Here is a 57671-nt window from a genome sequence, read left to right on the forward strand (position 1 = left end):
AGGCGACGCGAGAACCATGGGATTGGGTATTCCAAACGAAAGGATTCTTTGAAGATTTCGATAGGAAGGACGAACAACAGAATGAGCGGAATAAGGGAAATGGAGTCGCACCCTCCACCCCGAAAGCCCCTTTTGTGAAGAAGGAGACGCGCTTCGGCTAAATGGCTTCGGTCTTCGAGCAACGGTTTGAATGGGCAGCGGCCAAGGCAGCTCAACGACTCCTGGAACTCTTTCCGGAAGCAGGCGAGATCCACGTGGACGGTTACCCTCGCGCTTGGGAGATTGTGCTAGAGACAGGAATCGGAAATGTTGCAGCCGAGTTGCTTTTACTCGAGTCGTTTCCGTCGTCACTGCCGAAGATCCGCGTAAAGCCCATAAGCGACTTTCGATTCGTGATCCCGCATGTCGAGGAGGACGGTAGCCTCTGCCTCACAACGAATGCTGCAGCCTCACAGATCTCAGCGCCCGAGGCAGCTATTGACCATGTAATCAACTATTCCAAGACACTCCTAGAGTCTCCGAAAGACACCGACTTCGAGCAGGAATTTTTCAGCTATTGGAGAAGAAACGCGGGCGAAGGCGGTGATGTGTTAGTCCTCACACCCGATGCGGAGATACCCAAGCAAGCGTATTATCTACATGATGGCGCTCAGAGGATGATCGCGGAGGACAGGCTGAAGCTAAAAGAGTGGTGCAAAAGAGCAGGCAAGCCCGAAACACCACTCCACGCCATAAAACGACTCAAACGGGTTGACCTGACCGACCGGTTGCTACCGCGGAAGTTCCCCAAGACTCTCGAGGAGCTACTGCAGTTGCTAGAACCTGAGAATAGAACACTCACTGAATCGATCCGCTCGCATGTGACTCGGAAAACCGGAGAGTTCTTGATCCCCCTACGCATCCCAACATCCTCAGGGTTCATAGACGCCGCGGTGAGCTTTACTGCGAACGGGGGAAGCGGGAAGAAGGAGATCGTCAGAGGTTTTCGTAAAGGAACCGTGCCATGGGAAGTGCTGTCGCTCCGCGCGCCCAATGAAACAACCGAGCTCGCAGTCACTAGGCGGGGCGTCCAGTCAGTAAACCCACAACACATTCGAACACGAGGAGGCAATGGGACCGATCTCTCCACCAAGCGAGTCGCTGTAGTTGGCTGCGGCTCTCTAGGCGGCTACGTAGCCCACATGCTAGCTCGGATGGGCGTCGGACATCTCCTCCTGATAGACAATGACACGCTCAGTTGGGACAACGCAGGGCGCCATGTTTTAGGTGGCCTGCAGGTTGGAACTAGGAAAGCAGAAGCGCTTCGAAAACTTCTTCAGATGGAGTCACCACACCTCGACATCGTTCATCTGAATTCGGACATCCGGAAGCTGCTTTCGATCACTCCCTCACAGCTAGAAGGGGTGGACCTGGTCGTTTCTACTATGGGTGTGTGGGAGGTAGAATACGATCTGAACTATTGGGCGCGCCGCACCGTCAATCCACTCCCTGTAGTCTTCGCATGGATAGAACAGCAGGGCCTTGCGGGTCACGCCTTGCTCGTACACCCGCTGGAAGGAGGATGCCTGGCCTGTGGCTGCAATGAGTGGGGTGAGTTCAAGCTCAGTGTCACGGACCCTGAGATCGTCAGCCAGGTTGCAGGCCGTGGATGCAGCGGTTTCTATCAACCTTACGGGGTAGCGGAGATGATGCCAACCGCCTCAATGACTGTAAAATTAGTCGCCGATACACTTGTTGCTCGTTGCAGGGAATCAGAGCTCCGTACTTACCTCGGTCCAAAGGAAGAATTTGACAGACATGGACTGATCGCGCGGTCTCCGTGGGACGCTATGATCCAAGCCTCACCCCACGGCAAGTTCCATAGCCAGTCGTGGGCTGTGGCGCGGGAGTGTTTAATCGGCCGTTAAAATGGACTGGGAACGCGCAATCCAAGCAGGCATCGAGTTCCGAACAGGACCCGGGAATGAGATCCTTCGTATTGAGCCTCGAGCGCTTGCGACATTTGAACGTTACCGCCAACTCAGACCTACGGACCCAGAGGCTGGAGGGATGCTGCTAGCCAGCATCGAAACCAATTTCGTCCGCATCGCCCGGGCCACGGAGCCAGAAACACAAGACAAGCGGACCCGGTTGTCATTCCGGCCCGCCCTTGGACCTCAGCAACGCACCATCGACAGAGAGTTCAGCGCTGGGCTTCATTTTATCGGCGAATGGCACACGCACCCCGAACCATGCCCGGTGCCCTCACAAGTCGATGTTTGTTCCATGAACGACTGTTTTCGGTTATCCAAACATCAGCTCGCTGGTTTGGTAATGATTATTATCGGGACAGAGCGGTCTATGAAAGGTCTATGGATCAGTATCCACACCGACGACGCTTACCATCGACTCGTCACATCCGGTCCCATTACCCCTATCACACCAGAATCCTCCGAGGGCTAGATCATGTCCACCACTCCAAACTTTATCGAAGCCCTGATCAGCCAGATACCGGCGCTGCAGACGTTGCAACAACTGGGGTTCACCTATCTCACTCCTGAGGAATGCAACGAACAGCGGAGGAAGCGACTGGGGCGGGTGTTGCTGGAGGACATACTTGCAGGACAGCTCCGTCGCCTGAACAGAATCCACTTTAAGGGGCAAGAGTTGCCATTTTCGGAGGACAACATCGCCAAAGCTGTCGAAGTCTTACGGGATATCCCCTTCGAAGGCCTCGTGCGCACGAGTGAAAAAGTCTATGATTTGCTCACCCTAGGTAAAAGCCTCGACCAGACTATCGGTAGCGAGACGAAGGGATTCACGGTCCGATACATCGACTGGCAGAACCCTCGCAACAACGTTTTCCACGTCACAGCCGAGTTTGAGGTAGAGCGGACGGGGAGCAAAGAGCCGCGTCGCCCGGATATCGTGTGCTTCGTGAACGGCATCCCGTTGGTGGTCATCGAGTGCAAGCGCCCAGACGAAAAGGATTCGCTGCAACAGGCCATGAACCAGCAGATCCGAAACTGGAAAGGGGACGAGATCCCCCAGCTCTTCCTCTACATCCAGCTCGTGGTGGCTTTGAACAAGAATGAGGCCAGTTTCGCTACCACCGGTGCGCCCCTGAAGTTCTGGGCCAAGTGGAAGGAAATGCAGGATGTCAAAGCCCAGGTCCGAGCGGTGGTGAACAGCCCCCTGCGCGCGGAGGACTACCGAAAACTCTTCACCGGCCCCTTTGCTCTGGCGCGGGAAACCTTTGAGCAACAGATGCTGCACGAGCGTGAGCCCACGGCGCAGGATTACTTACTCTGGTCGCTCTGTCGGCCGGAACGGCTCATTGAGTTAGCCCGGCAGTTCATCCTCTATGACGAAGGCGGTGCAGTGAAAAAAATCGCCCGCTACCAGCAATACTTCGCCATCAAGGCCACGCTGGAACGGGTGCGGCAACGGGATGCTCAGGGACGGCGCAAAGGCGGAGTCATCTGGCAGACCCAGGGAAGCGGGAAGTCACTAGCAATGGTGCTCCTTGGAAAGGCGCTGGCCATGGAGCCGTCCATCCCCAACCCGCGGATCGTGATCGTTACGGATCGCATCGACCTCGACGAGCAGATCACCAAGACCTTTCATCAATGTGGCAAGGAGCCTCAACAGGCGAAGACCGGGGCGCACTTGATCGAACTGCTCAAAGACGAGCGAGTGAGTGTCATCACTACAGTGCTGTTCAAGTTCGAGACGGCTGCCAAGGCCGCACGCGAGCTGCATCGCCTCAAAGATGACATCTTTGTGCTCGTGGACGAAAGCCATCGAAGTCAATACGGGGACGCGAACATCCAGATGCAGAAGGCGCTGCCGAACGCATGCTACATCGGGTTCACCGGCACGCCGCTGATGAAGGCGGAGAAAAGCACGGCCACCAAGTTCGGTGGATTCATTGAGCCAGCCTATACCATCCGCGACGCGGTGGCAGATCAAGCGGTGGTTCCACTGCTCTACGAGGGCCGTCACATCGTGCAGAAGGTGAATCAGAAACCAGTGGACGCGATGTTTGAGGCCATGAGCGAGGGCTTGACCCACGAACAGAAGGCCGATCTGAAGCGAAAGTTCTCAGCCCGCGACGAGATTAACTGCCTCCAAAGCCGCCTCTACCTAATCGCGTGGGATGTGTCCCAACATTTCTCGAAGCAGTGGAAAGGAACGGGCTTCAAGGGTCAGATCACGGCACCAGGCAAGAAGGAAGCGCTGTTGTTGAAGGCATACTTTGACCAGTTCGGCAAGGTGAGCACCGAGGTCATTATCTCCGGTCCTGGCGAGATCGAGAATCCTGAGGATCATTCAACGGCGGAAAAGGAAGAGAGCGTGGAAGTGTTCTGGAAAGCCATGATGACGAAGTATGGCACCGAGAAGGAATACAATCGCCGCATCATCGACGCGTTCAAAAAGGCGGAAGATCCTGAGATCCTCATCGTGGTGGACAAGTTACTCACAGGGTTCGATGCCCCGCGCAACGTGGTGCTCTACATCGCTCGCAGTCTGAGTGGCCATACCCTTCTCCAAGCTATCGCCCGCGTCAACCGACTGCATCCTGGGAAGGATTACGGCTACATCATCGACTACTACGGCGTAGTTACCGAACTATACGATGCCCTGGAGCTTTACAGCAGCTTGGAGGGCAAATTCGATGCCGAAGATCTGGAAGGCACCCTCACGAATATCGCCGATGAGATCAAGACTCTCCCCTCACTGCACGACGCTCTGTGGGATCTCTTCAAGGCAGTGAAGAACAAGAGTGACGAAGAATCCTTTGAGTTGGCCCTGGAGCCAAAGGAACATCGGGAGGATTTCTATACCCGACTGTGGCGCTTCAGCCGTGTGCTGAGGATGGCCTGTTCCAGTATTCACTGGGTGACTGCCACGCCAGCGGAGCAAGCGCAGAGATACAAGAGTGACGCGGCCTTCTTCCAGAAACTGCGCGCCAGCGTGAAACTCCGTTATGCGGAGGAGATCGACTACCGCGACTATGAGAAGCAGATCCAGAAAATGCTGAACACCTACGTTCAGGCGGAAGAAGTCATCCAGGTAGTGGAACCGGTAAATATCTTCCAACGGGAAGCCTTCGCGGCCGAAGTAGACAAGGCGAAGTCTCCTCGTGCCAAGGCGGACACCATCGCCAACCGCACCAAGAAAACCATTACGGAGAAAATGGAGGAGGATCCGTTCTTCTATCGCAAACTATCCGCCCTGCTTCAACAAGCCATTGAGGACTACAAGGCCGAACGGATCAGCGAGGCCCAATACCTCGAGAAAGTAACCGCGGTCATGGAACAGGTACGGGTTGGCACCCGTGAAGGCATCCCATCCGTGCTCCACCAAAGCGACTTAGCCAGGGCCTATTTCGGCGCCCTGAAAGAACACATGATGGACGGATCGAGCGGGGAAGATGCCCTCCGGGAGACCGCTCCTCCTTACCGCGCAAACGCTGATCGCGAGAAGACCGCTAACGTTCCAAGTGAGTTTCTCGCTGACTTAGCCTGCAAGATTGAGGGGAGAATCAACGAGCATGCAGTCGTCCGGTGGCGCGACAGCCAGGATGCTCAGAACCGGATGCGCAATGACTTGGATGACCTCCTCTTTCAAGCGCAACAGGAACGCGGTTTGAATCTGTCCTACTCTCAGATGGATGCCATTATCGAAGCCATTCTCCGGATCTCACGGAACCGGTCGGATGTCTGAATCTTCGACCATCTCAACCGCTGTGGGTGAGTGCCGGCTGCGGCGGTCAAATCGACGCACTTTGGCGATCAGCGTACATCCCGATGGCACCGTCGAGCTGGCAGCTCCCAAAATGGCAGCAGTTGACGCCATCACCGCCAAAGTCGCCAAAAGGTCGGGTTGGATCAGGCTCCAGCGACAACGGTTCGCAGAGATGAATCGGGATCGCCTACCGCTTCGATATGTCAGTGGAGCCAGTCATCGCTACCTCGGCCGACAATACCGGCTCAAAGTCCGGAAGGCAGAGCCGACGGAAGTTCGCTTGGTCGGCGGGTATTTCTTGATCAACGCCAAGTCTGACGATCAGGACGAAGTGAGAGCCTTGTTGGAGCGATGGTTCCGTAAACACGCTCAAGCTCTCTTCGCGCAACGGTTATCCCAGTGGTCCGAATGGTGCCGGGCTCGAAAACTGCCGGAACCCCGCCTGAGCCTGCTCAAAATGCCCAAGCGATGGGGTAGCGCCCAGCGAGATGGTCGAATCCGGCTCAATCCGGAACTGGTCCGGATGCCCTCCATCTGCATCGACTACGTCGTGGCTCACGAAATCTGTCACCTTCGATTTCCCACCCATGACCCAAGGTTCTACCGTCAACTCTCGGAGTTGATGCCGGACTGGCGAAAGATAAAGGCGCGGCTGGAATCCGAACCGCTTTAAGGTGGGGTGTTTTGTCCTCGGGCCAGGAATGGAAACCGTGGTGACCAGAGCTATCAACTCCTTGGTAAGGCTCAACTTGCGGGCTCAGCCAGCCGATAGTCTAAGGTAGGGCACGCGGGCCTTCCCGTCGTCGGGAGGCAAAGACGCGTGCTCCATCGCAATCGGATCGAGACAACGACAAGCAAACCGGATATCCAGGTGAACCCTCTGCAATGGATCGTCACCAACGCCACGCATCGAGGTATCGGCCGCACGCTGACCGTCGGACTCAGCTACGCCGAGGACTATCTCTTTGATTGGCGCAATGGCACCGATACGGTGCGTCGAGTCGAAGTCGGAACTCTGGACTTTTCTTCCAATAACAAAGCTCAGGCCAAAACCTACGGAGCCACCAAAGCTCGGCCGTTTCTCAAGCTCCTGCAAATTCTCGATCTTCCGCGCGACGCCACCTTCGTCGACATCGGATCCGGCAAAGGCAGGGTGCTCATGCTCGCCGCTCAGGCGGGATTTCAGCGCGTCGTGGGCATCGATTTCTCCCCCCAGCTCTGCGAGATCGCCACGCAGAACATCGCCGCGTTCCGAAAGCACACCGGCGTTCAGGCCCAGATCGACATCCTTCAGGCAGACGCCACGGCGTATGAGTTCACTCCTGACCAACAGGTGTTTTTCATGTTCGATCCGTTTCTCCCAGCAGTGGTGAAACAAGTGATCAGCAACCTGGGCCGTTCGATCGAAGACTCCCCCCGGAAATGCTGGCTGATCTACCTAGCACCCAAATACCACTCGGCCATCGCCGAAACCAAGGTCTTCCCCGAGCCTCACGACTTCACCCTCTTTGGTGCCGACTACAAGGTCTACACCACCGCCTAGCCGAGGTATGCCTCCCATCGCTGCATCACTCCGCTTCGACCAGCCAACCTCATTCAACGCCCCATGGCCATCAGTCACCTGATTCCCCCTCAACTTCGCGGTATCGTTTCGAGCGTGCCTAAACGTCGGTTCGATAACCTCGCCGATACCGTGCAATTTCCTAAAGAGGATGTGGAGAAGGTGGTGCGCATGGCCGGAGTCAAAGCGCGCCGGGTAGCCGATGATGAGACGTGCAGCAGCGATCTGTGTCGCGTCGCCGCCACGGAATTACTCCAGCAGCTGGGCTGGAGCCCGGATTCCATCGATGGGCTCATCTTCGTGACCCAAAGCCCCGATTACTTTCTCCCTTCCACCGCCTGCCTGCTTCATCGTGCGCTCGGGCTCTCGCCACACTGTGCCGCGTTTGACCTGGGATTGGGCTGCTCGGGCTATCCCTACGGGCTCTCGCTCGCCACGATGATGCTGCAGTCCTCCGGCTACCGCCGCCTGCTCCTGCTTCACGGCGAAACTCCCACGCGCTTCTCGGATCAAGGCGACCGATCCGTAGCTCTGCTGTTCGGCGATGCCGGTTCCGCCACCGCTCTCGAGGCCGACCCTGAGGCCGCCCAACGAAGTCGGTGGACCTTTGATCTCCAAACCGACGGCACCGGCTCCGAGGATCTCATTATCCGCGGGGGTGGCTATCGCAAACGGTTCCCCACCGATCCGCGCGACTGTTTCGTCAACATGAACGGAGCCAACGTGTTCAACTTTACGATCAAGCGCATCCCCGCACTCATCCAATCGACCCTCGCAGCCGCGCAGCGTTCCAAGGCCGAGGTGGATTACTTCATCTTCCATCAGTCCAATCAGTTCATCATCAAACACCTCGCCAAGAAGGAAGGCCTCCCTGAGTCCAAATTGCCGCTCACCCTGGGAGAATTTGGCAGCGTGGGAGGTCCCTCCATCCCACTCACACTAACCCAGGGGGGCTTGCAGCGCCCTCCCGACCGCTCGTTGAGCCTGCTGCTACTGGGCTACGGAGTGGGGCTCTCCTGGGGATCCGCCCTGATCGACCTCGCCCCGACGACTCATCTGGGCCATGTCGAGTACCCCTAGCAGCCTGTCGGACTTGTCCACAAGGGAAGATAGTCCGGCGGGGCGATTGACCTTATTTTCCGACCCCCGGGGGGTCATAGAGATTAGCCGGGTGATCGACGATCCCCGGAATCGATCCCCTAGATGGCAGAGCATCGCGCAGCGATGCCACGTCCGGCGGAGAGAAGGGTGGCCCCCCAATCGAAGGGGGAGTGTGAACTCACGCTCAAGGATGTCACAAAGCCTTCTCAATCCGTGTCATCCGTTCAATCCGTAGTCCCTCCATTCCCGGATTTAGGCTAAACCCGACGGCGATCGCTCCGATCAATCATTAGCCGCTGATTTCGGCGATCAGGGTGGGAATGTGTCCCCTGCCCTCAGAGTGTCTCGGTTCGTCGAAGTCGAATGCGGCCCAAATCGCCGTATGACATCGTTAACGGAAGCTCAAGCGCTGGAGTGGGTGGCTAACCTCTTTGCCGTCCCTCCAGATACCCTCAGCCTGGATACCTCCCGCAACGATATCGTTCTGTGGGATTCCTTGGGAGTGCTCATGATTATCGCCAGTCTCGACGAAGAGTTCGGGATCACGGTCACCGATGCCGACATGCGTAACTGCACCAAGGTTCGGGATCTGGTCGCCCTGCTCAACAAACATGGAAGGATCGCGGCGTGATCTCCTCGACGAGATTATCCCTGCACGCCCCTTCTACCACCGTCGCATGCTGACCGACAAACCCAGGCTTCCGCTCCTGAGCATTGCGCTCACGGGCTTCTTACCGTCCTTTCTCAAGTGCTGGATCTACCGACTCCAAGGCTATCGAATCGGCAAAGGAGTCAAGTTTGGCCTGGGATCGGTCCTCATCGGCAAGGACGTTGAAATCGGCGACCATTCGAGTTTCGGACTGCTGAGCGTCATCCGCGGGGAACGAATCCGGATCGGCAGCCACGTGGAATTTCGCGCGATGTCGATTTTTGACACGCCTCATCTCGAGATCGGCGACGGCACGCGCATCAATGAACAGGTCTTCGTAGGTGGCCTCCAGTCGGCCAAGTCCAAGCTGATCGTTGGCCGCAACTGCCAGATCATGCAGATGACATTCATCAACCCCGCGCGATCAATCACCATCGGGGACGATTCCGGAATCGGCGGACACTGCCTGATCTTCGGTCACAGCTCTTGGCTCAGTGAGTTCGAGGGCTATCCCGTGGAGTTCGAGGATATCGTCATCGGCAAAAGCGTCTCGCTCACCTGGCGGGTCTTTGTGCTGCCAGGAACCACGATCGGTGATGGCGCGGTCATTGGCGCCAACTCGCTGGTCCGGGGCAAAGTCCCGGGACGCTGCCTCGCGGTTGGATTTCCGGCTCGGGTCGTCAGCCGCGAGCCGGATTTTCCTCGTCCCATGTCGTATGAAGACAAGCGCGAGGTTCTGGAAAAGCTCCTGGTCGAGTATGAGCAATTTCTGAGCGAATACGGTTTCCAATGCCGCAGTGGGCCGGGAACGTTCCAGGTTCAGGATTCAAAGAGTGGAAAGAGCTGGCTCATGAAGGTGGCCTTCACGAGCGACGATCCGCTGCCCGCTCACGAAACCAGTGTGTTTCTGAGTCTGGCGACGCTTTCTCAGTCCCGTCGTGACGAACTCGATCGACTGAGAATTCCCTGGATCGACATCGCCTCTAAGGACCGATCCGATCAAGGAAACCATTTCGCCGAGGAGACAGTGCAGTTCCTGCGACGCTACGGCGTTCGCCTCTATCGACCCGGATGGCCACATGCCGAAGTCTCCGACAATCGCTCCACACAACCCGACGATCTACCCAATTACCGATCCGCCGCCTAAGATCCGCATGAGCATCCCAGCCTTTCACTCCGACCAACTCAAGATCGACGCCGCCAAGGAGGTCGACAACATCGGCAACTTTCTGCGGGTTGCCCTGGCTCGAACGCTCCGCCGCCGCGGAATCGTGGTTGGAATTTCAGGGGGCATTGATAGCGCCGTCACCGCTGCACTGGCGGTCCGCGCCCTGGGTCCTGAGCGCGTCTTCTGTCTACTCATGCCCGAACGCGAATCGAGCCCGGATACTCTCGCCCTGAGTCGCGGCCTGGCTCAACATCTGGACACGCGATTCGAAGTCGAGGACATAACCCAAACGCTGGAAGCTGTGGGATTTTATCGTCGGTATCGCGATGCGGTTCGGAAAGTGGTACCCGACTACGGCGAAGGCTGGGGATCCAAAATGGTGGCCACCACTTCGGCTGAACAACGCGGATTCACCTTTTTCTCGTTGGTCGTGGCCAACCCCGCCGGAGAGACTCGAACGGTGCGATTGCCCATCGAAGTGTATCTCGAGATCGTCGCGACCACCAATTTCAAGCAGCGCTGCCGCAAACTGCTGGAGTATCACTACGCTGATCGATGGAACTTCGCCGTTGCTGGAACTCCTAATCTTTTGGAATACGATCAAGGCTTCTTTGTCAAAAATGGGGACGGCGCCGCTGACATCAAACCCATCGCGCATCTCTACAAAACACAGGTGTATCAACTGGCTGAGTATCTCGGTATTCCGACGGAAATCCGCCAGCGTCCCCCCACCACCGACACCTACTCCCTGGCCCAAGGACAGGATGAGTTCTACTTTGCGCTTCCTTACCGGGAAATGGATCTCTGCCTCTACGGCTTAAACCACGGGATTCCAGCGAGTCAGGTCGCCCGCGCGGCCGGCATTTCGGAGGCTCAGGTGACGAACGCCTGGGCGAACATCCAGCAGAAGCGCAGCACCGTTCATTACCTTCACCTCCCACCTCTCGTGCTGCCGCGCACCCCTGAACTGCTGGCAGCCTAGAATAAAACCATTCAAACACTTCTTCCCATGAGCGAAATCAAACAAAACGTTCGGCAATTTGTGGTGAACCACTTCCTCTTCGGCCAGGACCCCGGACTGACCGACGACGCCTCCTTCCTGGAACAGGGATTCATCGATTCCACCGGGGTGTTGGAACTGGTCGCGTTCATCGAGAAGGAATACGCGACCAAAGTCAGCGATGACGAATTGGTCCCCGACAACCTCGATTCCATAACCTCGATCGCTGATTTCATCGAACGGAAACGCTGCGCATAGCAGCGTCATCCCAGGCTCTGAATGGACGCACGCAACTCAACTCAACCCCTCATGCAACCCATGCTGGTCCAACACTTTTTGGAACACTCGGCCGAGCGGTTCCCTGAGAAGACGGCGCTGGTCTGTGAAGGCCGCCGATGGACCTATCGTCAGATGGATGACTTGGCCAATCGCGTGGCCAACAGTCTGATCGGCCTAGGGGTGAAGCGCGGAGATCGGGTAGGCATTTGCCTGCGCAACTCGGCGGAAGCCGTTGCGTCCATTTTCGGCATTCTCAAGGCCGGTGGGGTCTTTGTCCCCGTGAACGCCACGATCAAACGGGACAAGCTGGAATACATTCTCAATAACTGCCAAGCCACCGCCCTCATTTTCGACAGCCGGACCTCCGCCAAGCTGACCCTGGCGGCAGACTCCACCACGGTGACCTCCTTGAAGGGGGGACTGGTGACCGGTCCGGAGGAAGGAACGCTGACGCGCTGGGGACGGCCCGTGCAACCTTGGTCGAGCCTCGAAGCGGCCCTGCCCTCGACGCGACCGAAACCGCAGAACATCGATGTCGATCTCGCCTGCCTCATCTACACCTCGGGAACTACCGGGGATGCCAAGGGCGTGATGAGCGACCACAGCAACATGGTGTTTGCCTCCGGCTCCATCATGGAATACCTGGGCATGCGATCGGACGATGTGATCATCAACGTCCTTCCGCTTTCCTTTGACTACGGACTCTACCAACTTCTGATGACTTTCCGAGCCGGCGGGACGCTGGTGCTGGAAAACTCGTTCGCTTACCCTGCCGCCATCCTGAACCTCCTGGTGAAGGAAAAGGTCACCGGATTCCCGGGTGTTCCCACGTTGTTTGAGATCCTGCTCCGGCTCGACTTGAGCGCCTACGATCTGTCGTCGCTTCGCTTTCTGACCAACACCGCCGCAGCCCTTCCGCCGAGTCGTGTTCTAGACCTGCGGAACCGCTTTCCACAAGCGCGGGTGTTCTCGATGTATGGACTGACCGAGACCAAACGAACGCTTTATCTACCCCCGGAGTGGCTCGACGCCAAACCGGGCTCGGTGGGCATCGCCATTCCCGGGACCGAAGTCTGGATCGAAGACGAGGCCGGAAATCGCCTCGGGCCAGGCCAGACCGGCGAGCTGGTGGCCCGTGGTCGACATGTGATGCGTGGCTACTGGCAGGCGGAGGAAGCCACCGCACGTCGTTTCCCTCCCGGCCGCACGCCGGGAGAACGGGTCTGCCGCACGGGAGATCTGTTCCGCATGGATGAGGACGGATGCTGCTATTTCGTCGCCCGCAAGGACGACGTCATCAAGAGCCGAGGAGAGAAAGTCGCACCGAAAGAAGTGGAGAACGTCATCTACGCCCTGCCCGGTGTGCGCGAGGTCGCGGTCGTGGGAGTCCCCGACCCGATCCTCGGGCAGGCGGTAAAGGCGCTCGTGGTGAGCGAATCGAAGGACCTCACCGCCGCGTCCGTCCTGGCTCATTGTCGCGCCCATCTCGAAGACTTCATGGTCCCCAAACTGGTCGAGTTCAGGGAATCCCTACCCAAGACCGAGTCGGGCAAGATCGCCCGAAAGGAGTTGGTCTAATGTGCGGGATTGCCGGAGCCTTCAACATTCGCGAGCAGGAAGCTCCGACGGAGGAGTTAATCCGCGGCATGCTGGGCGCGATCCGGCATCGGGGCCCGGACCAGTTTGGGATCCTGTTGAACAAAACCGCCGCACTGGGCAGTGCGCGCTTGAGCATCATCGACCTGAGTCACGGCCGACAGCCGATCTCCAACGAAGACAAAACGCTCTGGATCGTTTACAACGGGGAGGTCTTCAACTATCTCGAACTCCGAACCGAACTTGAAGCCAAGGGCCACGTCTTTACCACCCACACCGACACCGAGGTGATCCTTCACCTCTATGAACAGTATGGGGAGGCCTGCCTTTCGCGACTGAACGGACAGTTCGCCATCGCCATTCTCGATACCCGCAACCGCCGCCTCTTCCTGGCGCGCGATCGGGTGGGGGTGCGGCCGGTCTACCACACGCTCGTCAACGGCCGCCTGCTTTTTGGATCCGAGATCAAGGAGCTGTTCATCGATCCCGCCGTGCGACGGGCGCTCAAGCCAAAGGTGCTCGAGGAGATCTTCGTGTATTGGTGTCCCAGCTCGGCCCAGTCACTTTTCGAAGGCATCGAGGAATTACCGCCGGGTTGCTACTTGGTGGCCGATCAACGTGGTGTCCGTATCGAACGTTGGTGGGATTTCGCGTTCACATCGGCCAAGGATCTCCCGCCCGCCGCTCGAGAAAGAACGGCCGAGGGATGGGCTGAAATGCTCCGCGATCGGTTGACGGAGGCGACCAAACTTCGCTTGCGCGCGGATGTCACGGTCGGAGCCTACCTCAGTGGCGGACTCGACTCCTCGGTCATCAGCGCCCTGGTGACTCAGATCCATCCATCTCAGCTCAACACGTTCTCCATCAGCTTCACCAATCCGGATTATGACGAGCGCGCCTTCCAGGTGGAAGTGGCCCGAGCTCTGAACACCAACCACACCGCAGTGGAGATCGACCATCCGGACATTGGGAACGCGTTCCCCGCAGTGATCTGGCATTGTGAGTCGGCCCTCACTCGAACCTCGCCGGTTCCGCTCTTTTTGCTCTCGAAAGCAGTCCGGTCAGCCGGAATCAAAGTCGTCCTGACGGGAGAAGGTGCCGACGAGTTCCTAGGTGGCTACGATATTTTCAAGGAGAACAAAATCCGCCGCTTCTGGGCGCGGGTCCCCGACTCCAAATGGCGGCATCGGCTGCTCGGTCGGCTCTATGAGGACATTCCCGGGATTACCAAGCTGAGCACCGCCTACCTGGCTCGCTTCTTTGAGGAAGGTCTCACCGAGACGGGACTGCCTTACTATTCCCACTTGGTTCGATGGCGAAACAATCAGCGTTGCTGTCGATTCTTCTCCTCGTCGCTACAGCAGCGGCTCAACACGGAGAAGTTTCGACTCTGGGACACGCTCATCCCCCCCAGAGGATTCTCCAGCTGGAGCCCGCTAGAACAAGCGCAGCACTGGGAGATCAAACTCTTCCTGTCGCGCTACCTGCTCTCGAGTCAGGGAGATCGGGTCGGCATGGCGCACTCGATCGAAGGGCGGTTCCCCTTCCTGGATCGCGATGTTCTCGAACTGTGCGCTCAGATGCCCAGCCATCTCAAGCTGCGTGGTCTCACGGAGAAATTCATCCTGCGGAAGGCGCTCGGACACTTGGTTCCTCCGATCATCGCCCAACGGCCGAAGCGACCGTACCGCGCCCCGATCCATCGCAGCTTCTTTCACGAGAAGACCCCCAGCTATGTGCGTGAACTATTGTCTCCGGAAGCGATCGATGCCGCCGGATGGTTCAACGCCGGGGCCGTGAGCCAACTCGTCGCTCGAGTGGATAGCGGCCGACCGCTCGGCGAAACCGACGACATGGCCCTCGCAGGAATCCTGTCAACCCAACTCGTCCACGAACAGTTCATCCACCGCTTCCAACCCCCACCCCCGTTGTCTGAGAAGGAAGATGTGGCGGTGATTAAGACGGTGAACGATTTGAGGTAGGGCGAGATTCCACTCGAGCCCTGATAAGCCCATGGACATCAAATGGGATAGGGCCGCGTCGAGGAGAGCCAAGAGGGTGACGATCATCCAAAGCCCCTCGCGGAGATGCCCAATTTCCATGGTCGGCCTGGGGCCATCGTGGGCTCGAGCGGAGTCTCGCCCTACCCCGTGACGTCACTAAGGTAGGGCGAGACTCCGTCGAGCCCTGATAAGGCCATGGACATCAAATGGGATAGGGCCACGTCGAGGAGAGCCCACATGGCGGGAAGAAAAAAAAAGGGGCGATCTTTCTTCAAGATCGCCCCCAAAATCCGTCGGAAATCCCGACGCCAAACTCAGCCCTTCGGCAGCAGCTCGCTGACGAGGCTCTTCTCGTCCGTCAGTTCTTTCACCGTCGCGTCAATCTTGCCACGGCTGAACTCATTGATGGGCAGGCCTTGAACGATTTCCCAGGTCTTGCCGTTCGTGCGGATGGGGAAGGAGCTGATCAGCCCCTTCTCGACGCCATAGCTGCCGTCCGAGCAAACGCAAACGCTGGTCCAATCGCCTTCCTTGGTCGGTTCAACCAAGGAACGGACCGTGTCCACCACCGCGTTGGCGGCGCTGGCAGCGCTGCTGGCTCCGCGCGCCTTGATGATGGCAGCGCCGCGTTGTTGCACCGTGGCGATGAAGTCGCCGTGCAGCCACTCATGATGTCCGATCACGTCGGTCACCGGACGGCCATGGATGCGGGCGTTGTAGAAATCAGGATATTGAGTGGCCGAGTGATTGCCCCAAACCGCCAGGTTGGTCACCGCAGTGGTGTCCACGCTCGCCTTCTTGGCCAATTGGGACTTCGCCCGATTCTCATCCAAGCGAGTCATCGCGAAGAAACGATCCCGGGGGATGCTGGGCGCGTTGTTCATCGCGATCAGGCAGTTGGTGTTGCAGGGATTTCCCACCACCAAGATCCGGACGTCGCTCGCGGCGTTACGGGCAATGGCCTGGCCCTGGCCGATGAAGATCTTGCCGTTGATGCCGAGCAGGTCCTTGCGTTCCATCCCCTGTTTGCGAGGAACGCTACCCACCAGGAGGGCCCAATTGACACCCTTGAAGCCTTCATTCAGGTCGGCGGTGGCGACGACGCCCTTCAGCAAGGGAAAGGCGCAATCATCCAGCTCCATCACCACACCCTGCAGGGCGGGCAAGGCAGGTTCAATTTCGATCAGATGCAGGATGACGGGCTGGTTCGGCCCGAACATGGCACCCGAAGCGATGCGAAAAAGCAGTGAGTAACCGATTTGGCCGGCAGCGCCGGTAACTGCGACACGAATTGGAGTGTGGCTCATAAAAATTTATGGAGTCGGATTATGTGAGCCGGGCTCCGGCGAAGCAAGAGGGAACCTGAGCCTAGGATTCTAATTGCCAAAATCGGCCTATTCCGTTGGTGTAGATCGCATCAAGACTCATGAAGATGCGCAAACTTAAGCCGAAACAAGCATACCTCATCGCCAACGGAGACCTCCGACTCGCCGCCAACCAAAAATGCTGGTCTGAGCAGTCGAAAATGGAAGCCACCCTGACCCAGGCCTTCCGCAAGGAGGGATGGAAACTCATCCGCGCCCATGGCTATGACGCCAAGCTCAAGCATGGCTTCATTGACTCCCAAAAACGCGGGCTTGAGGTCTTCCGCGACATCGATCCGGATGCCCCGCTGGTCGTGGCCGAATCGGTCTGGCAGTACAGCCAACATGTTCTCCCCGGCCTCTATACCCACCGCGGTCCGATTCTTACGGTCGCCAACTGGAGCGGCACCTGGCCGGGACTGGTCGGCATGTTGAACCTGAATGGCTCGCTGACCAAAATGGGCGTGGCCTACAGCACCCTCTGGAGCGAAAATTTTACCGATGGTTTTTTCCGCAACGGCCTGCGCGAATGGCTGAGCTCCGGAGCCGTGTCGCATGATCAAAGCCATGTGCATCCGCTGGACCTGGTAAAAATCCCCGAGAAAGACGCCTCCATCGGACGCGACTTCGCCCGCCGATTCCGCGCCGAGAAGGCAATTCTTGGAGTGTTCGACGAAGGGTGCATGGGCATGCACAATGCCATCATTCCGGATGAACTACTCAACCCCACCGGCGTCTTCAAAGAACGCTTGAGCCAATCGTCGCTCTACGCCGCGATACAGCAAGTAACCGACTCTGAAGCCAAGGAGGTGCTCGCCTGGTATCGCAAGAAGGGAGTGAACTTCCAGCTCGGCACGGACGAGGAAACCGAACTCACCGAAAATCAGGTTCTACAGCAGTGCAAGATGTACATCGCGGCCGTGCGGCTGGCCGATGACTTCGGCTGCGCCTCCATCGGCATCCAATATCAACAGGGACTCAAGGATCTGACCCCAGCCAGCGACCTGGTCGAAGGCACGCTCAACAATGCCGACCGCCCTCCGGTGAAATCCCTCCGCACCGGCAAGGTGTTGTTCGCCGGTGAAGCCCTTCCCCACTTCAACGAAGTGGATGAGTGCGCGGGTCTGGATGGGTTGCTCACCTATCGCCTCTGGCGCGAACTTGGCTTCGCTCCGGAAAACACGCTGCATGATCTACGATGGGGACAGCACTACAAGGGCGCGGGAGTGGATGACTATGTCTGGGTGTTCCTGATCTCGGGCGCCGCGCCGCCGGCTCACTTCAACGGCGGCTGGCGAGGTGCTAGCAGCGAGCGGCAACCGGCCATGTATTTCCGCCTGGGCGGAGGAACCCTCAAGGGTATCTCCAAGCGCGGTCACATTGTGTGGAGCCGCATTTTCATCAAGGACGGACGTCTCTGCGCCGATGTGGGCGTCGCCCGCATTGTCGACCTGCCCGAGGCCGAAACCGAACGCCGCTGGCGCGAGACCACGCCACAATGGCCAATCATGCATGCCGTGCTGGACGGCGTCAGCCGTGACCAGATGATGGCGCGTCACAAATCAAACCACATCCAGGTGGTCTACGCCCCCAATGCCGCCGAGGCCCAGCGGGGCGCGCGCATCAAGGCAGCAGCACTCACTGAACTAGGGCTTCAGGTGGCGCTCTGCGGCTCGGTCAATCTGGCGTAGACTCTCCTCCTGCTCGTCATGAACACGCGACTCCGATGCTCCCTGGCCCGCATCTTGCCGATCCTGCTGATCACCGTGACCAGCGGGTGCAGCGAACCGTCGTCGCCAGCCCCGACCAAACCGAAACCGACGACAACCTCCCCTGCTACCCCCGCTCCGCAGACTCTCAACGGACCGCTCAATCACGCCCAGCCCAAGCTGCCAACGGTCAAACTCTGGCTCGGACCCATCGAACTGGAAACCGAGGTAGCCTCGCGTCCGGTCGAGATCATGACCGGCATGATGTTCCGGGAAAAAATGGAGGACACCGAAGGCATGATCTTTGTCCTGCCGGGCACTCCCCGTAAGGCTTCCTTCTACATGAAGAACACCAAGGTCCCGCTCTCCTGCGCTTACATCGACATGTCCGGCCGTATCCTGGAAATCCACGACCTGAAACCTTTCGACGAGACTCCGGTCGAATCCACGGCAGACGCCATCTCCTTCGTCCTCGAAGTGCCCCAAGGCTGGTTCACGCGACACAAGATCGAGGTCGGCACCTTGATTCGCAGTGACCGAGGGTCACTCCGAGAGACCTTCTACGGAAAATGAAAGCACTCCTCCTCGCCGCCGCCGTTCTGTCGCTCGGTTATTCAGCTCCAACGGCCGAGTCGCAATCGACCGCCACCACCAGCTTCAAAGCTGGATTCGCAGAACGCGACATCACTCCGGACATCGGAATGGAAGCGCCGGGAGGGTATGGAAAAGACTACCACCGCAGCTTTCACGATCCGTGCAAGGCGCGGGCCGTGGTCTTCGACGACGGCAAGCAGCGGGTGGCGATGGTGGGCGTTGATATCTTGTTCGTCACCCGCCAACTCACCAAGGACGTGCGGGCCGACATCCAAAGCCGCTGCGGGATCCGGGGCGAAAACGTCATGATTGCCGCCTCCCACTCCCATTCCTCCGGCCCCATCGGCATGAGCGAGCCCGGTGACTTCGACAACGCCTCGCCGCTCGTGCGCGACCTGGTGACCAACAAATCCATCGTCTCAGACCCGGGCTACACCCAACGGCTACGACGCCAGATCGTCGACGCCGTGGTCGCAGCCAATGAACGTCGGGTTGACGCCAAGCTCGCGGCCGGGTTCGGTCACGAGGACAAGGTTTCCTACAACCGTCGCCTGCGGATGAAAGGTGGACTCACCTTCTCACACCCCGGCGCAGGCAACCCCGAGGTGATCGGCTATGCCGGTCCTATCGATCCGCAAGTGGGGGTCATCGGGGTCTGGGATCTGAAGAGCCGCCTGCTGGGAGTCGTGGTTAACTTCGCCTGCCACGCCACCACCAGTCCCGGGGGCATCTCGGCCAGCTGGATTGGTTCGATGGAGCAGACGTTGCGGGGCGCCACTCAAAACCCAGCCCTGTCGATGGTGTTCTTGCAGGGTGCCTGCGGGGACATCACTCAGGTCGACAACTTGACCCAGTTCCAGAATCCGGCGCCGGAAGAATGGTGGGAGATGGTGGGCGGCCGTATCGGCGCCGAAGCCTTCAAAACACTTCTGCTGATCCGACGAGGTGCCGGGACTAACATCCCCATCGATATCCGCCACAAGACCTGGAACATCAAACGGCGGCTCCCCACGCCGGAAAAAGTTCGGTTGGCCACCGAACTCGTCCAGAAGGAGCCACGTGAGGTCGGAGATACCGAATGGACCTTTGCCAAAGAGACCGTGACCTTGGATGCCATGGCCAAAGCTCGCCCCGAGGTCGAGGTGGAAGTCCAAGCCATCCAGGTCGGCCCCGTCGTCATGGTTTCCAACCCCGCCGAGTATTTCGTGCAGTACGGATTGGACATCAAGAAGGGCAGCAAGTTCCCCTTCACCTTTCCCGTCGAGCTCGCCAACGGCATCGTTGGTTATGTTCCTACCGAGGAAGCGATGGGCCCCAATGGTGGCGGGTATGAGACCCGACTCACCGCTTACAGCAATCTAGAGGTCGGCGCGGGACGCGCCATCGCCAATACCGGCATCGAATTGGCCAACCAGATGACCCCAGGTCCAATCCCGTTGCCACCCCCCGCCCCTCCCTTCCGCGCCCCCTGGAGCTATGGCAACAAGCCTCCCGAGCTGAAGTAGTGAAGTGGGGGCGGATCCCGACTCCGTCGGGTCCCGAAAAGCTGTAGAGGGCTACAGCACTCCAAAAGGCATGGCCATCTCGCGAAGCGTCTTGGAGTGCGGTAGCCCTCTACCGCTTTTGCCCCCCCGACGGAGTCGGGATCCCCACTTCCCCACTCCCAGAAGCCGAACTCCAACTCCCAATTTCGTATTGAGTTTCCCGCGGATCTTCCCCCACTCTAACCCCTTGCTTTGGGCCGGGCATCGATGGTGTTGTGCCGCCTGCGAACGAGGGTTCGACAGGGGGAAACCTCGATCCGACGGAGCCCCAGGCCCTTGAAACGATTGATCCATTCCACCATGTCGATACTGAATCTGAAACCTGCCGGCACCTATCGTTGGGACATGATCGCCCTCGGTGAAATCATGCTTCGCCTGGACCCCGGCGAAGGACGCATCCGCGTCGCGCGTGAATTCAAAGTCTGGGAGGGCGGCGGCGAATACAATGTCGCCCGCGGCCTCCGTCGCTGCTTTGGCCTCAAGACGGCCGTCTGCACCGCCTTCGCCGATAACGATGTCGGCCGCCTGCTCGAAGACTTTGTCCTTCAGGGCGGCGTCGCCACGGATTTCGTGCTCTGGAAACCATTCGACGGTGTGGGCCGGGTGACCCGCAACGGTCTGAACTTCACCGAACGCGGCTTCGGCGCCCGTGGCGCGGTGGGTATTCCCGACCGTGGCAACACCGCGGCCAGCCAGCTCAAGCCCGGGGACTTCAACTGGGACGAGATCTTCGGCAAGCAAGGCGTTCGCTGGCTGCATACCGGCGGTATCTTTGCCGCGCTCAGCGAATCCACCGCTGCTCTGGTGGAAGAAGCCGTTCAAGCTGCCAAGAAATACGGCACCATCGTTTCCTACGACCTCAACTATCGCCCCAGCCTCTGGAAGAGCATCGGCGGCCTAAAAAAGGCTCAGGAGGTCAACAAGCGCATCGCCAAGTATGTCGATGTGATGATCGGCAACGAAGAGGACTTCACCGCCTCGCTCGGCTTCCATGTCGAAGGCGCCGATGAAAACCTCCTGCACATCGACGTCTCGGCCTTCAAGAAGATGATCGAGGCCGCGGTGAAGGAATATCCGAACTTCAAGGTGGTCGCGACCACCCTGCGCGCCGCCAAGACTGCCACCATCAATGATTGGGGTGCGATCTGCTACGCCAACGGCAAGTTCTTCCAAGCCATCCAACGCAACGATCTCGAGATCCTCGATCGCGTGGGCGGCGGCGACAGCTTCGCCTCCGGCCTCGTGTATGGCCTGCTCACGTCGGACGATGGACAGAAGGCGGTCGACTACGGCGCAGCGCACGGCGCCCTCGCCATGACGACCCCGGGCGACACCTCCATGGCTTCCAAGGACGAAGTGGAGAAGCTCATGAAGGGTGGCGGCGCTCGCGTTCAGCGCTGACCTGACCTGAACGAAGATGGTTTCAAGACAGGCGCATCCGAGCCCTCTGGGGATCGGATGCGCCTTTTTATTTGTGAACACCGCAGAGACGGGAAGGACGCAGAGAAGACCAAATCCAGATGAGGTCGACTAGGGGAGCACGAGCGCCCTATGGACTGCGGTGGCACGACACCGCTGTTCCTTCACGCCGCCTCAGCCCCTCCCACGCGCGCGTTCACCTGTAACAGCCCCTTCGCCACTCCGCCGCGTGCAGGAAAAGCGGAGACGTGTCTCCGCAGTCCATAGAGCCCACCCCTTCGCACGCCTTAAACACCTCCTCACCTTCCGTGTGATCCCCGTGATCCGTGGGCCACCACTTCGGCTTCCCTCAGACCTCCGCCGGCTCTTCGTTGCGGAGCACTTCGAAGTAGGGACGATTTCGCAAGGCTTCCCCGTTGGCCCCATTGCGTCGAGCCGCGGGCGACGCGAGCAAGGTGCGATAATTCGCCAAGGCCAACAATGGCCAGGTGTTGCGATACATGTCGTACTTCAAATAGAACACGCGCGGAAACCCAGTTCCGGTGGTCTCGGCCTCGGTCCAGGATCCGTCGAGATTCTGCGATCGCAGCAAATACTCGATCCCACGCTTGATGCTCGGCCGGTGCGGATCGCCGAACGCGATCAGGCCCATCAGCGCCCAGGCTGTCTGCGACGCCGTGCTGGGGCCCTGCCCCTTGTGCACCGGGTCGTCGTAGGTGTTGCACCGCTCGCCCCATCCGCCGTCCGGACGTTGCACCGATTCCAGCCAATCCCGCGCCTTAAGCAGCCAGGGCTTGTTCATGTTGAGCTTCATCGCCGCCAGGCCGCGCAACACCTGCCAGGTCCCGTAGATGTAGTTCACACCCCATCGACCATACCACGAGCCATCGGCCTCCTGTTGGCTGCGCACATACTCCAAACCCTTGCGCACCTGAGGATGATCAATCGAGTATCCTTCCTGGCCCAGCAATTCCAGAATCCGGGCGGTGATGTCCGCACACTCCGGATCCAGCATCGCGTTGTGATCCGCGAAAGGAACCTTCTCCAAAATGCTCTTGGTGCAATCTTTGTCGAACGCCGCCCACCCGCCGTCCTTGCATTGAAACGCCATGGTCCATTTCAACCCGCGTTTGAAGCACTCGTCGCGGCGCTGCGGATTGTCGGTAGGGATCTTGCGCAACGCCAACAACACCATAGCGGTGTCATCCACATCGGGATTCCACTTGTTGTTGTATTCAAAAACCCACCCGCTGGGTTCCACTTTCGTCGGGTTCTTGTGATACCAATCACCACGGAAACGGATCTCACGATCCATCATCCATTCGGTGGCCCGCTTCATTACGGGATGGTTACCCGGAATGCCCGATTCATGAAGACAGATCAGCGTGATCGCCGTGTCCCAAACGGGAGAGAAACAGGGCTCGATCCGGACGGTATCCTCCGTCTCATGCTCGAGCTTCTTCAACTCGTGCTCAGCTCGGCGAACCTGCGGATGATCATCGGCATAGCCCAAAGCCTTCAACGCGATGAGCGCGTTCAGCATCGCGGGAAAAATCGCTGCCAAGCCGTCGGATCCTTCAAACCGTTCCAACATCCAGGCCTCGGCCTTTTTCAGCGCCTGTTTCCGGAAGGGATGCAAACCGGCCTTGACCCAGAGTTCCGCGAACTTGTGCAGCTTGTCCAAACGTAGGAAGAAGTTGCGCCAGGTGAAGAACTGGGGATCGCGAGGGAGCGCCAGGTCACGCTCATGGAAGCCCTCGGGATACAACTCATCCAGGGTCACATGGCACGGACGCGTCGGCTTGAAATGGTTGATGATGGCCAACGGAACCAGCATGGCGCGGCTCCAGTTGCTCATATCCCAAAAATTCACATGGAACCACTTCCCAATGAGCAACACCTCGCACGGAATGGTGGGAACGTATTTCCAGGGATACAACCCAATCAGGGCCAGGTAGAGCTTCGAGAAGGTGTTCATCCGTGGAACCCCGCCCAAGCTGCGCGCCATCTCCCGCGCTTTCAACATCCTTGGGTCCGTCACCGGAACACCCGCGAGCTTCAAGGCCAGATAGGCTTTGATCGTGGCGTTCACTTCGGTCGGACCGCCATAGTAGATATTCCACCCGCCATCGGGCAGCTGCATCGAAAAGATGTGGTTGACCGCCTTACGCTGCCACTCGACGTCGACCTTCCCGTTCCAGTGGTGATAGGCTATCGTGTCGGAGACCAAGGTGGAATCCACCATGAGCTCACCCACCCAGAACCCGTCGGGTTTAACTTCGCCGAGCAGAAAGTTTTGGGATCGGGAGATTCCCGATTCCAAGCGAGCATACTGTTCTCGAGCGATCTGTTGTTCAGTGGCACTCGGCTGATCACTCGGAAGCCGACCCTTTTGCGCTGTTGTCACTGGCACCCTTGAATTATGAGGGATCCGCCCCCCAATGTGTAAAGTGTTTTTAGGGGTGCAAAACCCTCTCTCACGTCCCTGCAACTCAGAGGCCAACTTGGCGGAATGACGGCCCTAGACCGCAACCTCAAGCATCACCGCTCCGTGCTTTGGAACAATCCGGCCCAAAACCCAAGGCCTGACGCCTCTCCTGACACCAAATGCCCAGCCTTGAGACACTATATGGTTAACGAAGAGGCAGGAGTTTTAACCACGGATTACCCGAGAATTGACACCAGGTAGCACAATGCTACCTTGCATCTATGAGTCAGCCGGTAAAGCTCTCGGATGCCTTAGTCCTCGATGCTCGTTTGGCAGGTGAAGCCCTGGAGCGCTCGATCGCTGGGCAAGTTGAATTCTGGGCCAGGCTGGGCCGGGCCATCGAGCCCCTGTTGCAAGGCACACAGGTGCTCGCGCTCAGCCGCAAAGCGATGGCTCGCCCGCTGTCTGCGTGTCTTGCCTCGGTGGACTCCCCAGAAGGACGTCGCCGAGTGACTGAGTTTCTACAGACCCAGCCCTTCCCGCACTACAAGCCCGCGCCGGATGGCCCTGGCTTATTGATCCGCACGGAGGCTGATGGGAAGCAGACGGTGGGCAGATTCGTGAAACGGCAGTTCAAGCCTGTAAGTGCTCGACAGCCCAAAGGATGAAGCTCCCGCTGGATAACCGTCCCGTCATCGTCGCGCTGACAGGACCCAACGGGGCCGGAAAGACGACCTTCTACCAAGCTCATCTCGCACCCGCCGGCCTTCGTTTCATCAATGCTGACGTGTTCGCACGTGAACTCCCCCTTGATCCTTACGCCGCCGCGAAGGTGGCGGATGCTCTTCGACGCCAATTGGTGAGCCAACGGGAGAGCTTTGTGTTTGAGACGGTCTTCTCGGACCCGGTCGGGGAAAAGCTGACTTTCCTGAAAGAGGCGGCGATAGCTGGGTACACCGTGGTTCTGTGTTTCATCGGAGTCTCGGGGCCGAAGGTATCGGAGGAGCGCGTGGCCATGCGTGTTTCCCAGGGCGGCCACGATGTGCCTACGGCGAAACTGATCGCTCGTTTTCCACGCATTCTGGTCAACCTCGAGGCCTCGATCCGCGAACTCCCGCATGTGCTGATCTTCGACAACGACGATCTACGCACCCCCTTTCGAGAGGTCGCTCAGTTCAGAAAAGGGCAACGATTGAGCCTGCGACCTCCGGTTCCCAAATGGCTCAAGCCGCTGCTCTCCCCCTGCACCCCGGACTAATGTCGGTGGACCTGGCAGGCAAGTGGCCTCCACCTCACCATTAGCCGTCGCTTGGATGCCAAGCCTAAAAGGTAGGGAGAGACTTGATCGAGGATCGATCCGGTTGAATTTACAGTTCTGATCTCGTTGAGCCCACTCCGCCCTAGGCTCAGGATGACAAGGGGCAACTCCGCGAGGGCCACTAAGTGATCGTCACCACCTCGGCTCTCCGCGACGCAGCCCCCTGCACAGTTCGGTATCCTAGGGCCCATCACAATGAACCATTCGGGTTCAAGGCTCCGGGTGTGATTAGAAGTGGGTGAGATTCAGATCGAGTTCAACTGGTAACTGCCCGTGATGGTGCGGGCTGAGAGCCTCTCAATTTCGCTCACCCATGAACGCTCCTCGCCGTGACTCAGTAAACTCTGTCACACGTTGGGCATACATGGGCTCGAACGGAAATCAGAACTATAAACCTCGTCGGACCGCTTCGCGGTTAAGTCTCCCCCACCCCATATCGTCACGGCGGTAGGGCGAGATTCCACTCGAGCCCACTCCTGCCCCAGGCTTAGAGCTGACAAAGGGGCAACTCCGCGAGGGCCACTGAGTGATCGTCACCACCTTTATCACCCACTTCAAATCACACCCTTCGGACCTCCTACTCGAGTTCTAACTATCTGACAACCGAGTTTCGCGCACCAAAGCCTCGGCTTCTCTTCGGAAGTCCCACAATCAACCCGCATGCAACGGCGAACCCGAGGAACACCGTAACCTGAGGTTCCGGCACAATATAGAGCCCGATATACGATAAGAGTTCGGGCTTGCAACCCAGGATCGCATCACCCAGGTGAGGTTGCCCTTGTGCGTCAAAACCAGGTAGCTCGACCTCATGGACCAAACTTGTCGTAGCACGCGGAATGGTATTATCTGCGAGGACTGCTGCCCAATCGCCGATCGTTCCCGATCGATTGTCCCAGAATCGAACCTGGAGAGTAACACGGTCACCACCAAAACTGTTGGGAATTTCTACGGGGGGCGTGCGGAAGAGTCCGAAGTTGAAAAGGTGACCTTGAGCGTTGGGCACAGCCCGCAGTGAGTCCTCATCGGCATTTCCGTCAGTCGACCACCATAGCTCCGCGGTGTAGCCGGTACCATTGAGCCAATCTCTTCCAGCAATGGCGGAACGATCCCGTCTGTTCAGCTTGGCGTAAGGATTGGCTGGGTCTGTTCCTAAGACCAGACCCTCTTTACCCACTCCACAGACGTTGGAAACGTATATCTTTCCTTGAGAATACGAGTTCAGCCCCAGACTGATCAAAACCCAAAAAGTGAGAAGCGCTTTGGTGATCATGGGATCCACTGTAATTCCTAAGCTAGGTGTGTCAATGACGCCACGAACTGTCCGACACAGGGGCGCAATGACTACGGCAATCGTCGCCACACAGTGTTGGCCAGAATCAACTCAAGGCACAGCGCCAACAGTCCTGGCACCACCGCCCACGGGAACAACTCCTCAACCTGCACGTACTTCTTCACCTCGACCTCGGTCTTTTCCAGGCTGTCGATTTCCGCGTAGATCTTCTCGAGTGTCTCGGCGCTGTCCGCCCGAAAATACTTTCCGCCGGTCATGTTCGCAATCTTGGTCAAAGTGTCCTCATCGATGTCGACCTGCACCTGCCGATATCGCTTCTGACCAAAAGCGTCCACCACCGGCATCGGCGCCGTTCCGCGAATTCCCACGCCAATCGTATAGACTTTGATCCCCAACGCCCGAGCCGCCTCGGCCGCGGTCAAAGGCTGGACCTGACCGGCATTGTTCTGCCCATCGGTCATCAGAATCACGATCTTGCTCTTGGACTTGAGATCCCGCAAACGGTTGATGGCATTGCTCAACCCCGAGCCAATGGCCGTCCCATCCTCAATGGTGTGTAGCTCCAGGCGATCAATGTTCACCGTCAGAAACTCATGATCCAAAGTAAGCGGCGAGGCCACGTAATCGCGTCCTGCGAACACCACCAAACCGATCCGATCGCCCGGCCGCTTGAGAACGAAACTCTTCAGAACCTCCTTGGCCATGAAGAGACGGTTCACCTGTTTACCCCGATACCGGAAGTCCTCAGACTCCATACTCCCGGACAAGTCCAACGCCACGGCAATATCAATGCCGCTGGCCTTCATCGAGGATTCCTCCTGAACTTTCTGAGGCCGAGCCAACCCGACGATCAGACCTATCAACGCCAACCAGCGCAACGCAGCCAGGATCCGCCCCGCATGAGATCGATGGATTCCCGTGACCGGCTTGACGATTTGAACCGATGAGTAGAGAAAGGCCGCTGGCTGCCCGCGCTTACCCTTGAGCCAAGCCAGCAGCGGCAAGGCGAGCAGCAACAACAAGAACCATGGATGCGCAAAGGTCATGGCGTGGAGGGAACGGGCGGCGGCAAAGGCTTGGCTGGTGATGAATCCGAAGCACCGACGGCGGTTGGCATGGTCTCGTCCACCAACCGATCCGCAATTCGATGCAACGCGCGCAGCTCGTTTTCGGTAGGCTCTGAGCGCGCGAACTTGACGAGATCGCACTGTTCCAAGAACTGGCCCAAGGTCGTCTTTTGATCGGGAAACAAGTGGTTCGTCCGCTGCAGCTCCAGCAGGAATTCCTCCGTGGTCCGGTCCGGCGCCCGCAGTTCGAAGCGCTCCTCCAGATAGACCCGCGTGGCATCCGACACCGCGATACAGAAGAGACGCGGATCGCTGATCAAACCGAGCGCCTGTTCCAGCTTCTGCTTCGCGCGCACATGCGGCGGCACCACCACTTCAGGGGCGGCCGGGCGAACCCGACGCTGCCGTCGCAGCCACAGCCAGACTAACAGCCCCAAAAGGGACAACGCCAGTGCCCCTACGATCCAGGGCCACGGTCCCAAGGGAATATCCACGGGCGGCTTGATCGCGCGAAGCTCGTTGGTGCCGCCGGCACCGTCCATCGAGCCCGGCGGCGGAACCAGGGCGGTCGCTGTCGAAGTGCTATTGGTTTTCTTGATCGCCATCGGTGCTACTCTCGATTAGCCGTGCATCATGCGCTTCTGCCGGGTCTCAAAGAACTTCGCCAGCGCGCTGCCATAAGGCTCATTGGTGCGAAGCTGAAGGGAGTCAATCCGGGCCGAACGGAAAAGCTTCAGCAAGTCAGCCTGAGCGTCCAGCTGACGCCGCTTAAACGCCTCGCGATGACGCTTGTCCCCCGTGTTGATCTCCACCAACTCCCCCGTTTCTGCGTCTCGCAGCATGAGACGTCCGAGCGCAGGAAGCATCTGCTCATACCGATCAGCCACCTGCACCGCCACCACATCATGACGCCGATTAGTCTGCCTCAGCGATCCAATCACTGACGCGCCCATGGGCAGGGAAGGCACCAGCGAGTTCGGCTTGCTCTTGGGAACCGCCGAAGTCATGTCGTTCTCCCCGAGGAAATCAGAGATCACGGCCACGATGGCCCGATGAGGCGTCACGCGGTTCAAAAACTCCAAAGCGAGATTCAAATTGGTCCCCCGGCGCTTGGGCTCAAAAAAGAGAATCTCCCGGATCACCCGCAGCACATGGCGCTTGCCCTTCTTGGGAGGAAAATAGCGCTCAACCTCATCGCTAAATAAAATGAGGCCGACCTTGTCATTGTTGCGAATCGCGGAAAACGCCAGGACCGAGGCAATCTCAGCCGCCAATTCGCGCTTGGACTGATCTCCGGACCCAAACAGCCCCGAACCGCTAACATCCACCACCAACATGAGGGTAAGCTCACGCTCTTCGACATACTTTTTTACAAAGGGATGGTTGATCCGCGCGGTGACATTCCAATCGATGAAGCGCACGTCGTCGCCCGGCTGATATTCGCGCACCTCTTCAAAGTTCATCCCCTGCCCCTTGAAGACGCTATGATACTGCCCGCCCAGCGTCTCCGTCACGAGACGGTTGGTTCGCAGTTCAATCTGGCGGATCTTTTTAAGGATTTCCCGGGGTATCATGGCACCTGGGCGAAATTCGCGATTTGCGCGGAGGAGAGAGACCTACGCACGTGGCCTCATGGCACCGGCAGCTCGTCGAAGATCCGCTGAATGATGCTCTCACTGGTCTTCTCCTCCGCCTCCGCCTCGTAGGTGATGGACACCCGATGTCGCAAGACGTCCATGCCGATGCTTTTGACATCCTGGGGCGTAACGTAGCCGCGCCCTTTCAGAAAAGCGTAGGCTTTAGAGGCCAGGGTGAGCGCGATCGTCGCGCGCGGGGAGGCACCGAGCTGAATGAAATCCTTCACCTGGATCTTGTACTGCTCGGGCTGACGAGTGGCACAGATCAAGTCCACAATGTAATCCTTCACCTTGTCGTCGATGTAGATGTCATTGATGACCTTCCGAGCCGCCATGATCTGCTGGGCATCCACCACCGCAGACGTGGACGGCAGATTCGAGGTGCGGGCCATCAGGTCCAGAATTTGGCGCTCCTCGGCGCGGCTGGGATACCCAATCTTGAGCTTCAGCATGAACCGGTCGACCTGCGCTTCGGGGAGCGGATAAGTTCCTTCCTGCTCAATGGGGTTCTGGGTCGCCATCACGAGGAAGGGCTCTTCCAATTTGTAGGTGGTATCACCCAGCGTGATCTGTTTCTCCTGCATGGCTTCCAACAGCGCGCTTTGAACCTTGGCTGGGGCGCGGTTGATTTCATCGGCCAACACCAGATTGGCGAAGATGGGCCCCTTGCGGGTGGTGAACCCACCGGACCGACCATCGTATATCTGAGTGCCCACCACATCGGCCGGAAGCATGTCCGGAGTGAATTGAATGCGCGAAAACTTGACGTTCAAACAGGCGGCGAGGGATTTGACGGAGAGGGTCTTGGCCAAACCAGGAACGCCTTCCAGCAAAACGTGGCCATTGGTCAACATTCCGATGGTCAATCGCTCGATCAGGTAGTTCTGACCGATGACCACCTTGGCCAGTTCACTGAACAGCGGCCGTACAAACGCGCTCGCCCTTTGAACTTCCTCGTTGATAGCAGTAATTCCGGTGTTCATCGTTGAGGTAGTTAGTAGCGGGAAGGCGGCGGGAATTCCAGCACGTAGATTGGGCAATCGGCAAACCCCGTCTGAATAGGGTTGGCTCAGCTCGCGTCCTTTCCCATAATGCACCTCATGACACCCCGCTCGATGGTTCGCTCCTGCGCGCTGGCGCTCTCGCTGCTGGCCCTTGCTCTCATGCCCGCAATGGCCGCCACCAAAAAGATCCTCCTCATCGCCGGAAGCCGAAGTCACGGCGCGGGGGAGCATGAATTCCGTGCCGGCTGCCTCCTGCTCCAGAAGGCGCTGAACCAGGTTCCGGGGGTGATTTCGGAGGTAGCCTCCAACGGGTGGCCTACGAGCGATGCCGCCTTCAACGGCATCGATGCCGTGGTGATTTACTCCGACGGCGGCAACGGACACCCCGCCATCAAGCCAGAACGCCTCAAAAAGCTGCAGGAACTGATGGACCGCGGGGTGGGCCTAGGTTGTGCGCACTACGGAGTCGAAGTTCCCAAAGGAGAACCGGGGGATGCTCTGCTGCGCTGGATCGGTGGCTATTTCGAAATGTTCTGGTCCGTGAACCCGCACTGGACAGCCGATTTCTCCAATCTGCCCAAACACCCCATCACTCAAGGAGTTAAACCCTTCAAAATCAACGATGAATGGTATTATCACATGCGCTTCCGTGAAGGCATGTCCGGGGTGACGCCACTGCTCAGCGCGCTGCCCCCCGCGTCCACTCTACAGAGACCCGACGGCCCTCATAGCGGCAACCCCGCGGTCCGAGCGGCGGTAGGCCGGGGCGAAGCTCAACATGTGATGTGGTGCACCGAACGAACGGATGGTGGGCGGGGATTTGGATTCACAGGGGGACACTTCCACAAAAATTGGGGCGATGAAAACTTCCGGAAGATCGTGCTTAACGCAGTTTTGTGGATCGCCCATGCAACGGTGCCGCCGGATGGGGTTTCCGTTCCTATTAGCCCGGAGACCCTGAAGGCGAACCTGGATCCCAAGTAAGGGATGGATGGTCATTTTAGATGTTGGATTTGCGATTGAACGAAGCCGGAAGAGATCCTTTTTTGGCTCGCTGCGCCAACATCCTCGCCCAAACCAATCCAACATCGGCAATCCAAAATCCAAAATCTAAAATCCAAAATGAGAGTCACTCCCCTGACGCCTGCTTGGCTCGCTGGAACGCAATTAAACCCGCGTTTTGCCACGCATCCAATCGGGCTGTGAGCCCTAGCGACATCAGGTATTCCACATCGGCCAACTGCTTGAAATGCTCGGGTTTACCCTCACTGTAGGCGTGATCCAGGGCATTTCCAACGTGCACGGCCGTCAGTGGGCTGAACTGGTTGGAGGGGCTCTCCATCGGTTCATTGTGAAACGCAACCGCTTCCACAATCGACTCAGGAAGCCCCCACAGCCCGAGTAGGTAGGCTGCCACCTGGGAGTGCGTGCAGCCAAACACCTGCTTCTCCGCTTCATGCATGGAAATCTGAGCGCGGGTCGCCAGCGCCGTCGCCTCTCGGCACAAGGAGGACAGATTCGCGATCAACACCATCTTCCCCAAGTCGTGCAACAGGCCGGCGAGAAAGGCTTCTTCGCAAAAGGCGGATGCTTGATGCTCTTCTTGAGCGACACATCGAGCCAACACCCCAGTCCGCCAGCAATGTTCCCAGATCGCGGTAGGGGAATAGTCGCGCACGCGAACGCCATCGAAGCGAGAGTAAACCGGAACGGTCAGCACTAGCGCCTTGATGATCTGCAACCCCACATAGTTGATCGCCTCCCCCAGGGACTCGATGCGGCGGGGCAATCCAAAGAAGCTTGAGTTGACCAATTGAAGGATCTTGGCCGTAACGGACGGATCGCGGGCGATGATCGCTTCGACTCGATCGATCGACGAATGCGGCGACTGAAGCTCTTTGCCCAGCTCGATATAGAGCGAGGGAATGGTAGGCAGCAAACTGCATTGGGCGATGAGCCGACGCAGAACGTCGTTGGAGAGCAAATCCCGCAAGCCGAAGACCCGGCGGATGGTTTGCCGAAAAACGTCCAAGCTAAGCGGCTTGGAAAAACACTGATGCGCCGGCACGGAAAGGCGGATGATGTCATCAGGGTCGAGCTGTCCCGACAAGATGAAGCGCATGGTCTGGGGTGACTGTTGTTGAACCTGATCCAACAGGTCCGCGCCGTCCATCTCCGGCATCTGAAAATCCGCCACTACCACGTCGAAGGGCGTAGAGCTCAACAACTGCAGGGCTTCAGCACCACGGGTCGCCGAGGCCATGACCCAGTTGGGCTCGGCGATCCGCAACGCTTCCTGAAAGGCCAGGAGGAACGTGGCATCGTCATCCACAAAGAGAATGTGCTTTTTTGTCATGAGCGCAGGTCGAGAGCGAACCGGGTTCGCATCTGAACAAACCAACTAACACATTGATCGTAAGCCCAGCCCCTCGGCTTAACCCTAAAGTTTGAACGTCGAAAACACCAGAAAGGCGTGTTGCTCCAACAGGCTCCAACTGCCATCCCAGGACAGATACTGCGTCGCATACACGAAAACCACATACAGTAGCGCTACCAACAACAAAACCAGTCGGCCGGCCCAGCGGAAGAACACATGCCGCGGCAACTGTCGCCGACTGGCCCTCCCAACCGCCCATCCGGTCAGAAGCCGGGCCGGGAACATGAACAGGACAAACACCAGACTGGGCAGCCAGGCGATTTCCCGAGGCGGCAGCTCGATTTTCAACAGATACAAAGGGAGCGCCAGAACCACGGTCACCAACCCGGTTAAACAGAACGCGACCGGGGCGCGGATGAACCACTGACGAATCGGCCCAAGCTCGAAGAACGCCGCCAACCGATTCTCCAACGCGAACCGGGCCTGCAGGAAGGGTAGATAAATGGCTACACACACCAGTCCCAAGCCACCTGCCAACGACAGGATTCCTCCGCCTTGTGCCGCCGGAAGCTGGGCGGCCCAGATCAACAGCCCTACGGGAACGGCCAGCCAGGCCAGCGAGCCCACCAATCCACGAAACCCAAGCCAGAAATAGTAATTCAGCCGAAGACTCGCGCCGTATTCCAGGACGGAGTGCCAGACCTGTCCCCACGGGCTACACGCCGCCACCGAACGAAAAAAGAGCCTCGGCGCCGGCCAGAGAAAATGCCGCAATCGACCGCCCCGCACACTCGCCCACACCACCTGGCCCGCAGCCAGGATCGCCATAATCCACAGACCCACCCGCCAACCCTGCGCCAGTCCACTCCCGGGATCCACCAACTCAGCGTCGCGCCACAGTCCCGAAACGAGACGCACGGGTAGAAACACCAGCCAGGCACCCAGCACGATCCTGCCCACAACCGCAGCCTGGGGAAGACCAACAAAACCATCCCGAAGTCTCCCAGTGATTGCTACCCGCCCCGTCACATGCAGCAAATAACCCAAACTCAGCACATTGAGCACCGGGATAACTGCCAGCACCGCCAACCCCGCCATCAGGGACACCCAACCAAAACCCCAGTCCATGGCCTTCAGCAAAGCTCTCCCGCACCGCCGCCCCCATCCCTCTGGGATGGGAATCGGGGCAGTTTCGCTCTGAGCCGCCTGGATGACGCCTGCACTCAGCCCCACCGAATCATCAATCGTCGCCTGCATTTTCTGAAACAAATCAGATGTCCTGCTGCTATTAATAACCAGAGCGTCGGGGTGAAAGTTTCAATGATCTGAAACGAAATCGTGGCCACCCCGAAGCCCTCGGCTGACTCATGAACTCACGGCTCAAACTGATGATCGTCGGCACGCTGACGCTGGGAATCACAGCTTGGGGACTGGTGCGGTTGCTTCCGCCTGAACCCTTCGCACCGCCTCAAAGCCTGGAGGCCATCCTGACCTCCCGTCCGGAAATCCAAAAGATGACTCAGGAGATCGATCTGGGGTTCGCCCAGGTTTGGAAGCAGCAGAACCTCACGCCGGCACCGCGCGCGCCGGATCTCACGGTCGCTCGCCGCCTCTCCCTCGCCTTGGCCGGCACCATTCCCTCTGTCGAAGAAATCCGAGCGTTCGAAAAGGTCGAACCTTCCCAGCGTCTGGACTGGTGGCTGGCCCACCTGCTTGAAGACCGTCGCACCAGCGACTACCTCGCCGAGCGACTCGCCCGCATTTCGGTGGGGGTTGAGGATGGGCCGTTCATTTTGTATCGCCGCCATCGGCTCGTCAGCTGGCTCAGCGACCAGCTCTACGCGAACCGGCCCTACGATGAGATCGTCCGCGAACTGGTTTCTGCCGAAGGCATCTGGACCTCGAAACCTGAGGTGAACTTCATCACGGTCACCGTCGATCCCAACAACGAAGAAAAAGGTCCGGATGAGCAAAAACTCGCCGCACGGGTTTCCCGCGCGTTTCTCGGAGTGCGTCTGGACTGTGTACAATGTCACGATGACCTTTTCGGAAAGCGTTGGAAGCAAACGGACTTCCACCAACTGGCTGCGTTCTTCGCCCCGGCCGAGATGTCGCTCACGGGGTTGCGCGACAATCCGAAGTTGGATTACCAGTTCCGATATCTCCGGAGAGACGACTCAGAGACGATCGCCCCACAGGTGCCCTTTCAGCGGGAGTTGCTCCCGCAGTCCGGGCCGCCACGCGAACGCCTAGGACAGTGGATCACCCATCCCGAGAACCGCGCCTTCGCCCGCACAACCGTCAATCGGCTCTGGGCTCTGCTCTTCAACCGTCCACTCCACAAACCGATTGATGACATCCCACTGGAAGGCCCATTCCCCCCGGGGATGGAGCTTCTGGCCGATGACCTCATCGCTCACCACTTCGACCTGCAGCGGCTCATCCGAATCATCGCGTCCACCCGGGTCTTTCAACTCGACAGCCGATCGGCCGATCCCACCCACCCCATCGCGGCGCAGGCAGAAACGCACCTGGCGGCCTATCCCCTCACCCGTTTACGTCCGGAGCAGATGGCCGGAAGCATTCTCCAGTCCTCCACCCTTCGCACCCTGGATGCAGAGTCCCATGTGCTTGTCCGACTTATGCGGTTCGCCCAGCAAAAGGATTTCGTAAAACGATTCGGGGGCGTGGGAGAGGATGAGTTCGACGAATTTTCGGGAACCCTGCCCCAGCGACTGATCCTGATGAATGGAAAGCTGGTCCACGAGCGGACGAAGGAGGATTTGGCTCTCAATGCCTCCACCCGCATCGGAAAACTCGCTCCCAATCCATCGGTGGCAGTGGAGAGTGCTTATCTCGCGACTCTAACCCGGCGTCCCACCTCCGCCGAGGCGGCACACTTCAAAGCCCAGTACCGGAAGCTGGGTATCCAGAGCAGCTCGTCATTCATGGAGGACCTGTTTTGGACGCTGATCAATTCGACTGAGTACTCTTGGAATCACTAACATGAACCCATCCACCGAACACAGCTGTGGATCCGCCGCCCATCTCTCCCGTCGAACACTACTGAAATGGGGCGCTCTCGGAGGAATGACCTGGCTCACTCCCCTGGCCCGAACACTGGCTCGAGCGGAGGAAAAGGCGCCGCGCGGGAAGCCCGCCAAGGCCGTGATTCTCCTCTGGATGGCCGGCGGCCCCAGCCAGTTGGAAACCTTCGACCCGCACCCCGGAAAGAGCATCGCCCACGGCGCCAAGTCCATCAAGACTGCCCAGAGCGGGGTCCTGGTGGGTGAAGGATTGGATCAGATCGCCAGCCTCATGAACGACATCACGCTGGTGCGATCCGTGGTCAGCAAGGAAGCGGATCACGAACGGGCGGTCTACAATGTGAAGACCGGCTATCGCCCGAACCCAACCGTCATCCATCCCTCCATCGGAGCGGTGATCTGCCATCAACTCCCGGAAGACCCACTCGACATTCCACGTCATATTTCGATCCTGCCGGAAAACTGGCCCGCGCGCGGAGGCTACCTGGGAGCTCAATACGACGCCTTCCAGGTTTATGATCCGCAAGGGCCGATCCAGGATGTCGTGGCTCAGGTGGATTCGAAACGCCTGGACCAGCGCATGAGCAACCTGGCGGTGGTGGAAAAGGCATTCGCCGTCGGCCGACCTTCCAACCTGGAATCGAATCGCACACTCCACCAACTGTCCATGACGCGGGCTTTGAAGATCATGAGCTCGGCACAGCTGGCCGCCTTCGACGTGAAGCAAGCGCCAGCCAGCCAGCGTGCAGCGTATGGGGACACCCCCTTCGGGCGAAGTTGCCTGGCTGCTCTTCGACTCATCGAGACCGGTGTTCGCTGTGTGGAAGTCACCCTCAGCGGATGGGACACGCACGTGAACAATCACAAGCAGCAGCAACGCAACATCCAGATTCTCGATCCCGCCTTCGCGGCGCTGCTCCGGGATCTCAAGCAACGAAACTTGTTGGATTCCACCGTGGTCCTCTGCGGCGGGGAGTTCGGTCGAACACCGAAGCTCAATCCACTCGAGGGCAGGGATCACTGGCCGTACGGCTTCAGCGTGGCGATCGCCGGGGGCGGATTTCGAGCAGGCCATGTCAAAGGAGCAACCGATCCTGAAGGAGAGAAAAAAGAGCCCACGGATCCGGTCCGAGTCGAAGATCTGCACGCCACCATTCAACATAGCCTGGGCATCAACCCAGAGAAGGAGCTCATCACCCCCGTCGGCCGCCCCCTCACCCTCAGCGACGGCCGCATCCTTCGGGATTTGTTGCGCGTGGGTTCAAGGGGGTGAGGGTGTTTCCGATCCACCGGAAATTTCCGACTCCGTCGGAATTGCGAAAGCTGTAGAGGGCTACAGCACTCCATATCGCTTCGCGCCAAAGGGGAGCATTTTGGAGTGCTGTAGCCCTCTACAGCTTTTCCGTCCCCCCGGAGGGAGGATCGCCAAAGGTAAAAGTGCGTCGCTAGCTCTGAGTGACCTCCTTAGGGACCGCACACTCGCGAGCCCCAAGCAAGGAGATGTTAGCCGCAAGAAACGTAAAAGGACGAAAGAAAACTCGACCTAGGAAATCACAAACTCTGCTTCCTCGTTTTTCGTCGTCTTTCGCTTTTTGCGGCTAACGCCCTCTCTCCACTCGCGGCCCCAGCCCCAGCGCGGTTTGAGGAGCTTCCTCCAATGCTTACCATCCAAGTCATCCGGAAAAAACCGCGGTGACAACTGCCCCTCGTCTTTTCGCCAGTTGTCCGAGATCCTCACTTCTTCACTCGCAACAGCCGGAGCGAATTACCGATCACGAGCACATCCGATAGCCCCATCGAGAGGGCACACAGCATCGGGTTCATGAACCCCAACGCGGCCAGCGGCACCGCCAGGGCGTTGTAAACAAAAGCCCAGAATAGGTTCTGCCGGATGATGCGCAGCGTTGCTCCAGCCAGGGAAAGGCTTTCAGGCACCGCGTGCAAATCAGCCCGCAACAACACCAGATCCGCTGACTCGCGCGCAATATCACTCGCCCGGGTGACCGCGATGCCGAGGTCCGCCTGAGCCAACGCCGGCGCGTCGTTAATCCCATCGCCCACAAACGCCACCCGATGTCCCTGCGCCTGCAGCTGCTTCAGCAAGTCGGCCTTACTCTCCGGCTTCACCTCCGCGAACACTTCGGCCTCAGCCAAACCCACAGCCAGTCCGATCCCGCGCGCAGCGGCCACGCTATCCCCGGACACCATGCGCACCGCTAAGCCCCGATCGCGAAGTTCTTGGACCACCGCCTTCGCTTCCTCCTTGGGTTGATCACGCAGGGCGAAATAGAGAACCGCACGATCTCCGACCCACAGGCACAGCACGGTGGCCCCGGAACTCAGCCACATCTCCACGGCCGATCGAACCTCAGGAGCGAGGCTAGCCGACCCGTGAGTCCACGCGAGCGATCCAAGCCGAACTTCAGTCGCTGCCTTCCAAGATCCACCCCCCGCGGATAGGAGAGCCCCTGAACCTGAACCTCGATATTCCTTCCACCCGTCGAGCTTCATCCGTTCCGCAGACAAGCCGGCAATCGCTTGGCTCAGCGGATGGCTGGAGGGTGCCGCGAGACTCGAAGCGACCGCCAACCAGGTAGCGGTTTCAGCCTCCGACTCAGAGAGCGAAGCAGAACGCGTCTCCATGACCGTCGGACGCCCACTCGTCAGCGTGCCGGTCTTATCGAAGAGCACAGTCGTGATCCGTCCCGCCTTCTCGAGGGCGATGGCGTCGCGCAACAAAATCCCCCGTCGAGCGGCCGCGTTCGACGCCGCCATCAAGGCCGCGGGCGTCGCAAGTCCCATCGCACAGGGACAAGCGATGATCAACACCGCCGTGGCATGAATCACCGCGTTGGCCCAGGGCTCAGCCGAGACCGGCACCACCCAAAGCCACGACGACAGCGCGCGCGACAGCCCTGCCGCCGCCTCCGGCCAAAATCCCCAGAACAAAAAGGTCGCCAGCGCGACGAACACCACCACCGGCACAAACACCTGAGTCACGCGATCCGCCAACCGCTGAATGCTCGCCCGACTCGACTGCGCCCGGCGGACCGCGGCAATGATCTGAGCCAGTGCCGTGGCCTCCCCCAACGCGGTCACTCGAAACACGAGTCGTCCATCCAGATTCGTGGTTCCTGCGTACAGCCGGGTGCCCAGCTTCTTCGCCACCGGGATGGATTCCCCAGTCAACATCGACTCGTCGACCGCCGACTCACCTTCTGCCACCAAACCATCGGTCGGGATGCGATCCCCAGGACGCAGCACCACTTCTTGGTCGGGCATCAACTCGGCAATGGGAACCTCTCGTTCCTCCCCGTTCGGCATCCGCCTCCGCGCTGTGGAAGGAGCCAGGTGCAACAGCGCTCGCAGCGCACCCTCCGCCTGACGGCTCACGCGGGTTTCGATCCAGTGTCCGAGGCTGATGAACGTGAGAATCGCCGCCGTCTCCATGAAATACAAATGGCCGGGACGATGCAGAATCCAGGACACCGCGCTGAACAGATAGGCCGCGGAGGCTCCGAGGGTCACGAGCAAATCCATTCCGAACGCACCCACCTTCAACTGTTGCCAGGCACCGCGCGCAAAGCGGGATCCGCAACCCAGCCAGGCGATGGTGGCCAGCACGAAGCCAAGCGTATGAAACGTGGGGCTTCCGTGTGCGGAGAAAATCCATTCGCCGATCATCAGCGGCAGTGTGCAGATCGCCCCCAGAACCGTGTTAAAACCCCATCCTTTCCAGGAAAATCGGGGGGACGGTTCCGCTACGGTCGATTCCGAAAGCACTTTCGCGGGATAGCCCGCCGCCGACACCGCAGCCGCGACCGCCGTATCGGGCATCGGCACCGCGTCTTTCCACCACACAGTCAGGCTATCCTTCTCAGGAAGTGCCTCCGCGATCGAGACCCCTGCCACACTCAGAGCGGCTTCGCGCACGTGGCGCGCGCAGTTGCCGCAGGTCATCCCCGTCACTCGAAACCGGCTCATGCGACTACCTGCGGGGGGAAGTGGAGCTGCAGGCGGAGGTGAAGGTGGAGGAACGGCAGAGGGAGTCGGCTCCGAGGGTTTGCGGGCCGCCGCGCCCGCGCCTCGGGGCTTAAAGCGAATGTCGATAGAATCGGCCACCTGCTCAGTATGGAGTCTGCGGACTGGATGGCAACGTGGGAAAACACGTGGAAAACCCCCGGTTTGCGAGCCAATGGGACGCGCTCTATGGACTGCTTGTGGAGATTTGAGTTGGGTGAGACCGGGGGATCCCGACTCCGTCGGTGCCGAAAAGCTGTAGAGGGCTACAGCACTCCAAATAGCGTCCCGGCCGCGCGGGGCGTCATGGAGTGCGGTAGCCCTCTACCGCTTTCGTCCCCCCGACGGAGTCGGCCCCACTAAAAATCTAGCCCATTTCAAACCCTCCGCCCCCACCGCGATTCTCGATTGCCCACGCGGCCTCTTCCCGTTTAGCCTTACCCCGAACGACTCATGAAGACTTATCAGATTGCAGCTTTGGCAGGTGATGGAATCGGACCCGAAGTGATGCGCGAAGCCATTCGCGTCCTTCGCGCGGTCGAACAAGCATTCAACCTCTCGTTCCAAGTGACCGAGGCGCCGGTGGGCTGGGCGGGAATCGATGCCGCCGGCAAAGCGCTCCCCGACGCCACCCTCGAACTCTGCCGCAAATCCGACTCCATTCTGTTCGGCTCGGTCGGATTGCCCGATCGCGATCCCACGATCCCCAAGGAAGAACGCCCCGAACGCGCCGCCCTGCTCCGTATCCGCAAGGAATTCGGTCTCTTCGCCAATCTCCGCCCCGTCCAATTGCCCAAGGCCCTTTCGCACTCCTGCCCACTCAAGCTCGAGCGGCAAGGCGAAGGCATTGATGTCCTGGTCGTCCGCGAACTCACGGGCGGCATGTACTTTGGACAACCGAAGAAAACCGAGACGATCTCCCCGGGTGTCCAACGTGCGACCGATACGATGGTCTACACCACTCCGGAGATCGAACGGATCGCCCACGTCGCTTTCAAAGCGGCACGCTTGCGCCGAAAGAAGCTCACCAGCATCGACAAGGCGAATGTGCTGGAGAACGGAATTCTGTGGCGTGAAGTCGTTACTCGCATTGGCAAGGAGTATCCCGATGTCGCTCTGGAGCACATGTTCGTCGATAACGGAGCGATGCAGCTCATGCTGCGCCCGACTCAGTTCGACGTGATGCTCTGCGAGAATATGTTCGGCGACATTCTGAGTGACGAAGCCGCTGCCTTGGCCGGATCCCTGGGAATGCTGCCCAGCGCCAGCCTGGGCGCCACCGCCGGGGAACAGACCTTCGGTTTCTACGAACCCGCCGGCGGTACGGCCCCGGATATCGCCGGGAAGAACCTCGCCAATCCCATCGCCCAGATCCTCTCGGTGTCGCTCATGCTCCGCTACAGCTTCGGCTTAAACGAAGCGGCGCAATCGATCGATCGAGCCGTTGGGACTGTCATCGCAGGAGGCCTCCGCACCGGAGATATTTATCAGGCGGCTGATACCGGCTCGCGCAAAGTGGGGACCAGCGAAATGGGCGGCGCGATCGCCCAGGCGATCCGGAAGTAAAAAGGCAGCGCCACGGTCCGACAGCCTCCCCATGAACTCTTTCCTCTCCGCGTTCTCCGCGCCTCCGCGAGAGATTTCGGCAGTCCTTCCGAGGCAGGGGAGGGATCTTTTCTCGCGGAGGCGCCGAGAACGCACACAGTGCAGGCGGGGTGCGCGGCTAAACGATCTCTACAGGACACTTGGGCAAGGCATCCAAAAAGGCCTGCCCATAACGCTTCACCAATAGACGATTGTCTAGAATCACCACGATGCCCTGATCGCTCTTGGAACGGATCAGTCGTCCGACCCCCTGGCGGAACTTGAGAATCGCCTCGGGAAGAGAGAACTCGAAGAAAGAGTTTCCCCCGCGAGCTTCAATGGCTTCAACTCGAGCCTGGATCAGCGGGTGATCGGGAACGGCGAACGGCAGCCGTGTGATGATCACGTTCGACAACGCTTCTCCCGGAACATCCACGCCCTGCCAAAAGCTGTCGGTGCCGAAGAGCACCGAGTTCACGTCCGCCCTGAATTTCTCGAGCATGGCCGAGCGCGGAGTGCCGGTCCCCTGGACAAAGCAATCCAATCCCAATCGATTAAAAAACGGCTCCATGCTCTCGCCCAACTCCTGCATCAGGCGGGTGTTGGTAAAGAGCACAATCGCTTTGCCGTGGGTTTTCTCGATGAAGTGTTCCATCCAATGAACCAAGGCATCGCGATACCCCGCATCCCGTGGATCGGGCATCTTGGACACCACGAACACCTTCATCTGGTTCTCGTAGTCGAAAGGGGAGCCCACCTGCAAAAGTCGGGACGATTCAGCTCCCACCCGACCGGCGAAATAAGCGAGCGGTGAGCCTTTGGAACCCGAGCCTCCTCGAGAACGCGCCGCAGCCCGCTTCTCGCTTCCTTCCGAGCTGTCCTTCCGTGCAGTCAACCCTTCGGCAACGGCCAGGGTGGCGCTGGTCATGATGACCGAGGTACCGCTCTCGTAAAGTCGACGACGTAAAAACTCCGCCACATCCACTGGCGCGGCGTTGAGGGTCAAGTTGCGCTGATACCGCCCCCCGCGCTCCACCCAGTACACGTACTTCTCCGCCGATTGACTCAGGAAGGTGGCCACTTCCTCCCGAAGCTCTCCCAGTCGACGGTTGCATTCCATCAACTCCTGTCCGATCTCTGCGTCGGAGGAGGTCTCGATCAAATGGACGATGCTCTCCCGCAACGATTGAATGCCCAAGGTGAGAGTGTCCGGCACCAAGTCAGGTTGCCGAATCCGCAACTCGGACCAACCCCGGCGAGGTGCGCCCCCTTCCTTTTCAGCGGAATCCGACCCCGGTTGGTCCTTCGAATCGCGCGCGGCCAGCGAGGAACACGCTTCCTCGACTCCATCGAAAAACGCCTCAGCCCGATCCATCAATTCGGCGACCTTGCTAACCGACGGTCCCTGCCTCAGTGACGCGAGCAGCCCTTTTTGAGATTTGGGATTGTACAGCCGACCCAAGGCAAAGCGAAGCTGCCCACTGGAGACACTCAAACCCACATGTCGCGAAGCGGTGGATTCAACCGTGTGGGCCTCGTCAAAGATCACGAAGTCATTCTTAAACAGAATCCCGCCCTCCTTCTCTTCCGCCCCCGACAGCAGCGAGAAGAAAAGAGTGTGGTTCAGCACCAGGACGTCGGAGCTGAGAATCCGACTGCGCGCCCGCTGAAAGAAGCAGGCGCCGTTCTGCTTGGCAAAATCCGAACTGTGACCGCAGGTCTTGGGAGTGCACAACCCGCGCTCCGAACAGACGCTGGCCCAAACCTTGGCATCGGGCTCGATTTGAAAATCAGACAGGCTGCCATCCTGGGTCACCGCCGCCCATTCCTTGATGCGCTGGAGCTCCGCCGCCTCAGGCGACGTGAACAAGCTCTCGGACTCCTTCAAAGCCTTCTGCAGACGGCGGAGGCAGAGATAGTTGGATCGACCCTTGAGCATCGCATACTGAAAGGGAGCCGGCAGCAGCTTCTGCAGCAGCGGAAGGTCCTTTTGGGTGAGCTGCTCTTGGAGATTGATCGTGTGAGTGCAAATGATCGCCTTCTTCTTCTCCGCGACCGCGTACAGGATGGCTGGAATGAGGTAGGCCAGGCTCTTCCCCACTCCGGTGCCTGCTTCCACGGCCAAGTGCCGTTTATCGACCAAGGCTTGAGCCACCGCCACGGCCATTTGCTGCTGCTGGGGCCGATACTCAAAGCCCGGCCCCTGGGAGAGCAACCCGTCCGGGGAAAAGATCGCTCCGACCTGTTCCACGAGCCCGCCGGTTCCGGCCCCCGGTAAATGGTCGTGCAGACTAATCATGGACGGCGTGAGAAGACATCAGCACAACGATCGTCGAGCCGACCTGGATCAGGTCTCGCGCGGGCGGCGAACCACCACTTCAAACGGCGATTGATTCTTCACGATCATGTTCGCCGGGAGAATACTGCGCCAATGGACATTGGGATAGATGACCGAGTTCCGTCCGAGAATCGACCCCGGGCTCAGCACCGCATTGCACCCCACGTCGACCAAATCTCCCACCAACGCGCCAAACTTGCGCAGCCCGGTATCGTGAGGTTTGCCATCGATGTCGTCGATCAGGATGGTCCCCGGAACCAGCTTCACATTGGAAATCTTGACCCCTGCGCCCAGGTGAGCCTTGAAGCCAAGAATCGAATCTCCGACGTAGTTGAAATGAGGCACCGTGGCACCGTTGAACAGAACCGCATTCTTGAGTTCGCAGGAATTTCCCACGACGCAGTTGTCACCGATGATGACATCCTCGCGCAGGTAAGCGTTGTGGCGAATCTGACAGTTCTTTCCGATGATGGCCGGTCCCTTGATCATGACGCCATCCTCGATCACGGTGCCTTCGCCTATCACCACGCCGGCACCGATAAACACCCGCCCCTCGCAGCGAGGGCGCTGTTCCGGCTTCACTCTCGCCTTGAGATAGGGAGCAATCTTCGGCAAGGCTTCCCACGCATATTGGCATCCCTCGAAAAGGGCGGCGTGCTCGGTTTCGTTTAAATTGAACAGGTCCGATGGACTGAACATGGGAGGAGATTACCAACCTGGACCGATTTGAAAAGCCCTCAATCTTAATCCGTGGGGGGGGAGGACGTGAAGGCCGTTCACTCGGCGGCTGGCTTGTGCTGCAAGGCCTTCAAGGCCGCGACGGCCGCCATGCTTTCCGCCTCTTTCTTGCTTTTTCCCAAACCTCGCCCCAACTCAACCCCGCCATGTTTAACCCGACACTCGAAAAGACGGTCATGGTCAGGCCCACTGACCGAGGTTAGCTCATACTCGGGAGGATGGTTGGAGTTGGTCTGCAGGGTCTCCTGCAGTTCCCCCTTGGGGTTGTCCAGGTTGGGGATCTCAGTCAACTCACCGAACCCGCCGCGGAAGCACCGCAGGATAAACTCCCGGGCCGAGGCATAGCCGCCGTCGAGAAAAATTGCGCCGGTCACGGCTTCGAAGCAATCCGCCAGAGCCGATTGACGAACCCGGCCTCCGCTTAACTCCTCGCCGCGGCTGAGGATCAAGTGTCCACCGAGATCGAGGCGAAGGGCTTGAGCCGCCAGGGTGCGACGGTTCACCAACTGAGCCCTGGCTTTGGTCAGCGGACCCTCGCCAAAGCCGGGAAACTTGGAGAACAGCTCGTTGGTGATGACCAGGCCAAGAACCGCGTCGCCCAGGAACTCCAACCGCTGGTTGTGCTGGGCGCTACCCGCCACATCGTGCGCCACCGAGGGATGCGTCAACGCGAGCGACAGAAGATCACTGCGCTCGAATCGATAGCCCAATCGTTCCTGCAATTCCGTTAGGTCCGACACACCGTTGGGTTAGGCAGAGGGTTCAGGGACAGGGGCCGCCGCCGGAACCTCACTCGCCCCGCCGGAGGATGGAATAGAGTGGGGGTCCGGGTCCATCGCCGCTGCGGCAGCCGGGGCGTCGCTGTCGAGTGGCGGCACCGGAGATACCGAATCCGCTGGGGTCGCGATGGATCCGTCCGCCGCCAGCCCATGCTCCAACAGATCGCCCACCATTCGCTGGACGGTCTCCAATTGATCCAGCTGCAGATCCGGATCCGGAATGGTAAAGATATCCCCGGTCTTCGGATGCTCGTAAATAAACGTCCTGCTCCCCCCCTGGCGCAGCTGTTCCTTCACCCGAAGAATGCGTTTACGTTCCAGCATGACCGCCAGGATATAGCTCGCAGCGCGATACCGTGGATCGTTCAGTTCCACCAACTTGCGGAGCAAATCCTCCGCCGTGTCCTTGCGGATGGCATCCGGCGCCACCGCGGGAGGAGCTTCGTAAATGCCCTGCCAATGCGAGATGAACCCCCGCTGGTCGCGAGCCTCGGCAAACTGCTTCGTGTAGCAGCCGCTGCAGATATCCATTCGTTTCAACTCCCGCTTGTCGTCAAAGAGCAGCGTGTGGTAGCCCACGCGATCACGAAACGCCTCACCACAGCTCTGGCAAGCGTGGGCCCTGGATTGAATATGCCAATCGATCATCTCAAGCAACGAGTTGAAAACCGAAACCCATTATTGTGAAGCGCCGGGGGACTGCAATGGCAAAGAAGAAGAGAGATCCAGACCAACAAGAGAAACCAGTTAACCATTGCCAGGTCGGGGGGGATTCCGTTTCTATCGGGGAGGGAACTCGCGTTCTCCAAGCAATGCACGGCTACCTGGCAATCATTTTGCACGCTCACCTGCCGTTTGTCCGGCACCCTGAGCATGACCGTTTTCTCGAGGAAAGCTGGCTGTATGAGGCTGTCCTGGAGACTTATCTACCCCTGATCCAGGTGATGGATGGCTGGCTCCGGGATGGAATGGAGACTCGGCTCACCCTCACCCTGTCGCCGACGCTGTGTTCGATGTTGTTGGATCCGCTCCTGCGCGACCGATGCAATCACCGTCTCAACTCCCTCATTGAGCTGGCGGAAAAGGAGATCCATCGAACGCATTGGGACCGTTCTTTTCAGCCTCTGGCACGGATGTATCACCAACGGCTCTGCGGATTGAGAGAGACCTGGGAAGCCTACGGCCGGAACGTCGTTGGGGCTTTCCGAAAGTTTCAAGAGCAGGGTCGACTGGAAATCATCACCACAGCCGCCACTCACTCGGTATTCCCGCTTCTCGCCTCGCATCCCCCTTCCCTGCGCGCTCAAATCCTAGTCGCTCGCGACCACTATCGGGAGTGTTTCGGGTGCGATCCTTCGGGAATCTGGCTACCGGAGTGCGCCTTCACGCCGGGTGTGGAACTGGTCCTGCAGGAAGCCAACATCCGCTGGTTTGTCATGGACACCCATGGCCTGCTGCACGCGCATCCGCGTCCTCGCTATGGGGTTTATGCCCCGGTGTTCACCCCCAACGGGATCGCGGCCTTCGGTCGCGATCACGAATCGGCCACTCAGGTGTGGAGCCGACAAAGCGGCTACCCCGCCGACCACCGGTATCGGGACTTCTACCGGGACATCGGGTATGACCTCGATTACGACTATGTGAAGCCCTACTTGCCCGGAACGGAGACGCGCGGGTTCACGGGAATCAAGTACTACGCCATCACGGGAACCGCGCAAAAGCAAGTTTACGACCGTCCAGAAGCCCTGCAGGCCGCCGCCGATCAGGCGCAGCATTTCTTGGAAAGCCGCATCACCCAGGCTCAACGCATCGGAAACATCATCGGCCGCCCTCCCCTGCTCATCTCCCCATATGACGCCGAACTTTTCGGCCACTGGTGGTACGAAGGCCCCGAGTTCCTGGACTATTTCGTTCGGAAGACCGTCCATGACCAGCAAATCGTCCGCCTCACCACCCCGCGCGATTACCTGCGCGAAAACCCCACCCAACAAGTAGCCACCCCCAGCCCTTCGACGTGGGGGGAGGAGGGGCATCTGAAGGTGTGGTTGAACGAGAAGAACCAGTGGATTGTGCCCCATCTCCACGTGGCCCAGGAGCGGATGACCGAGCTGGTCGATCGCAACCCCCATGCCGAGGGCGTCCAACTGCGGGCTCTGAAGCAAGCCGGCCGAGAGCTGCTTCTAGCCCAAGCGAGTGATTGGCCCTTCATCTTGCGCACCGGAACGAGCCCGGACTACGCTGAACGACGCGTCAAGGAGCACCTCCTTCGCTTCCTGGCGTTACACGAGCAGTTGACCACGACGCGCATCGACGAGAAACAACTCAGCATGATCGAGGGACAGGATAATCTGTTCCCCAACCTTGACTACCGCTATTGGCGAACCAGGGCCTAGGCGCCTATCCGCGATGACCTCGGGTTCAAACAGGCTCTGGATCATGGCGGGCATCTGCGCGGGTTGCACGGTGCTGTTCAGTTTCCTGTTTGTGCTGCTTCCGGAAAGCTATCTCTACGAAATCGAGGTCTATTCCCAAGACTTGCGCCTCCGGCTCGGACAGCGAGCCCCGGTTGATCCTCGGCTGGCGTTCGTCGCCATCGATCAACCCAGCTACAATCAGGACTATCCCGATGCCGAATCCCGGCGCAATCGAGCGATCGAACTGATCTGCCAACGCTATCCCTGGCCTCGGGAGATCTGGGCGATCGCTATCGAAAGGCTCATCCAAGCCGGCGCTAAAGTAGTCGCTCTGGACATCGTCTTCGCAGGGGAAACCGAAGCGGACGAGAAACTCAAGGCGGTGCTGGATCGCTATCCCAACCAGGTGGTGGTGGGAGCCAACTACGTGTCATTGGAAGAGTCCGAAGGCAAGAATTACGATACGCTACAGTACCCTCCTGCCAGCGTCATCGACCCGGGCACCAATCATCCGATGCAGGATCTTCGGATTGGGCTCATCCGTACGGAACGGGACGCCGATGGGGCTATCCGGCGGATCGCTTTCCAGAAAGGCGGAGACATCGCCTCCGTGGTTCCCCCGGAGGTCACCATCGAGTCGTTTGCCGGTCGAATCCTCAGGCAGGCCGGACGAGCCGACATGATTCTTCCCGGGACCGAATCGCACCGATTTCGCTACGCGGCGAAGCCCAATCAAGGATTTGCGCGGGTGCCTTTCATTGATCTCTTTCACCCGATGGTCCTCGAAAAAAACTATAACCCCAAAGGCTACTTCAAGGACAAGATTGTCATCATCGGCCCGGCGGCCTCCATTTTTCACGACGAGCACCGCACGCCGTTTGGGGGCGAAGTAATGCTGGGGCCCGAAATCCACCTCAACTTCCTCAGCGCAGCCCTCAACAGCCAATTTCTCAAGGAAGCAACCTTCGCAACCAACCTGGCCCTCACCGCTTGGGGTGGCTTGGTGGCCTGGCTCTTTAGCTGGAGATTCCCTCGTCTGTTCCAGCGATTCTCGCTGTCCATACTCTGCGTCACGCTCTACCTGCTCACCGCTCAGTTTCTCTACGATTACGCCGACCTCTTTATCGCAGTAGTCGCCCCGGTCGCCGTCCTACTCACCAGCGGTTCCGTCGGGCTTGTCTACGACTTTGCCCAAGCCCGCCGGGAAAAGGCCCAGCTACGCCGAACCCTGGAACGATACGTGGCAAAGGACGTCGTCAGAGAACTGCTGGACAACCCGCAAACCTACCTCAACTCGCTGGTCGGGGTCCGCAAGCCGGTCACCATCCTTTTCTCTGACATCCGCGGATTCACCTCTCTAACCGAGGGGGCTAACGCCGCGCTGCTCGTGAAGCAGTTGAACGAATACTTTCAAGAAATGGTCGGGACGGTGGTTAAAAACCGCGGGCGACTCGATAAGTTCATCGGGGACGCGGTGATGGCCGATTGGGGAAGCTTCGTCAGCGGAGGGGTGGCGACGGATGCGGAACGAGCGGTTCTGACGGCGCTCCAAATGCGCGAGGGCTTGAAGAAATTGAACCTGGCCTGGCAGGCGAGCGGCCTGCAACCCCTGGCGTTCGGCCTGGGGATCAATCATGGCGAGGTCATTGTGGGAAATCTCGGGTCGGAGGAAAAGATGGAGGTATCGGTGATTGGCGATGCCGTGAATCTGGCGTCCCGCCTCGAGAGCCTCACCAAACAATACCACCTGGATTTGTTGCTCGGCGAAAGCGTCGCGTCTTTTGTCCGCGAACGCTTCACTCTCCGCTCGGTCGATTTTGTGCGAGTCCAAGGCAAGACCAAACCCGTCGAAGTCTTCACCATCCCTCCTCAAGCCGCAGATCAAAAGCTGGATCTGGATTGGCTGCGCCACTACGAGAAAGGGGTCGTGCTCTACCGCCAACGTAACTTTCAAGCGGCGATCGAAGCCTTCCAGGAATCGCTGCGCTTGGAACCTCAGGATGAACTCACACCCATCTATCTCGAACGGTGCGAAAAACTCCTGAATTCCCCACCTCCCGAAGGGTGGAGCGGAGTGTTCGAAACCAGCAAGAAGTAATCCCCCGAAGCACATTCCTCCCCCACTTCCTTGGCGTCCGTAACACCTTAACTTGTCTCTAACAATGTCACCGACCCACCAAGGTCGATCAATCCCTACAACTAGGGATTGAGGAAAAGTAAAGCGGGAGCTATTCACTAGAATTAGGGAATGCCAGAGTTTCACACGCTGTGGGCAGGACCCGAACCCGCAGGGTTCAAAGAGATCTAGCCGGGGGTGCAAGTCCGACGGGCTGCTCGACACCAAAAAGTCTTGCGCTGCTTTTGGGATTGCGCCATTTAGGTTCAAGAATGCTCCAACAAAACATCACTTCGGGTCGTTACCGCGTTTCGATGAGACTTTTTTGCCTGGCATGGATCTCGGCGGGGCTTCTCACTTACGCTGCGGAGCCGGCTGCCCCGGCGCCTCCCAGCCCCCCCATCTTCGCCGACAAGAATCTGGAGTCGGCCGTGAGACGCTATGTGTTTGAAAAGCGGGATACCGACAAGCCGATTGTCGAGGCGGATGTGGTAAACCTCTCCACCCTGGAAGCTCGCGGCCTGGGCATTACGAATCTCGCCGGTCTGGAAAAATGCCGCAGCTTGGCTTTGATCGATCTCAGCCGGAATCGAATTAAGGATGTCAGCGCTCTCAAGGGCCTGGGCATGCTTCAGTCGCTGACCCTGTCTGACAATGCGCTCGAGGATATCGCGCCCCTCGCCTCGCTTCCCTCGCTACAATATCTCGAGCTAAGCCGGAATCGGCTCAAAACCCTCGAGGCCGTGCGGGGACTCACCAATCTGAACGCTCTCTACGCCAGCTCCAATCGGATCGCGGATCTGTCTCCCGTCCTCGGGCTCAGGCGGCTCTCCTCCCTCTATTTGGATGACAACAAACTCAAGAGTATCGAGGGAATCGGAACGCTCAAAGCGCTGTTCACCCTGTCGCTTAACCGGAATTCGATCGCAGATCTGGCGCCGCTAGATGGGGTAGGCACCTTGTTCAACCTCTTCATCGAAGGAAATCGGATCCGCAACCTGACCCCGCTCATCGAGATTGCCAAAAAGGACACCGAGCACCGGTTCGCCCCCTTCCTGACCGTCTATCTCAAGGGAAACCCGCTTTCGTCCAAAGCGCGGAAGGAACAGATCGACGAACTCAAGGCGATCGGAACAAAGGTCGTGCAGTAGGCGGGACGGCTTGCATTTCCCCCTCTAGGAGACGACGTCAGTCTTCGGGACCGCAGGGGGATTTACCGCCCCCGAGGACTCGTCCCCTACACAAAGAAGACTCCGGACCGTAAGGGACGCTCGTCCCGCCATAGGCTCGGCGGCGCCGGAACGTCGGGAAGTCTTGGGAGGAGTGCCTCCCTCGGCACCCCGTCGAGGCCGTTTCCTCCACGTGCCAAAAAAGAAAACTGGCGGCTCACACTCGCGAACCGCCAGGCTACAACCCAATTGTGCAGGACGCTAAACGTGTCAACGCATAGCGCTGTTAGGTAGGCAAAAGATGTGACTTTTTGCCGAGGCTAAGATAACCACGGCGGAGAGTAATACCTTGTCCCGGTTGTCGAAACTCAGTATTGCATTCATACTGGCCTGGGCAGCAACACCCGTACCAAGGCCTCAGTGTCGGGGGAATCCCACGAATCCCGAGGATTTTAAACCTGAATTTCGGTTTCGACGACACGGAGGGAGCAGATATTGCCTGACATTGAGGCAGAAATGTACCGACCCTTGTCTCAGTGTGTGACAAATTGCGCAGCCCAACCCAATTAAGGGTTAGAATCGATCAGGCAAGCTCCGCCAAACGCTGCTGAATCTGCTCAGTCCAACGCGACACATAGCTCAAACCGCGGTAAATCTGTTCAATTTTGTCCAGGGGGAGCTTGGCTGCCCGATCTGGGGAGGAGGATCCGGCATCCAAAGCCTCCCAAGTTGCGTTCATCGGAGGCAGCTCAGAAACCAACAGGTCGCGCTTCGCGTTAACCATCTGCTGCAGGCGGCCTAGTTCGTCGACCCAGCCCAACGCTTTACGGAAGTACTGCACTTTCACCAAGGGAGAGGTGACCTCGCTCCGTTCTTTCAAAAAGGTATCGATGTCCCGGCAGGCCTGTCCGATTTCCACAAAAAGATCCATTGTTCCCGGCGGAATCTTTTGAATGTCGCCGGGGCGGCTGCCTCGTTCGAGCTCCAGCAGGTGTAGCAGGCGATCCTTGGGCTCTTTCAGAGTGGTGTAGGCGGCGTTGAGCGAGGCATAGGTTTTGGTGGCCAGCTCCTTCTCGCAGTCAGTGGCCTGGTGAAACCGGTCGGGATGCACCTCGCTGGAGAGTGCGTGAAATTTGGACTTGAGATGCTCCGGGTCGATCCACGGGCGACGCGGCTCGTTGAGCAATGCAAAAAGATCGGTGATCATGCCCTGGCTCAGGCGCTGAAACTCTCGCCGCACGAGCAACTGGTCGCTGCATTGGGATTCTTAACCTTGAAGCCGCCCTCCTGAAGAGCATCCACATAGTCGAGCTCGCTCCCGGTCACATACAAAGCACTCTTGGGATCAACGACAACCCGGATACCGGCCGATTCCACCAAGATATCACGGTTGGCCGGCGCGTCTTGCAGGTCCATCTTGTACTGGAGACCGGAACAACCCCCTCCTACAACCGCCACCCGCAGAACGCCTTGCGGTCGACCCTGCTTCGCGAGCAGAGACCCCACCTTCTTGGCGGCGCTCGGAGACACCTTGATCAACCGTTCATCACCCAGCCGAAAGCTGGGCGCGGCCGAAACTGATTTGTTTGCAGAAGAGCCAATCATACAAGATCTAAGAACTGACTCCCAAGCTACCGTCGGCAGGAGCCCGAGTCAACGTGTCTATACCGACGGCCAACAGTTCACAGTTTGGAGGCACGTCCTACCCGACGGAGGTGGGAAAGCCGTAGAGGGCTCTCCTCTTTGCCATTGAAGATCGAGACTAAGCCTAAGCAAGCTGGGCAACACGGCGGCCTCTGACCTTGGTGTTTGGGGAGCCCGAACCCGCCGGGTTCAAAGAGATATAGCCGGGGGTGCTCGCACCCCCGGAACTGTTTAAAGTACGGAGCATCGCTCAGCGATGCCACGCGCTTCTGAGACTTGCGTCACCTGACTCAAGGGAGATTCGATTGAGCTTATAATTCTGGTCTCCGTCGATCCCGCAGTGGCCTCAGACTCAGCTCCACACGGAGGGTTACCCCCATGAGGGCCTCTCAACGTAGTTTACCCCTAAACGCTTCTCGACGCGGCTCCTCCAAGCTTTTCGCACGTTGAACGTTCATGGGCTCGACGGAGTCTCTCCCTACCCTCCTGAAAGAGTCACAGCCACAGCTCGACGATACTTCGTCGAGCTGTGGCTGTGACTCCTTCATTGCGTCAGCAACTCAATGGCTTTAAGCAATTGCGGATCCCGGTCCTCCAACCAGTCCTGGGGTGACAGCGGCACTTCCACATCTGGCACCTCACCGCTGTTCTCCTGAGTGGTCCCATCCAGACGATAGAATCCAGTCATCGGCATGCGAGCGCCGGTCCCGTCCACCAACCGGAATTCCCACGTCCAAATCACATACCCAGGGGTCGCTTTTCCCACCAACCGCGCCAAACCCCGAGCCCGTAAGGCATAGGGGAACATCTCGGCGTTCGAATAGCTGTGCTCGTTCATCAGCACAATGAGCTTCTTGTTCCAGGCCAGCGCAGGAGAGGGCTCCGCGCGGCCGTCGCGCAACCGCATGTAGCCGTGAACGCGTCGCTCCAACCAGTCAATGAGGGTGTCGGAGATATTTCCCCCGGTATTGAACCTCACATCGATGATCATCGCATCCTTCCCCACCATGTCCTCGTAAATCTCCCGCTCGAACTTGGCCTGGTTGGCGGACAACATGCCGGAAACATGGAGATAGCCAATCCGATCCTGACCAGCGGTCTGGACCAGCTTGCGACGCCGCTCGACTCGGTTTCGATACTCCAATTCGTTCCAATCTTCGGAGGTAAGCACCTTATACTTCACCAGCCGCGCTTGGTTGGTGGAGGTCGTGGAACTCACGGTGAACTCAAACTCGCGATCCTGCTTATCATTGATCCATTCATAGAGCCGCTCGTCAGCGCGCACCTCGCGTCCATCGATCGCCAGCACATACTCGCCTGGCCGCAGCAAGGTCTTGGAAAACCATCCGGGCGCCCCCTCCGGGACCCTCTGAATCCGCAGCCCCGGCCCAGGATGACTGTAATCAAACGTGAAGCCGAGATGGGGCGTGATCGGCGAGGGCGCGGGAGCCGCCGACTTAACCTCAGCATGAGAGGCATCCAACTCTCCCACCATCATGCCGAGTAACTGGCTAAACTCGTCGCTGGTCTCCACCGCGCCCAGCAATGGCTCATACCGCTTCCGGATAGCTTCCCAGTCGCGGCCATGGAAATTCCCGTCGTAGAAGGCCCGATGGTAGGATCTCCAGAACTGTGTAAAAGCCGCCTTCCGCTCCAAGATCACATCCCGTTCCCAATCGGCGGTAAACGCCACCTTCTCGCTCGATTTTGAGTCGAGGCTCAGGGTGTACAAGTCCCCGTTCTGAGTGTAAAAGCCCTTCTTGCCTTCGGCAGCGATCCTAAAATGGCTTTTCCCGCCGCCCGTGGTGGCTCGACGTGCATCGCGGCCATCCCATCCCACCGACCAAATATCGCCCTCCGACAAAAACCAAATGATACCGTCCGTCGTCATCGCCAGATCGTCCTGAGGCTGCTGAGGAGTCACCTTGCGGATGCGACGGGAAATATCCCGGAAGTCGATCTCCACCTCCACCGAACCAGCCGGCTTTTCATACTTCAAATCCGTATCGAGGGTCCGCGCCTCTTCCCACTTGAGAGGCAGGACATAAAGACCGCTGCCATCCCGATTACTGGAAAACAACAGATACTTGCCGTCGGGAGACCAAACTGGATCGCCGTGCTGGGCATACAACCGTGTGACATTGATAGGCTCCCCGCCATCCACGGAGATTACCCAGATGTTCTGGCTCAGCCTATCCCCTCTGCCCTCGTAGGCCAGCCAGCGCTGGTCCGGGGACCAGGAGAAACGACCTCCGCCCGAGCCATAAACCTGCGGCCCAGGCAGCTTGATCAACCGACGGGCCTGAAGCGTGTCGAGCGACATGAGGAACAGCCCGCCCTCCTTGCCGGACACCCAGAACCCAAGCGTCTTGCCATCCGGGGACAGACGCGGCCCGGTAACGTCTTCGTCCCGCAACCACAATGGACTGATTGCCTTGGTCTCGAGATCGAGCTGGTAGAGCCGTTGGTTGAACTCTCGATCCGAGGTGAAGATCAATCGCTTACCATCGCGGGTCCAAACGAAATCCGAATCATCGCCCGCCCAGTCCGTCAGCCGTCGAGCAAACTCCGCCGACCGACCGGCCACTCCCTTGGGCTTTTCCACCGGAATCGCCCACAGATCCCCCCGAAGTCCAAACGCAAAGCGTTTCCCGTCCGGTGAAGGCTCAGCCTCACTGACACCGCCGGTAAGCTTCTCCCGACGCCGAGTGCTCTGCTTTTCGTCGGTGGAGACGTAAAGCGTGATGCGCTCAGGCTCCTTGGCCCCCGGCCTAAGTCGCCAGACGTCAAGGCCCTGCTCGAAGGCAATGTCCCCGGATCGACGGGCCACGCTGGGGAAACGCACCGGGGCGCCGGTAAAGTGGGTGAGCGGGCGACCTTCCCCTTCCAGGTTAAACTCCCAGAGATTGGGGGTCCGACGCGGTGAATCCACCACCTTCGGCAAGACCTGCTGAAGCGTGCTCGTCGATGGCGTGGGCTCCGCCACCGTCACACAGACCAAGCGACGCCCGTCGGGTTGGAATTGGGTCCACAAATGCTGGAATCCGTCCTGAGTCACCGCATAGCGCGCCTGGCGCTCCAGGTCCATGATCCAGATCTGAGCGGCGGCGGATCCATGATACCGCGGCCGGGTCCAAGGAAAGCCATAGCGACCGTAAACCACACGCTTCCCGTCGGCGGCGAACGACGGGGAATGGAGAGCGGCGTAATCTTCACACAGCAGCTCAGTGCGGAGGGTTTGAACGTCGAGCGCGAAGATGCCGAAGTTGGCACTGTCACGTTTGCCTGAGAACAGTAGCCGCTGACCATCCGGACTCCAGCCGCAGGGCAGATCCACACCGCCATGCCAGGTCAGCTGGCGCGGTGATCCGCCATCGACCGAGACGGCAAAGATGTCCGAGTTTCCCGTGCGCTTGCTCGCAAACGCCACCCATCGGCCATCCGGAGAGAAAAGCGGGTAGGCATCTGTCTCGATGTTTTGAGTCAGGGCGACCGCACGGCCCCCTTCCGCCGATGCGAGCCAAAGGTCTCCGCGATAAACAAAGGCGAGTCGCGTTCCATCCGCGCTCAGCGCGGGCATGCGCGCACCGATCACCGGTTCCTGACGAGCGGGAGAGAGCTGGGCGTCGGCAGGGATGCCGAGCGCGACCGTGAGGAAGCACAGCAGGGATCGGAGCGGCAGGCACGGCGAGAGGCGCATAGCAGCAACTCAGAACAATTCACGAATCTCGGCCGAGCCGCCCCCTGAAGTGGTGTCCCGGCGTTCCTCCGGCTCGGGATCGGAGACCGGGCCTCGGAGGGTCTCGATCTCCTTCTGATACTGGACGCAGCGCTCCTCGAGCAGCACCGCCAAGTCTTTCACGCGCTCCAACTCCGTTTCCAGTTGCTTGGCGGCAGCCACACGCTCATCCGCCTGGCTCAACTCGGCCGCCATCTGGGTGAGCTTCGCCTGAAGCCCGGAGCGGGCCTGACTCCACTCCTCGCTCTGCTGACTCACCATGGCGGCTTGTTGTCGGAGCGCCACCAGCTCACCCTCGAGTTGGTTGTTTCGACTCTGCAGCTCACCTCGCGACTTGCTGAGCGCATCTTTGTCCGCGACGGCCGCGGCAGCCTGCTGGCGCAACACGACCGCGGTCTGCTCAGCGGCTTGCAGCTTGGTCTGAGCTTCCGCGGCCGCCTTCTCCAAGGCCTGACGATCCTTCTGCACGGAAGAGGACTCGAGCCGCAGGCGTTTCAAGTCGGCCTCGGCCATCACGAGGGCTCCCTCCAGCTCCACCCTCCGACCCACCAGCGCCTCGTTCTCAGCGATCAGCTCGGCCGTGCGCTTCTCCGACGCGGAGTTAACCTCCTGAAGCGATGCTAGCTGACCCTGCAGCTCGGACCGGAGGGATTCCCAGCTCGCGCGCTCTTGCTCCGCAGCTGAGAGAGCCTCGAGAGATCGCGCCACTTCGGCCTTGGCTGTAGCAGCAGCAGCTTGCAGCTCATCGCGTGTTCGATTGAGCTCATCGCGCTCCCGGGTCAACCTTTGCGTCCGCTCTCGCTGCTGCTGCAGCTCCGTCTGCAGGGAGGCGCACTGCGACTCGAACTTGCCCCACCACCACCATCCAGCCACCAGGCCAATGGCTCCGGCCAGCACGGCCAGGGTCAAATGAAGCGTGAAACTGTGGGTCAAAAAATAGGCAATAGGCTCCATAACCGTTACGGGATCCGGGATGCGTTGTCCTTCGCTGTCACTTCCACCCGGCGGCTTCGTCGGCGCGCGTCCGGGTTCTTGTTCTGTGCTGCACTGAGCTTCTCGATCACGGATCTAAGCTCGAGCTGCCCGCGGGGAAGCCCGCGAGCCACCATCAGGGCCGCCACCGCCTCCGCGCGTCCGAGGCTCAGCCGCTGGTTCACGGAAGCGGCTCCGGAGGAATCCGAGAAACCAGTGACCACAAATTTACCCTGGGGCGCCAACTGACGAATCGCGGCCACCACTTGGTC

At 59.1% G+C, this 57671-nt stretch carries 44 protein-coding genes (1 of these 44 running past the window's edge); 25 read left to right on the top strand and 19 right to left on the bottom strand.

The genetic code is table 11. From position 1 onward, the window contains the following. Window positions 1-161 precede the first annotated feature (161 nt). From JNN07_23245 to asnB, 12 genes are all read left to right on the top strand, one after another. A complete protein-coding gene (locus JNN07_23245; protein ID MBL9170667.1) occupies window positions 162-1907 on the top strand; it encodes a ThiF family adenylyltransferase in 1746 nt (581 codons plus the stop codon). Window positions 1908-2049: 142 nt separating this feature from the next. Then, the gene (locus JNN07_23250) at window positions 2050-2442 is read left to right on the top strand and encodes a Mov34/MPN/PAD-1 family protein (GenBank protein ID MBL9170668.1); all 393 of its coding nucleotides are present in this window, start codon (window positions 2050-2052) and stop codon (window positions 2440-2442) included. 3 nt (window positions 2443-2445) lie between these two features. Continuing rightward, window positions 2446-5709 carry a type I restriction endonuclease subunit R gene (locus tag JNN07_23255; protein MBL9170669.1) on the top strand — a complete coding sequence of 1088 codons (3264 nt, stop codon included), beginning with the start codon at window positions 2446-2448 and terminating at the stop codon, window positions 5707-5709. Next, on the top strand, window positions 5702-6403 hold the full coding sequence (locus tag JNN07_23260; GenBank protein ID MBL9170670.1) for a M48 family metallopeptidase: 702 nt from the start codon (window positions 5702-5704) through the stop codon (window positions 6401-6403). The genes JNN07_23255 and JNN07_23260 overlap by 8 nt, the downstream gene beginning before the upstream one ends. Window positions 6404-6550: 147 nt before the next feature. After that, a complete protein-coding gene (locus JNN07_23265; GenBank protein MBL9170671.1) occupies window positions 6551-7273 on the top strand; it encodes a class I SAM-dependent methyltransferase in 723 nt (240 codons plus the stop codon). 63 nt (window positions 7274-7336) lie between these two features. After that, the gene (locus JNN07_23270; protein ID MBL9170672.1) at window positions 7337-8371 is read left to right on the top strand and encodes a ketoacyl-ACP synthase III; all 1035 of its coding nucleotides are present in this window, start codon (window positions 7337-7339) and stop codon (window positions 8369-8371) included. Between the two features lie 403 nt (window positions 8372-8774). Next, complete coding sequence (locus JNN07_23275) at window positions 8775-9023, top strand: acyl carrier protein (protein ID MBL9170673.1); 249 nt, start codon at window positions 8775-8777, stop codon at window positions 9021-9023. A 289-nt stretch (window positions 9024-9312) separates the two neighbouring features. After that, entirely contained in the window at window positions 9313-10188 is an 876-nt protein-coding gene (locus JNN07_23280) for an acyltransferase (protein MBL9170674.1), read from the top strand. 7 nt (window positions 10189-10195) lie between these two features. Continuing rightward, entirely contained in the window at window positions 10196-11191 is a 996-nt protein-coding gene (gene nadE, locus JNN07_23285; protein ID MBL9170675.1) for an NAD(+) synthase, read from the top strand. Window positions 11192-11218: 27 nt separating this feature from the next. Continuing rightward, window positions 11219-11467 carry an acyl carrier protein gene (locus JNN07_23290; GenBank protein MBL9170676.1) on the top strand — a complete coding sequence of 83 codons (249 nt, stop codon included), beginning with the start codon at window positions 11219-11221 and terminating at the stop codon, window positions 11465-11467. Window positions 11468-11518: 51 nt separating this feature from the next. Continuing rightward, window positions 11519-13066 carry an AMP-binding protein gene (locus tag JNN07_23295; protein ID MBL9170677.1) on the top strand — a complete coding sequence of 516 codons (1548 nt, stop codon included), beginning with the start codon at window positions 11519-11521 and terminating at the stop codon, window positions 13064-13066. Beyond that, a complete protein-coding gene (asnB, locus tag JNN07_23300; GenBank protein ID MBL9170678.1) occupies window positions 13066-15066 on the top strand; it encodes an asparagine synthase (glutamine-hydrolyzing) in 2001 nt (666 codons plus the stop codon). Before JNN07_23295 ends, asnB begins: the two co-directional genes overlap by 1 nt. 335 nt (window positions 15067-15401) lie before the next feature. On the opposite strand, the gene JNN07_23305 is transcribed toward asnB, so the two are convergent. Then, on the bottom strand, window positions 15402-16394 hold the full coding sequence (locus JNN07_23305) for a malate dehydrogenase (GenBank protein MBL9170679.1): 993 nt from the start codon (window positions 16392-16394) through the stop codon (window positions 15402-15404). Window positions 16395-16513: 119 nt separating this feature from the next. On the opposite strand from JNN07_23305, the gene JNN07_23310 reads away from it, so the two are divergent. The 4 genes from JNN07_23310 to JNN07_23325 all read left to right on the top strand — a co-directional run bounded on the left by JNN07_23310 (window position 16514) and on the right by JNN07_23325 (window position 21699). After that, window positions 16514-18142, top strand: a complete 1629-nt coding sequence (locus tag JNN07_23310; GenBank protein ID MBL9170680.1) for a fucose isomerase — start codon at window positions 16514-16516, stop codon at window positions 18140-18142. 18 nt (window positions 18143-18160) lie between these two features. Next, window positions 18161-18733, top strand: a complete 573-nt coding sequence (locus tag JNN07_23315) for a DUF192 domain-containing protein (GenBank protein MBL9170681.1) — start codon at window positions 18161-18163, stop codon at window positions 18731-18733. Next, window positions 18730-20259, top strand: coding sequence for a hypothetical protein (locus JNN07_23320; GenBank protein MBL9170682.1), 1530 nt, complete (start codon window positions 18730-18732; stop codon window positions 20257-20259). Before JNN07_23315 ends, JNN07_23320 begins: the two co-directional genes overlap by 4 nt. Before the next feature lie 339 nt (window positions 20260-20598). Beyond that, on the top strand, window positions 20599-21699 hold the full coding sequence (locus tag JNN07_23325; protein ID MBL9170683.1) for a sugar kinase: 1101 nt from the start codon (window positions 20599-20601) through the stop codon (window positions 21697-21699). A gap of 367 nt (window positions 21700-22066) precedes the next feature. Here JNN07_23325 and shc read toward each other — a convergent pair whose 3' ends face one another. After that, window positions 22067-24064, bottom strand: a complete 1998-nt coding sequence (shc, locus tag JNN07_23330; protein MBL9170684.1) for a squalene--hopene cyclase — start codon at window positions 24062-24064, stop codon at window positions 22067-22069. 362 nt (window positions 24065-24426) lie between these two features. On the opposite strand from shc, the gene JNN07_23335 reads away from it, so the two are divergent. Both JNN07_23335 and JNN07_23340 read left to right on the top strand, forming a co-directional pair. Beyond that, window positions 24427-24813: a hypothetical protein gene (locus tag JNN07_23335; GenBank protein ID MBL9170685.1), complete on the top strand. Its 387-nt coding sequence runs from the start codon at window positions 24427-24429 to the stop codon at window positions 24811-24813. Next, the gene (locus JNN07_23340) at window positions 24810-25403 is read left to right on the top strand and encodes a zeta toxin family protein (protein ID MBL9170686.1); all 594 of its coding nucleotides are present in this window, start codon (window positions 24810-24812) and stop codon (window positions 25401-25403) included. The genes JNN07_23335 and JNN07_23340 overlap by 4 nt, the downstream gene beginning before the upstream one ends. Window positions 25404-26055: 652 nt before the next feature. Here the strand turns inward: JNN07_23340 and JNN07_23345 are convergent. The 5 genes from JNN07_23345 to JNN07_23365 form a co-directional block, all read right to left on the bottom strand. Further along, complete coding sequence (locus tag JNN07_23345; GenBank protein ID MBL9170687.1) at window positions 26056-26733, bottom strand: hypothetical protein; 678 nt, start codon at window positions 26731-26733, stop codon at window positions 26056-26058. Window positions 26734-26804: 71 nt separating this feature from the next. Then, window positions 26805-27800, bottom strand: coding sequence for a VWA domain-containing protein (locus tag JNN07_23350; protein ID MBL9170688.1), 996 nt, complete (start codon window positions 27798-27800; stop codon window positions 26805-26807). Next, entirely contained in the window at window positions 27797-28426 is a 630-nt protein-coding gene (locus tag JNN07_23355; GenBank protein MBL9170689.1) for a hypothetical protein, read from the bottom strand. The genes JNN07_23350 and JNN07_23355 overlap by 4 nt, the downstream gene beginning before the upstream one ends. 15 nt (window positions 28427-28441) lie before the next feature. After that, window positions 28442-29395, bottom strand: coding sequence for a DUF58 domain-containing protein (locus JNN07_23360; protein MBL9170690.1), 954 nt, complete (start codon window positions 29393-29395; stop codon window positions 28442-28444). A 56-nt stretch (window positions 29396-29451) separates the two neighbouring features. Further along, a complete protein-coding gene (locus JNN07_23365) occupies window positions 29452-30441 on the bottom strand; it encodes a MoxR family ATPase (protein MBL9170691.1) in 990 nt (329 codons plus the stop codon). A 117-nt stretch (window positions 30442-30558) separates the two neighbouring features. Here JNN07_23365 and JNN07_23370 point away from each other — a divergent pair, with 117 nt between their 5' ends. Then, window positions 30559-31446 carry a ThuA domain-containing protein gene (locus JNN07_23370; GenBank protein MBL9170692.1) on the top strand — a complete coding sequence of 296 codons (888 nt, stop codon included), beginning with the start codon at window positions 30559-30561 and terminating at the stop codon, window positions 31444-31446. A 145-nt stretch (window positions 31447-31591) separates the two neighbouring features. On the opposite strand, the gene JNN07_23375 is transcribed toward JNN07_23370, so the two are convergent. Together JNN07_23375 and JNN07_23380 are read right to left on the bottom strand one after the other, a co-directional pair. After that, window positions 31592-32818 (bottom strand): HDOD domain-containing protein, encoded by a 1227-nt coding sequence (locus JNN07_23375; protein MBL9170693.1) that lies wholly within the window; start codon window positions 32816-32818, stop codon window positions 31592-31594. 84 nt (window positions 32819-32902) lie between these two features. Continuing rightward, window positions 32903-34096, bottom strand: a complete 1194-nt coding sequence (locus tag JNN07_23380; GenBank protein MBL9170694.1) for a hypothetical protein — start codon at window positions 34094-34096, stop codon at window positions 32903-32905. 110 nt (window positions 34097-34206) lie between these two features. Between JNN07_23380 and JNN07_23385 the strand changes: the two genes are divergently transcribed. Both JNN07_23385 and JNN07_23390 read left to right on the top strand, forming a co-directional pair. Continuing rightward, window positions 34207-35844 carry a DUF1553 domain-containing protein gene (locus JNN07_23385; protein MBL9170695.1) on the top strand — a complete coding sequence of 546 codons (1638 nt, stop codon included), beginning with the start codon at window positions 34207-34209 and terminating at the stop codon, window positions 35842-35844. A 1-nt stretch (window position 35845) separates the two neighbouring features. Next, window positions 35846-37159, top strand: a complete 1314-nt coding sequence (locus JNN07_23390) for a DUF1501 domain-containing protein (protein ID MBL9170696.1) — start codon at window positions 35846-35848, stop codon at window positions 37157-37159. 461 nt (window positions 37160-37620) lie between these two features. Here JNN07_23390 and JNN07_23395 read toward each other — a convergent pair whose 3' ends face one another. Further along, window positions 37621-39870 carry a cation-translocating P-type ATPase gene (locus JNN07_23395; GenBank protein ID MBL9170697.1) on the bottom strand — a complete coding sequence of 750 codons (2250 nt, stop codon included), beginning with the start codon at window positions 39868-39870 and terminating at the stop codon, window positions 37621-37623. Window positions 39871-40359: 489 nt separating this feature from the next. Between JNN07_23395 and leuB the strand changes: the two genes are divergently transcribed. Then, a complete protein-coding gene (gene leuB, locus JNN07_23400) occupies window positions 40360-41472 on the top strand; it encodes a 3-isopropylmalate dehydrogenase (GenBank protein ID MBL9170698.1) in 1113 nt (370 codons plus the stop codon). Window positions 41473-41629: 157 nt separating this feature from the next. On the opposite strand, the gene JNN07_23405 is transcribed toward leuB, so the two are convergent. The 4 genes from JNN07_23405 to JNN07_23420 form a co-directional block, all read right to left on the bottom strand. After that, window positions 41630-43789, bottom strand: a complete 2160-nt coding sequence (locus JNN07_23405; protein ID MBL9170699.1) for a DEAD/DEAH box helicase — start codon at window positions 43787-43789, stop codon at window positions 41630-41632. A 48-nt stretch (window positions 43790-43837) separates the two neighbouring features. After that, window positions 43838-44527, bottom strand: a complete 690-nt coding sequence (locus JNN07_23410) for a UDP-N-acetylglucosamine diphosphorylase (protein ID MBL9170700.1) — start codon at window positions 44525-44527, stop codon at window positions 43838-43840. A 77-nt stretch (window positions 44528-44604) separates the two neighbouring features. After that, complete coding sequence (gene rnc, locus JNN07_23415; GenBank protein ID MBL9170701.1) at window positions 44605-45306, bottom strand: ribonuclease III; 702 nt, start codon at window positions 45304-45306, stop codon at window positions 44605-44607. A 9-nt stretch (window positions 45307-45315) separates the two neighbouring features. Next, window positions 45316-45993 (bottom strand): hypothetical protein, encoded by a 678-nt coding sequence (locus JNN07_23420; protein ID MBL9170702.1) that lies wholly within the window; start codon window positions 45991-45993, stop codon window positions 45316-45318. Between the two features lie 164 nt (window positions 45994-46157). Between JNN07_23420 and JNN07_23425 the strand changes: the two genes are divergently transcribed. The 3 genes from JNN07_23425 to JNN07_23435 all read left to right on the top strand — a co-directional run bounded on the left by JNN07_23425 (window position 46158) and on the right by JNN07_23435 (window position 51026). Then, window positions 46158-47738, top strand: coding sequence for a DUF1957 domain-containing protein (locus JNN07_23425; protein ID MBL9170703.1), 1581 nt, complete (start codon window positions 46158-46160; stop codon window positions 47736-47738). Window positions 47739-47751: 13 nt separating this feature from the next. Continuing rightward, a complete protein-coding gene (locus JNN07_23430; protein ID MBL9170704.1) occupies window positions 47752-49857 on the top strand; it encodes a CHASE2 domain-containing protein in 2106 nt (701 codons plus the stop codon). A 290-nt stretch (window positions 49858-50147) separates the two neighbouring features. Then, window positions 50148-51026 carry a leucine-rich repeat domain-containing protein gene (locus tag JNN07_23435; GenBank protein MBL9170705.1) on the top strand — a complete coding sequence of 293 codons (879 nt, stop codon included), beginning with the start codon at window positions 50148-50150 and terminating at the stop codon, window positions 51024-51026. Between the two features lie 601 nt (window positions 51027-51627). Here the strand turns inward: JNN07_23435 and JNN07_23440 are convergent. The 5 genes from JNN07_23440 to JNN07_23460 all read right to left on the bottom strand — a co-directional run. Further along, a complete protein-coding gene (locus JNN07_23440; protein ID MBL9170706.1) occupies window positions 51628-52251 on the bottom strand; it encodes a hypothetical protein in 624 nt (207 codons plus the stop codon). Between the two features lie 8 nt (window positions 52252-52259). Then, window positions 52260-52649, bottom strand: a complete 390-nt coding sequence (locus JNN07_23445) for an iron-sulfur cluster assembly accessory protein (protein MBL9170707.1) — start codon at window positions 52647-52649, stop codon at window positions 52260-52262. Between the two features lie 583 nt (window positions 52650-53232). Next, on the bottom strand, window positions 53233-56388 hold the full coding sequence (locus JNN07_23450) for a PD40 domain-containing protein (protein MBL9170708.1): 3156 nt from the start codon (window positions 56386-56388) through the stop codon (window positions 53233-53235). Between the two features lie 9 nt (window positions 56389-56397). Next, window positions 56398-57381: a hypothetical protein gene (locus tag JNN07_23455; GenBank protein ID MBL9170709.1), complete on the bottom strand. Its 984-nt coding sequence runs from the start codon at window positions 57379-57381 to the stop codon at window positions 56398-56400. 5 nt (window positions 57382-57386) lie between these two features. Then, window positions 57387-57671, bottom strand: the 3' portion of a protein-coding gene (locus JNN07_23460; GenBank protein ID MBL9170710.1) for an OmpA family protein. Its footprint extends 810 nt past the window's final position; 285 of the gene's 1095 nt are visible here — the last part of the coding sequence; the start codon falls outside the window, past its right edge — the gene reads right to left on this strand; the stop codon is at window positions 57387-57389.

Source organism: Verrucomicrobiales bacterium (genome assembly GCA_016793885.1).
Taxonomy (GTDB): domain Bacteria; phylum Verrucomicrobiota; class Verrucomicrobiia; order Limisphaerales; family UBA11320; genus UBA11320.

Bases quoted from the DNA above. Each gene is read 5' to 3' on its own strand.
- JNN07_23245 (MBL9170667.1), top strand. From the start codon at position 162: ATGGCTTCGGTCTTCGAGCAACGGTTTGAATGGGCAGCGGCCAAGGCA.
- JNN07_23250 (MBL9170668.1), top strand. From the start codon at position 2,050: ATGCTGCTAGCCAGCATCGAAACCAATTTCGTCCGCATCGCCCGGGCC.
- JNN07_23255 (MBL9170669.1), top strand. From the start codon at position 2,446: ATGTCCACCACTCCAAACTTTATCGAAGCCCTGATCAGCCAGATACCG.
- JNN07_23260 (MBL9170670.1), top strand. From the start codon at position 5,702: ATGTCTGAATCTTCGACCATCTCAACCGCTGTGGGTGAGTGCCGGCTG.
- JNN07_23270 (MBL9170672.1), top strand. From the start codon at position 7,337: ATGGCCATCAGTCACCTGATTCCCCCTCAACTTCGCGGTATCGTTTCG.
- JNN07_23275 (MBL9170673.1), top strand. From the start codon at position 8,775: ATGACATCGTTAACGGAAGCTCAAGCGCTGGAGTGGGTGGCTAACCTC.
- JNN07_23280 (MBL9170674.1), top strand. From the start codon at position 9,313: ATGTCGATTTTTGACACGCCTCATCTCGAGATCGGCGACGGCACGCGC.
- nadE (MBL9170675.1), top strand. From the start codon at position 10,196: ATGAGCATCCCAGCCTTTCACTCCGACCAACTCAAGATCGACGCCGCC.
- JNN07_23290 (MBL9170676.1), top strand. From the start codon at position 11,219: ATGAGCGAAATCAAACAAAACGTTCGGCAATTTGTGGTGAACCACTTC.
- JNN07_23295 (MBL9170677.1), top strand. From the start codon at position 11,519: ATGCAACCCATGCTGGTCCAACACTTTTTGGAACACTCGGCCGAGCGG.
- asnB (MBL9170678.1), top strand. From the start codon at position 13,066: ATGTGCGGGATTGCCGGAGCCTTCAACATTCGCGAGCAGGAAGCTCCG.
- JNN07_23305 (MBL9170679.1), bottom strand. From the start codon at position 16,394: ATGAGCCACACTCCAATTCGTGTCGCAGTTACCGGCGCTGCCGGCCAA.
- JNN07_23310 (MBL9170680.1), top strand. From the start codon at position 16,514: ATGAAGATGCGCAAACTTAAGCCGAAACAAGCATACCTCATCGCCAAC.
- JNN07_23315 (MBL9170681.1), top strand. From the start codon at position 18,161: ATGAACACGCGACTCCGATGCTCCCTGGCCCGCATCTTGCCGATCCTG.
- JNN07_23320 (MBL9170682.1), top strand. From the start codon at position 18,730: ATGAAAGCACTCCTCCTCGCCGCCGCCGTTCTGTCGCTCGGTTATTCA.
- JNN07_23325 (MBL9170683.1), top strand. From the start codon at position 20,599: ATGTCGATACTGAATCTGAAACCTGCCGGCACCTATCGTTGGGACATG.
- JNN07_23335 (MBL9170685.1), top strand. From the start codon at position 24,427: ATGAGTCAGCCGGTAAAGCTCTCGGATGCCTTAGTCCTCGATGCTCGT.
- JNN07_23340 (MBL9170686.1), top strand. From the start codon at position 24,810: ATGAAGCTCCCGCTGGATAACCGTCCCGTCATCGTCGCGCTGACAGGA.
- JNN07_23345 (MBL9170687.1), bottom strand. From the start codon at position 26,733: ATGATCACCAAAGCGCTTCTCACTTTTTGGGTTTTGATCAGTCTGGGG.
- JNN07_23350 (MBL9170688.1), bottom strand. From the start codon at position 27,800: ATGACCTTTGCGCATCCATGGTTCTTGTTGTTGCTGCTCGCCTTGCCG.
- JNN07_23355 (MBL9170689.1), bottom strand. From the start codon at position 28,426: ATGGCGATCAAGAAAACCAATAGCACTTCGACAGCGACCGCCCTGGTT.
- JNN07_23360 (MBL9170690.1), bottom strand. From the start codon at position 29,395: ATGATACCCCGGGAAATCCTTAAAAAGATCCGCCAGATTGAACTGCGA.
- JNN07_23365 (MBL9170691.1), bottom strand. From the start codon at position 30,441: ATGAACACCGGAATTACTGCTATCAACGAGGAAGTTCAAAGGGCGAGC.
- JNN07_23370 (MBL9170692.1), top strand. From the start codon at position 30,559: ATGACACCCCGCTCGATGGTTCGCTCCTGCGCGCTGGCGCTCTCGCTG.
- JNN07_23375 (MBL9170693.1), bottom strand. From the start codon at position 32,818: ATGACAAAAAAGCACATTCTCTTTGTGGATGACGATGCCACGTTCCTC.
- JNN07_23380 (MBL9170694.1), bottom strand. From the start codon at position 34,096: ATGCAGGCGACGATTGATGATTCGGTGGGGCTGAGTGCAGGCGTCATC.
- JNN07_23385 (MBL9170695.1), top strand. From the start codon at position 34,207: ATGAACTCACGGCTCAAACTGATGATCGTCGGCACGCTGACGCTGGGA.
- JNN07_23390 (MBL9170696.1), top strand. From the start codon at position 35,846: ATGAACCCATCCACCGAACACAGCTGTGGATCCGCCGCCCATCTCTCC.
- JNN07_23395 (MBL9170697.1), bottom strand. From the start codon at position 39,870: ATGAGCCGGTTTCGAGTGACGGGGATGACCTGCGGCAACTGCGCGCGC.
- leuB (MBL9170698.1), top strand. From the start codon at position 40,360: ATGAAGACTTATCAGATTGCAGCTTTGGCAGGTGATGGAATCGGACCC.
- JNN07_23405 (MBL9170699.1), bottom strand. From the start codon at position 43,789: ATGATTAGTCTGCACGACCATTTACCGGGGGCCGGAACCGGCGGGCTC.
- JNN07_23410 (MBL9170700.1), bottom strand. From the start codon at position 44,527: ATGTTCAGTCCATCGGACCTGTTCAATTTAAACGAAACCGAGCACGCC.
- JNN07_23420 (MBL9170702.1), bottom strand. From the start codon at position 45,993: ATGATCGATTGGCATATTCAATCCAGGGCCCACGCTTGCCAGAGCTGT.
- JNN07_23425 (MBL9170703.1), top strand. From the start codon at position 46,158: ATGCACGGCTACCTGGCAATCATTTTGCACGCTCACCTGCCGTTTGTC.
- JNN07_23430 (MBL9170704.1), top strand. From the start codon at position 47,752: ATGACCTCGGGTTCAAACAGGCTCTGGATCATGGCGGGCATCTGCGCG.
- JNN07_23435 (MBL9170705.1), top strand. From the start codon at position 50,148: ATGCTCCAACAAAACATCACTTCGGGTCGTTACCGCGTTTCGATGAGA.
- JNN07_23440 (MBL9170706.1), bottom strand. From the start codon at position 52,251: ATGATCACCGATCTTTTTGCATTGCTCAACGAGCCGCGTCGCCCGTGG.
- JNN07_23445 (MBL9170707.1), bottom strand. From the start codon at position 52,649: ATGATTGGCTCTTCTGCAAACAAATCAGTTTCGGCCGCGCCCAGCTTT.
- JNN07_23450 (MBL9170708.1), bottom strand. From the start codon at position 56,388: ATGCGCCTCTCGCCGTGCCTGCCGCTCCGATCCCTGCTGTGCTTCCTC.
- JNN07_23455 (MBL9170709.1), bottom strand. From the start codon at position 57,381: ATGGAGCCTATTGCCTATTTTTTGACCCACAGTTTCACGCTTCATTTG.